Annotated in this window: 40 protein-coding genes and 1 pseudogene (1 of these 41 only partly in view); 23 read left to right on the forward strand and 18 right to left on the reverse strand. The window is 72.4% G+C overall.

The features are described 5' to 3' along the window. Together VMV22_05790 and VMV22_05795 are read right to left on the reverse strand one after the other, a co-directional pair. Window positions 1-1,134, reverse strand: partial view of a hypothetical protein gene (locus VMV22_05790; GenBank protein ID HUY21833.1) — the 5' portion only. Its footprint begins 462 nt before the window's first position; 1,134 of the gene's 1,596 nt are visible here — the first part of the coding sequence; it begins with the start codon at window positions 1,132-1,134; its stop codon lies beyond the left edge, outside the window. A 224-nt stretch (window positions 1,135-1,358) separates the two neighbouring features. After that, window positions 1,359-2,843: a family 1 glycosylhydrolase gene (locus VMV22_05795; GenBank protein ID HUY21834.1), complete on the reverse strand. Its 1,485-nt coding sequence runs from the start codon at window positions 2,841-2,843 to the stop codon at window positions 1,359-1,361. A gap of 33 nt (window positions 2,844-2,876) precedes the next feature. Between VMV22_05795 and VMV22_05800 the strand changes: the two genes are divergently transcribed. The 12 genes from VMV22_05800 to VMV22_05855 all read left to right on the forward strand — a co-directional run bounded on the left by VMV22_05800 (window position 2,877) and on the right by VMV22_05855 (window position 12,600). Further along, window positions 2,877-3,842, forward strand: a complete 966-nt coding sequence (locus VMV22_05800) for a hypothetical protein (protein HUY21835.1) — start codon at window positions 2,877-2,879, stop codon at window positions 3,840-3,842. A gap of 81 nt (window positions 3,843-3,923) precedes the next feature. Further along, a complete protein-coding gene (locus VMV22_05805; GenBank protein ID HUY21836.1) occupies window positions 3,924-4,157 on the forward strand; it encodes a hypothetical protein in 234 nt (77 codons plus the stop codon). After that, window positions 4,112-4,435: a hypothetical protein gene (locus tag VMV22_05810; protein ID HUY21837.1), complete on the forward strand. Its 324-nt coding sequence runs from the start codon at window positions 4,112-4,114 to the stop codon at window positions 4,433-4,435. Before VMV22_05805 ends, VMV22_05810 begins: the two co-directional genes overlap by 46 nt. Window positions 4,436-4,446: 11 nt before the next feature. Beyond that, window positions 4,447-5,928: a hypothetical protein gene (locus VMV22_05815; GenBank protein ID HUY21838.1), complete on the forward strand. Its 1,482-nt coding sequence runs from the start codon at window positions 4,447-4,449 to the stop codon at window positions 5,926-5,928. Window positions 5,929-6,012: 84 nt separating this feature from the next. Further along, a complete protein-coding gene (locus VMV22_05820; protein ID HUY21839.1) occupies window positions 6,013-6,783 on the forward strand; it encodes a crotonase/enoyl-CoA hydratase family protein in 771 nt (256 codons plus the stop codon). A gap of 4 nt (window positions 6,784-6,787) precedes the next feature. Next, window positions 6,788-7,198: a hypothetical protein gene (locus tag VMV22_05825; GenBank protein ID HUY21840.1), complete on the forward strand. Its 411-nt coding sequence runs from the start codon at window positions 6,788-6,790 to the stop codon at window positions 7,196-7,198. 121 nt (window positions 7,199-7,319) lie between these two features. After that, window positions 7,320-7,598, forward strand: coding sequence for a twin-arginine translocase TatA/TatE family subunit (locus VMV22_05830; protein ID HUY21841.1), 279 nt, complete (start codon window positions 7,320-7,322; stop codon window positions 7,596-7,598). Between the two features lie 259 nt (window positions 7,599-7,857). Beyond that, complete coding sequence (locus VMV22_05835) at window positions 7,858-8,139, forward strand: hypothetical protein (protein HUY21842.1); 282 nt, start codon at window positions 7,858-7,860, stop codon at window positions 8,137-8,139. 104 nt (window positions 8,140-8,243) lie between these two features. Continuing rightward, window positions 8,244-9,539, forward strand: a complete 1,296-nt coding sequence (locus tag VMV22_05840) for an alkyl sulfatase dimerization domain-containing protein (GenBank protein HUY21843.1) — start codon at window positions 8,244-8,246, stop codon at window positions 9,537-9,539. 53 nt (window positions 9,540-9,592) lie between these two features. Further along, entirely contained in the window at window positions 9,593-10,465 is an 873-nt protein-coding gene (locus VMV22_05845) for a cytochrome c oxidase subunit II (protein ID HUY21844.1), read from the forward strand. Further along, window positions 10,462-12,198, forward strand: a complete 1,737-nt coding sequence (gene ctaD / locus VMV22_05850; GenBank protein HUY21845.1) for a cytochrome c oxidase subunit I — start codon at window positions 10,462-10,464, stop codon at window positions 12,196-12,198. The genes VMV22_05845 and ctaD overlap by 4 nt, the downstream gene beginning before the upstream one ends. A gap of 9 nt (window positions 12,199-12,207) precedes the next feature. After that, window positions 12,208-12,600 carry a cytochrome c oxidase subunit 4 gene (locus tag VMV22_05855; GenBank protein ID HUY21846.1) on the forward strand — a complete coding sequence of 131 codons (393 nt, stop codon included), beginning with the start codon at window positions 12,208-12,210 and terminating at the stop codon, window positions 12,598-12,600. A 283-nt stretch (window positions 12,601-12,883) separates the two neighbouring features. Here the strand turns inward: VMV22_05855 and VMV22_05860 are convergent, their stop codons facing one another. The 7 genes from VMV22_05860 to VMV22_05890 form a co-directional block, all read right to left on the reverse strand. Further along, window positions 12,884-14,110: a phytanoyl-CoA dioxygenase family protein gene (locus VMV22_05860; GenBank protein ID HUY21847.1), complete on the reverse strand. Its 1,227-nt coding sequence runs from the start codon at window positions 14,108-14,110 to the stop codon at window positions 12,884-12,886. Between the two features lie 362 nt (window positions 14,111-14,472). Beyond that, the gene (locus tag VMV22_05865) at window positions 14,473-14,985 is read right to left on the reverse strand and encodes a GNAT family N-acetyltransferase (protein HUY21848.1); all 513 of its coding nucleotides are present in this window, start codon (window positions 14,983-14,985) and stop codon (window positions 14,473-14,475) included. An 18-nt stretch (window positions 14,986-15,003) separates the two neighbouring features. Continuing rightward, on the reverse strand, window positions 15,004-16,575 hold the full coding sequence (locus tag VMV22_05870; protein ID HUY21849.1) for a ubiquinol-cytochrome c reductase cytochrome b subunit: 1,572 nt from the start codon (window positions 16,573-16,575) through the stop codon (window positions 15,004-15,006). Next, window positions 16,572-17,546: a Rieske 2Fe-2S domain-containing protein gene (locus VMV22_05875; protein HUY21850.1), complete on the reverse strand. Its 975-nt coding sequence runs from the start codon at window positions 17,544-17,546 to the stop codon at window positions 16,572-16,574. The genes VMV22_05870 and VMV22_05875 overlap by 4 nt, the downstream gene beginning before the upstream one ends. Then, entirely contained in the window at window positions 17,543-18,385 is an 843-nt protein-coding gene (locus VMV22_05880; protein ID HUY21851.1) for a c-type cytochrome, read from the reverse strand. The genes VMV22_05875 and VMV22_05880 overlap by 4 nt, the downstream gene beginning before the upstream one ends. Window positions 18,386-18,408: 23 nt before the next feature. After that, window positions 18,409-19,023 carry a heme-copper oxidase subunit III gene (locus tag VMV22_05885; GenBank protein HUY21852.1) on the reverse strand — a complete coding sequence of 205 codons (615 nt, stop codon included), beginning with the start codon at window positions 19,021-19,023 and terminating at the stop codon, window positions 18,409-18,411. 57 nt (window positions 19,024-19,080) lie between these two features. Next, window positions 19,081-21,528, reverse strand: a complete 2,448-nt coding sequence (locus VMV22_05890) for a hypothetical protein (protein ID HUY21853.1) — start codon at window positions 21,526-21,528, stop codon at window positions 19,081-19,083. Window positions 21,529-21,680: 152 nt separating this feature from the next. Between VMV22_05890 and hemE the strand changes: the two genes are divergently transcribed. The 4 genes from hemE (at window position 21,681) to VMV22_05910 (ending at window position 27,215) form a co-directional block, all read left to right on the forward strand. Continuing rightward, window positions 21,681-22,736, forward strand: a complete 1,056-nt coding sequence (gene hemE, locus VMV22_05895; GenBank protein ID HUY21854.1) for a uroporphyrinogen decarboxylase — start codon at window positions 21,681-21,683, stop codon at window positions 22,734-22,736. Next, window positions 22,733-23,680 (forward strand): ferrochelatase, encoded by a 948-nt coding sequence (gene hemH, locus VMV22_05900; protein ID HUY21855.1) that lies wholly within the window; start codon window positions 22,733-22,735, stop codon window positions 23,678-23,680. Before hemE ends, hemH begins: the two co-directional genes overlap by 4 nt. An 11-nt stretch (window positions 23,681-23,691) precedes the next feature. Further along, complete coding sequence (hemG, locus tag VMV22_05905; protein ID HUY21856.1) at window positions 23,692-25,218, forward strand: protoporphyrinogen oxidase; 1,527 nt, start codon at window positions 23,692-23,694, stop codon at window positions 25,216-25,218. 143 nt (window positions 25,219-25,361) lie between these two features. Then, window positions 25,362-27,215, forward strand: a complete 1,854-nt coding sequence (locus VMV22_05910; GenBank protein ID HUY21857.1) for a nitrilase-related carbon-nitrogen hydrolase — start codon at window positions 25,362-25,364, stop codon at window positions 27,213-27,215. A 35-nt stretch (window positions 27,216-27,250) separates the two neighbouring features. On the opposite strand, the gene VMV22_05915 is transcribed toward VMV22_05910, so the two are convergent. Beyond that, the gene (locus VMV22_05915) at window positions 27,251-28,174 is read right to left on the reverse strand and encodes an NAD(P)-dependent oxidoreductase (protein ID HUY21858.1); all 924 of its coding nucleotides are present in this window, start codon (window positions 28,172-28,174) and stop codon (window positions 27,251-27,253) included. A 226-nt stretch (window positions 28,175-28,400) separates the two neighbouring features. On the opposite strand from VMV22_05915, the gene VMV22_05920 reads away from it, so the two are divergent. Both VMV22_05920 and VMV22_05925 read left to right on the forward strand, forming a co-directional pair. Continuing rightward, window positions 28,401-30,035, forward strand: a complete 1,635-nt coding sequence (locus VMV22_05920; GenBank protein ID HUY21859.1) for a hypothetical protein — start codon at window positions 28,401-28,403, stop codon at window positions 30,033-30,035. A 51-nt stretch (window positions 30,036-30,086) separates the two neighbouring features. After that, complete coding sequence (locus tag VMV22_05925; GenBank protein ID HUY21860.1) at window positions 30,087-30,431, forward strand: hypothetical protein; 345 nt, start codon at window positions 30,087-30,089, stop codon at window positions 30,429-30,431. Between the two features lie 281 nt (window positions 30,432-30,712). On the opposite strand, the pseudogene VMV22_05930 reads toward VMV22_05925, so the two are convergent. Then, window positions 30,713-31,504: pseudogene (locus VMV22_05930) on the reverse strand (IS1 family transposase). 137 nt (window positions 31,505-31,641) lie between these two features. On the opposite strand from VMV22_05930, the gene VMV22_05935 reads away from it, so the two are divergent. Beyond that, window positions 31,642-33,255, forward strand: coding sequence for an ATP-binding protein (locus VMV22_05935; protein ID HUY21861.1), 1,614 nt, complete (start codon window positions 31,642-31,644; stop codon window positions 33,253-33,255). On the opposite strand, the gene VMV22_05940 is transcribed toward VMV22_05935, so the two are convergent. After that, window positions 33,252-33,407: a hypothetical protein gene (locus tag VMV22_05940; protein HUY21862.1), complete on the reverse strand. Its 156-nt coding sequence runs from the start codon at window positions 33,405-33,407 to the stop codon at window positions 33,252-33,254. The two genes, VMV22_05935 and VMV22_05940, sit on opposite strands and share 4 nt — an antisense overlap. A 209-nt stretch (window positions 33,408-33,616) precedes the next feature. Between VMV22_05940 and VMV22_05945 the strand changes: the two genes are divergently transcribed. The 3 genes from VMV22_05945 (at window position 33,617) to VMV22_05955 (ending at window position 35,889) form a co-directional block, all read left to right on the forward strand. After that, window positions 33,617-34,342, forward strand: a complete 726-nt coding sequence (locus VMV22_05945) for an MBL fold metallo-hydrolase (GenBank protein HUY21863.1) — start codon at window positions 33,617-33,619, stop codon at window positions 34,340-34,342. A gap of 219 nt (window positions 34,343-34,561) precedes the next feature. Further along, a complete protein-coding gene (locus tag VMV22_05950; protein HUY21864.1) occupies window positions 34,562-35,041 on the forward strand; it encodes a BON domain-containing protein in 480 nt (159 codons plus the stop codon). After that, complete coding sequence (locus VMV22_05955) at window positions 35,038-35,889, forward strand: universal stress protein (protein HUY21865.1); 852 nt, start codon at window positions 35,038-35,040, stop codon at window positions 35,887-35,889. The genes VMV22_05950 and VMV22_05955 overlap by 4 nt, the downstream gene beginning before the upstream one ends. Window positions 35,890-36,065: 176 nt before the next feature. Here the strand turns inward: VMV22_05955 and VMV22_05960 are convergent, their stop codons facing one another. The 6 genes from VMV22_05960 to acs form a co-directional block, all read right to left on the reverse strand. Next, entirely contained in the window at window positions 36,066-36,335 is a 270-nt protein-coding gene (locus VMV22_05960) for a hypothetical protein (GenBank protein HUY21866.1), read from the reverse strand. Between the two features lie 104 nt (window positions 36,336-36,439). Beyond that, a complete protein-coding gene (arsM, locus tag VMV22_05965; GenBank protein ID HUY21867.1) occupies window positions 36,440-37,276 on the reverse strand; it encodes an arsenite methyltransferase in 837 nt (278 codons plus the stop codon). Window positions 37,277-37,616: 340 nt separating this feature from the next. Beyond that, window positions 37,617-38,714, reverse strand: a complete 1,098-nt coding sequence (gene arsB / locus VMV22_05970; protein HUY21868.1) for an ACR3 family arsenite efflux transporter — start codon at window positions 38,712-38,714, stop codon at window positions 37,617-37,619. A gap of 80 nt (window positions 38,715-38,794) precedes the next feature. Further along, complete coding sequence (locus VMV22_05975) at window positions 38,795-39,742, reverse strand: TIGR03621 family F420-dependent LLM class oxidoreductase (protein HUY21869.1); 948 nt, start codon at window positions 39,740-39,742, stop codon at window positions 38,795-38,797. Between the two features lie 6 nt (window positions 39,743-39,748). Next, window positions 39,749-40,273 (reverse strand): hypothetical protein, encoded by a 525-nt coding sequence (locus VMV22_05980; GenBank protein HUY21870.1) that lies wholly within the window; start codon window positions 40,271-40,273, stop codon window positions 39,749-39,751. 18 nt (window positions 40,274-40,291) lie between these two features. After that, window positions 40,292-42,262, reverse strand: coding sequence for an acetate--CoA ligase (gene acs / locus VMV22_05985; GenBank protein HUY21871.1), 1,971 nt, complete (start codon window positions 42,260-42,262; stop codon window positions 40,292-40,294). Window positions 42,263-42,418: 156 nt separating this feature from the next. On the opposite strand from acs, the gene VMV22_05990 reads away from it, so the two are divergent. Beyond that, window positions 42,419-45,479: phosphatidylglycerol lysyltransferase domain-containing protein (locus VMV22_05990; protein HUY21872.1), on the forward strand; the 3,061-nt coding region annotated here is incomplete at its 3' end.

Genomic DNA, 45,479 nt, shown 5'->3' on the forward strand with positions numbered 1-45,479 from the left:
GATGCCGGCGGCCTCGTCGGCCGCGCCCGACTTGGTGACCTCGTTGCGCACGAAGGTGTCCTGGTTGTCGCTGTTGCCGGCGAAATAGGACTGGAACACCCACTCGGGGCGGTACCCGTCGGCATGGGCCGCCTGGAGCAGGAACACGGGTGTCACCGGGTCGCACGAGGAGCAGATGATCGTGGTCACACCGTGGGACCGCAGCTGGGCGACGGCGTCGGCCGAGGACTGCACGAGGGTGGCCGGGTCGAAGGTGAACCCGACGTCGACCGCCGAGGGGTGGTGCGCGGCGGTGAGCGCAGCCTCGACCTCCTGGGCGCACACCGTGGCCGTGGAGTTGTCCGGGTAGACGATCCCGTACACCCGGTCCTTGGCCCGCAGGTCGGCCTCGCCGGCGAACACGGCGGGGCGCTCGGACATGCCCGTGCCGAGCAGGTCGCCCAGCGCCGACGCGCCCTTGGTGCAGTTCGGCCCCGTCGTGTACTGGTACGGGGACGCCTGCCGGTACCACGACGCGTCCTGGAGGTACAGCCCGAACGACGCCACGCCGCGCGCCTGGAGCGCGCCGGTGTAGATCACGCTCGAGTCCACGAGCGACATGTCGGCGAACCCGTGGATGGCGGACGACACGGTGAGGGCGTCGGCCTGGGCCTCGGCCATGCCCGACCCGGTGTCCTCGGTGATGAAGTTCCCCTGGCCGTTGTAGGTGCGCAGCACCACCTTGCGCCCGTAGAGCTCGAAGTAGTGGTTGAACGTGTTCACGTAGGCCTGCATCGTGTGCACCGCTTCGTCGTTGGTGCCCACGGTCGCCGGCGGGATGAGGGCGTACAGCTCCTGGAGCTCGTTGGTCGCCGCCAGCCGGTAGACGAGCGTGATGGTCTTCGACGTCACCCCGTTGGAGGTGGCGCCCCCGTTGTCGCCGTGCCACGCCGGCTCGCACACCGGGGCGTAGGCCGACCACGGCACCTGGCGCACGCCCGGACCGCAGGAGATGCCGCCGACGGTCGTGCCGGGCGTGCCCGGCGCGGCCGGCGCGGTGATGCGCGACGCCACGCCGGTGGACGAGGCGGTGGCCGAGATCTTGGGCGACAAGAGCAGCAACAAGGCCAACCCGGCAATGAGGCCGACGGTCACTGCATGGCGCCGGGCCAACGCGGTCGACCGACGCCCGTGCTGTCGCGGCCTGTGACCGCTCACGTCCCCGCCATGTGTGGCATCGGCCCCGGTGTGTGTCGCATCGCCCCGGTCTCGGCTCGGCCCGGCGCCCGACCCTCGGTCGGCCCGCCCCCACGACCTCCGGGACGCCGGCTGGCGCTCAAGATAGTGCGGAAGGCCCCCGCGACCCGGGATGTCGGGGGCTACCGGGGCCCGGCCAGCACGGTGCGGTCCCCGGCCCGCAGGCCCTGGATGATCCGCCGGTAGGCACCCGCGGCGTCGAACCCCATGGCGTCGGTGGCGAGCACCCGGATGCCCCGCTCGCGGTCGACCCCGTGGATCCCGAAGCGCGGCTCGTAGCTGCCCCACTCGTAGTTGTCCACGAGCGACCAGTGGTAATAGGCGCCCACCGGCATGCCGGCGTCGATCGCCGCCACCAGCGCCTCGAGGTTGCGCTGGAGAAAGCGGACACGGTCCCACCCGTCGAGGCGCGGGAAGCTCCGGCCCCGCCGCACCCGGTTGCACAGGCCGTTCTCCACGATCCACAGGCCGAGGCCCGGCACCAGGTTGGCGCCCGAGTACTCGACCAGGCCGGCAGGGTGGATACGGTCGTCCCACAGATCGTTCCCCGGCTGCCACGAGCGCCCGCCCGCCGTCCGGTGGCCGGGCAGCCGGGCGTGGTGCGCGACCACGGGGTCGTAGTAGTCGATGCCGACCACGTCCAGCGTGCGCTCGTGCGGGCTCGCCCACAGGGCGTCGAGCGCGCTCGAGAGCCCACCGCCTCGCTCCCACACCGCCGCCATCAGCCGCCGCAGGGCGCGCTCGAGGGCCCCGGCCGGCGCCACCGCCGCGTACCAGTCCGACCGGCGCTCGCCGAGCCAGCGGTGCAGGCCGTCCCTCGTCACACCCGTGCTGCGGGCCAGGAGCACGTCGACGAGCATCCGATCGATCTCGTACAGGCTGATCGACACGTTGTTCGTCGTCACGACGGCCTCGGGCTGGATGCGGTGGACGACCTCGTATCCCTTGACGTGGGCCGCCAGCAGGTGGTCGAAGGCCGTGGCCATGTCGACGAACGCCCCGGTGCGCCCCGGGGGGAAGAGCCCGAGCACGTAGGAACCGAGCCCGACGACGTTGATCTCGTTCAGGGTCACCCAGGTCTTGCAGCGTGACGCCAGACGGGAGACGGCGGTCTCCACCCACCGGGCGTACCGGTCCGGCGAGTCGCCCGACAGCCAGAAGTCCTCGCCCAGCCATGCCGGATGGGTGAAATGGTGCAGCGTGACCAACGGCTCCATGCCGCGCTGGCGGCAGGCGTCGAGAATGGCGGCGTAGTGGTCGAGCGCGCCGTCGTCGACCTCCCCGGGACGGGCTTCGACGCGCGCCCACTCGACGCCCAGACGAAATGCGTCGCACCCGAGAGCGAGCGCCCGGTCCAGGTGCTCCTCGTACCGGTTCCAGAAGTCGACGGCGACGCCCGAGGGCTCCACGCGCCCGGCGCGCTCCCAGCGCACCCAGTTGTTGGCGGGCTCGCCCGGGCCGTTGAACCCGCCTTCGATCTGGAAGCCCGACGTGGCCACACCGAACCGGAACCCGTCGGGGAGGACGGCGCCCCCGGCCCGGCCCGGCGCGTCCGTCGGGGCCCCGGCGGACGAATGGGGGTCGTGCGCGTGCACGGCGCTCAGCATGGCACGGCGGTGAGGGCGAACGTAGGGTGACGCATGGGTCGTCGGCCGTCCGACGCGCTGGCCCGCCGGTGGGACGGCCGGCCGGCGCGCCTCGAGGTCTGGTACGCCACGCTGTCGGACCCCGGCTCCGGCCTCGGGTGCTGGATCCACCACGAGCACGTCGCCCCCGTGGCCGGGGCGCCCTTCGCCCACGGGTGGACGGCGGTGTTCCGCCCGGGCACCGACCCCGTGCTGGAACGGTTCGGGCCCGGGCCGGTCCGGACCGGTGGACCCGACGGCGCCCTCTCGGCGGCGGGCGGCGCCGTGCTGGACCCCCCGCGGCTCCACGGCGCCGCGGGCCGGTGCCGTTGGGACCTGCGATGGGAGGAGACCGGGCCCGAGGGCGGCACCCCGCCGACGTTGTTCACGTTCCCGGCATGGGCGTGGGACCGCGACGTCCTCCCTGCCGCACAGGTCGTGCCCGCGCCCAGCACACCGTTCGCCGGGTCGATCCGGGTGGACGACGAGGAGATCGCCCTGTCGCCCGGAGCCCGCGGCGGCGTCTCCCACATCTACGGCCACGGGAACGCTCAGCGGTGGGGTTGGCTGCACGCCGATCTCGGCGCCGGCGACGTGCTCGAGATCGTCAGCGCGGTGAGCCGGAGGCCGGGAATGCGCCGCCTGCCCCCGCTCGCCTTCGTCCAGCTGCGGCTCGGCGGCCGTGACTGGCCGCGGGACCCGCTGGCGGCGGCCCCGTTGTTCCACACCGAGCTCGGGCTGCCCTCGTGGCGGGTGCGGGGCACCGTGGGGAGGTGGCGCCTGCGCGTGGAGGTGACCATCCCGAGCGCCGACGCCGTGCGGGTCGGCTACGTCGACCCCGACGGCGCCGGCGCCACGTGCACCAACAGCGAGCGCGCCGACGCGGACATCGTCCTCGAACGCCGGCGCGCCGTCTGGGAGGTGGCGGCGCGCTGGTCCCTGCGCGCCGGCGCGCACGCGGAGATCGGCACGCGGCCGTGACCACGGTCGGCGCGTGGGGCCGGTCGATCGAGCGCCCGTCGGGCCCAGTCGACTGACGAATCGGTTTGCTAGCCTGCCGCGATGGCGGGCGCTCCTCCGGTGACGACGACGGCAACCCGCCCGCGGCGCGCCCTGCGGCGCGCCATGAGCGATCAGGAGAAGCAGGAGCGCCACGACGACATCCTGGCCGCCGCCAAGAGGATGTTCGCCCGCATGGGCTACCACTCCACGACGATCGCCGATCACCCGACGCGCCGGTGCGCGCCGCGGTGCGGACGACGTTCGAGTTCTTCGGGTCCGACCCGGCCCTCGTGAAGCTCCTCTTCCGCGACGCCTACGCACTGGGCGACCGGTTCGAGAAGCACCTCTTCGGGATCTTCGAGCGCTTCATCACCGACATCGACAAGATCGTGCAGGACGCCCAGCAGCGCGGCCTGGGCGTGGCGGGACCCCCGCGCCTGGTCGCCTTCTCGGTGGCCAGCCTCGTCGGCCAGATCGCCCACCGCCGGCTGGTCACCGACGACGGGATGTCGGCCGCGGCCGCCGCCGACTTCGTGGTGCCGTTCCTGCTCGACGGGCTCCTGCCCCGCTGAGGACGTCAGCCGTGGCGCTCGACGAGACCAGGATCCCGGTCGTGCTCGCGTCGGGACAGTCGATCGAGCGCGCCGCCACGGTGACGGCCCTCGACCTGGCGGTGCGCGCCGCCGACGAGGCGCTCGACGTCGCTCCCCGCCTCCGGGCGAGCGTCCAGCAGGTCTCGATGGTGAACATCCTCTCGCCGGTGGGAGCCGCGCCGGCGGCGGCGCTCGCCGCCCGGACGGGGCTGTCACCGCAGCGGACCGAGGTCACGACGGTCGGGGGCAACTCCCCGCAGTGGCTGGTCAACCGGGCCGCCGCCGCCATCGCCGCGGGCGAGCTCGAGAGCGCTCTCGTCGTGGGGGCCGAGGCGCAGCGTTCGGCCCGGGCCGGCAACGCCGCGCCCGGCGTGCCCGCGGGCCAGCCCACCGGCGCCGGCGATCCCGGTGCCGACCCCGTCGTCGGCGACGACCGCCCCGGGGTGGGCGACGCCGAGCTCGCCGTCGGGCTGGTCGCCCCGGTGCACGTGTACGCCCTGTTCGAGAGCGTCATCGCCCGGCGCGCCGGGCGGACGGCGGCGGAGCACCGGCGGGTGCTCGGGGCGCTGATGGCCCCGTTCTCCGCCGTGGCCGCCACGCACCCGCAGGCGTGGTTCCCCGTGGCGCGCACCGCCGCCGAGCTCGCCGAGGTCCACCCCGACAACCGTCTCGTGACGGAGCCGTACCCGAAGCGGATGTGCGCGGTCCTCGCCGTCGACCAGGGGGCCGCCGTGCTGGTGACGTCGCTGGCGCTGGCGCGCGCCTGTGGTGTGGCGGACCGGGCGGTCTTCTGCTGGTCGGGGGCGCAGGCCACCGACGTGTGGTTCCCGTCGGCGCGGCCCGACCCCGGCACGTCCCCCGGCATCCGGGCCGCCGCCACCGCCGCGCTCGGCGCCGCCGGGCTCGGCGTCGACGACATCGGCGCCTTCGACCTCTACTCGTGCTTTCCGTCCGCGGTCCACATGGCCGTCGAGGCGCTCGCCATCGCCCCCGACGACCCCCGCGGCCTCACCGTCACCGGCGGGCTGCCCTACTTCGGGGGGCCCGGCAACAACTACGCGCTCCACGCCATCGCCACGCTGGCGGACCGCCTGCGCGGGCGGGACGGCACCGCGCTGGTGAGCGCCATGGGCTGGTACGCCACCAAGCACGCCGTCGGCGTGTACGGCGCGGCGCCGCCGGGACAGGGCTGGCGCCGGGGGGACACGACCGACCGGCAGCGGGCCATCGACGCCTCGGCCGTCGAGGTGGCCACCGACGCCGGCGGGCGGGCCGTCGTGGTGGCCTCGACCGTGGCCTACGGCCGCGACGGAGCGGTGACCGCGGCCCCGGTGATCGCCCGCCTCGACGACGGCCGGCACGTGGCCGCCGCGGCCGCAGCCGGGGAGCTCCCCGCGCTGGCCGGGCGCAACCTCGTGGGCGAGCCCGTGGTCGTGGCGGGCACGCCGCCGCGGTACCGCACGGCGGGCTGAGGGCCCGGCGCTCCCGGCCGGGGCCGGGTGGCGGCTCCGGGCGACGCGCGGCCAGACTCGGGCGGACCGAGGGAAGGAGCACCCATGCCCGCAGTCGAACGCGAGCGCCGAGGACACGTCGAGATCCTCACCATCAACAGGCCCGAGGCGCGCAACGCCATCAACGGCGAGGTCAGCACGGCCATGGCCGCCGCGCTCGACGAGCTCGAGGCCGACGACGAGTGCGCGGTCGTGGTCCTGACCGGGTCGGGTGACAAGGCGTTCTCGGCCGGGATGGACCTGAAGGCCTTCGCCTCGGGCGAAGGGGCCTCGATCATGGGCGGCTCAGGGGGCTTCGCCGGGATCACCCAGCGCGACTTCCCGAAGCCCATCATCGCCGCCGTCAACGGCGCCGCCCTGGCGGGCGGGTGCGAGATCATGCTGTCGTGCGACCTCGTGGTGGCCGCCGACCACGCCACCTTCGGCATTCCCGAGGCCAAGCGGGGGCTCGTGGCCGGCGCGGGCGGCCTGATCCGCCTCCCGAAGCGGCTCCCCGTGGCCGTCGCCCTCGAGCTCGCCCTCACCGGCGACTCCATCGACGCCGAGCGGGCGCTGGCCCTCGGCCTGATCAACCGGGTCGTCCCCGCGGCGCGGCTCATGGAGGAGACCCTGGCGCTGGCGGCGGTCATCGCCGAGAACGCCCCCCTCGCCGTGCGCTGGTCCAAGCGCGTCATGGTGCGCGCCGCGGGCGTGTCCGAGGAGGAGGGGTGGAAGCTCAACGCCGAGGCGGTGGCAGCCGTGTTCTCCTCCGCCGACGCCATGGAGGGGCCCGTCGCCTTCGCCGAGAAGCGCAAGCCCAACTGGCAGGGCAGGTAGGCCCGTGCCGGCCACGCTCGCGCCCGCCCTCGACGGGCTGCGCCTGTCGGTCCACGTCCTGGCGGCCTCGGTCTGGGTGGGCGGCCAGATCACGATGGTCGGCCTGCTGCCGGCGGCGCGGGGCCTCGGAGAGGGGGCACCCCGGGCCCTGGCCCGGGCATTCGGCCGCGTGCAGTGGCCCGCCTACGGCCTCCTGGTCGTGACGGGCCTGTGGAACGTCTCGTCCGACCACGCCGGCCAGTCCCACACGTGGCAGGCCGTGCTGGGCGTGAAGATCACCGTCGTGGTCCTCGCCGGTCTGGCGGCCTACCTCCACGCCCGGGCCACCACCCGCCGGGGGCTCGCCGTGTGGGGGGCGATCGCCTCCCTCTCCTCGCTCGGCGCCCTGGTCCTGGGGGTCTTCCTGGCCGGCTGAGGGCACCGCGCCGGGCCGGGCCCGAGGGCGGGCCCGGTGTCGCCGGCGGCCGGGAAGGGTCTAACCTCGGGAGCACGACGATCCCGCTCCCCGAGCGGCCTGTCAGAGAAACGAGATGCCCATGGTGGGAATCATCGAGAGCGAGTGGGGGATCATCATCATCGTGGCGGTGGTGGTGCTCGTCTTCGGCGGGAGCCAGCTCCCCAAGCTGGCCAGGTCGCTGGGGTCGGCCCAGTCCGAGTTCAAGAAGGGCCTGGCCGAGGGCAAGGGCGACAGCCCCAAGCCCACCGACAGCAAGGCCACCGACAGCAAGGCCACCGCCACAGACAGCAAGGTCACCGGCACGGACAGCAAGGCCACCGCCACCGACGGCGACGGGCCCAGCGCCACCTCGGGGTAGCCCTCCCATCGGCCCCGGCTCACCGGGCAGGGGCCCCGACGGGGCCGCGCCGCCTCGTCGCCCCGTCCCTTTCGTCGCCCACCAGCTGCTGGAGTACCTCCTGGCCGGCGTCCTGGCCGGGCTCTCCGTCCACACCCGGCACGGCGCCCTGCTCCTGGCGGGCGCGGGCGCCTTCGCCGTCCTGGCCGTGACGGCCCCGGGACCCCTGGGCCTGGCCCGTGTGTGCAGCCCCCGGCTCCATGCCGGGCTGGATGTGGCCGTGGCACTCGCCCTCGCCCTGGCGCCCGTGGCCCCCGCCCTCAGACCGGACCTGCCCGGCATCGTGGCGGCAGAGCTGACGGCCGTGGTGTGGATCCGGATGGCAATGCTCACGCGCTACCGCCGGCCGCCCGGCGCGCCGGCCGGCGCCGACCCACCGCGGGGCGGGGGCACCGAGACGCAGGACAGGCTCGCCCACGGTGCCCGGCGGGCCGGGCGCCATGCGGCGCGCCACGTGGGCCGCGTGCAACGGGCCTGGCGCCAGCCGCCCGGCACACCCTGACGCCCCGTCGGGAACGGCCCGGCGGCCCGCCCCGGGGCCTTGGGCCCGGGACCCCGCTGCGCCGTAGGCTCGGCCTCCGGCGCAGCGGACCCGGACGGAGGGCGATGGTCGACGACATCCTCGATCTGGCGGACAAGCTCTGGCGCGGCGAAGTCGACGTCGTCGAGCTCCATCCCGTCGGCGGCTACCTGGGCGGCCTGGCCGAGGTCGACGCCGGCGTCGCCTTCGTCCCCTCGTTCGCCAACGTCTCCGCCATCGCCACCGACGACGGGCTCGTCCTGGTGGACACGGGGTCGAGCTTCGTGGCCGGAGCGGTGCACGACGTGGTACGGGCGTGGTCGCCCCTTCGCCTCAACACGGCCATCTACTCCCACGGTCACATCGACCACGTCTTCGGCGTTCCCGTCTGGGAGCAGGAGGCTACGGCCGAGGGTTGGCCGGCGCCCGTGGTCGTCGCCCACGACGCCGTGCCGGCGCGCTTCGACCGCTACATCGTGACCGCCGGCTACAACGAGATCGTCAACCGGCGGCAGTTCGGCGTGCCGGGCCTGCGGTGGCCCACCGAGTACCGCTACCCCGACCGCACCTACGCCCGCCGGCTGGCGCTCGACGTGGGTGGCACCGCCCTGGAGCTGCACCACGCGCGCGGCGAGACCGACGACCACACCTGGACGTGGCTCCCCGGGCGCCGGGTGCTGTGCTGCGGCGACCTGTTCATCTGGGCGTCGCCCAACGCCGGGAACCCCCAGAAGGTGCAGCGCTATCCGCGGGAGTGGGCCGCCGCCCTCCGGGAGATGGTCGGGCTCGAGCCCGAGGTCCTGCTCCCGGGCCACGGGTTCCCCGTGGTCGGGGCGGGGCGCGTGCGCCAGGCGCTCACCGACACCGCGGACCTGCTCGACTCCCTCGTCGACCAGACGATCGAGCTCATGAACGCCGGGGCCCGCCTCGACGAGGTCCTCCACACCGTGGCCCCCCCGGCGCACCTCGTCGACCGGCCCTACCTGCGGCCCGTCTACGACGAGCCGGAGTTCGTGGTGCGCAACGTCTGGCGCCTCTACGGCGGCTGGTGGGACGGGAACCCGGCGTCGCTCAAGCCCGCGCCCGAGGCCGAGCTGGCGTCCGAGCTCGCCGCCCTGGCCGGCGGGGCGGGGGCCCTGGCCGAGCGGGCGCTGGCCCTGCTCGAGGCGGCCGACCCCGGCCTCGGCGGCGACACGGCCCGGCGCCTGGCCGGGCACCTGGCGGAGCTGGCGGCACTGGCCGCGCCGGGGGACCCCGGGGTCCACCGGGCCCGCGCCGAGGTGTTCACCCGGCTGTCCGAGGCGGCCACGTCCACCATGGCCAAAGGCGTGTTCACCTGGACCGCCCGGGACTCGGCGGGGCGCGCGCGACACGACGGCTGAGAGGCGGCGTTCCAACTACTCCTCGCGGATCGCGGTTGGCTAGTGTCATCGCCGTGAGCCCCCGAGCCGCCGAACCGACGAGCACGATCGCGCCCCGTCGGCGCCGCCGACTCCTCGGAGCGGCCGCGGCCGCAGCCCTCCCCCTCGTGCTCGGCGGCTGCAGCCTCCCCACGTTCTACGGCTACAAGGGATCGACCAAGCAGGCGCACGACGAGTTCCTGCTGTACTCGGGGACGACCATCGCGGCGCTCGTCGTGGGCGTCCTGGTGGCCGCGCTGATCGCGTGGTCGGTGATCCGGTACCGCAAGCGGTCCGACACCATTCCCCGCCAGTTCCAGTACCACATCCCCCTGGAGATCACCTACACCGTCGTCCCCGTGGTCATCGTGCTGATCCTGTTCGGGTTCACCGTGGTGACCGAGAACCGCGTCGACGCCGTGAAGGCCGACCCCGCCACCAAGGTGACCGTCACCGCCTTCCAGTGGGGCTGGCGTTTCGACTACCCCGGCAACGTGTCGGTGACCGGCCTCACCACCGAGGACCCCGACCCGGTCGGGCTCGACGGCGGGCAGTGCGCCCCGGCGGTCGACTGCCTGGGCCCGGGCCTCGTCGTGCCCGCCGGCCGGACCACCCGGATCACCCTGGTCACCAAGGACGTCATCCACGGCTTCTACGTGCCCCAGTTCAACTTCAGCCGCTACGCCCAGCCCGGCGTGACCAACGTCTTCGACCTGACCGTCCAGCATTCGGGCGTCTACCGGGCCCAGTGCACCCAGCTGTGCGGGCTGTACCACTCGCTCATGTTCTTCCACGTGGTGGCCCTGCCCCCCGCCCAGTTCCAGTCCTGGCTCAGCTCGCAGCAGGGGGCCGCCACGGCGGCGTCCGGCTCGTCCTCGTCCACCTCGAACACGAAGGCGGCAGCATGACCGTTCTCGCCGAGCGCCCCGTCGCCCACGAGCACGAGCACGATCACGAGCACCACGAAGGGCCCAGCGGGATCCTGAAGTGGCTCACGAGCACCGATCACAAGCTCATCGGCATGAGCTACATGGTCACGTCGCTGGTGATGTTCTTCCTCGCCGGCATCATGGGGCTGCTCATCCGCACCCAGCTGACGAGCCCCCACAACTCGTTCCTGAGCTTCCAGCAGTTCAACGCGCTGTTCACCATGCACGGCAGCCTGATGCTGTACCTGTTCGCCGGCCCGTTCGCCTTCGGCGGCCTGGCCAACTACATCCTGCCCCTGCAGGTCGGCGCCCCCGACATGGCGTTCCCCCGCTTGAACGCGCTGTCGTACTGGCTGTACCTGGGCGGGTCCGTCACCATGCTGCTCGGCTTCTTGGTCGCCGGCGGGGCCGCGGCGTTCGGCTGGGTGGCCTACGCCCCCCTGTCGTCGGTGGAGTTCGCGCCGGGGTCAGCTCCCGACCTGTGGATCCTCGGCATCGCGTTGACCGGGTTCTCGGCCATCTTCACCGCCGTGAACCTGGTGACCACGACCTTCTATCTGCGGGCGCCGGGCATGACGATGTTCCGGCTCCCCATCTTCACGTGGAACATGTTGGTCACCGCCATCCTCATCCTCATCGCCTTCCCCATCCTCACCGCCGCGATGATCCTGTTGTTCGCCGACCGGCACTTCGGGACGCACTTCTACTCGGTGGCGGGCGGCGGGGTCCCGATCCTCTATCAGAACCTCTTCTGGTTCTTCGGGCATCCGGAGGTCTACATCCTGGCCTTGCCATACTTCGGCATCGTCAGCGACGTCATCCCGGTCTTCTCGCGCAAGCCGCTCTTCGGCTACAAGGGGATGGTCTTCGCCACCATGTCGATCGCGGCGCTGTCCACCGGGGTGTGGGCGCACCACATGTTCACCACCGGCGTCGTCCTCCTGCCGTTCTTCTCGCTGCTCTCCCTGCTCATCGCCGTGCCGACGGGCATAAAGTTCTTCAACTGGATCGGCACCATGTGGCGAGGGCAGCTGGTCTTCTCCACGCCGATGCTGTTCTGCATCGGATTTCTCTTCGCCTTCCTCATGGGTGGTCTGACCGGGGTCATGCTGGCGTCACCGCCTATCGACTTCGCCACCCACGACACCTACTTCGTGGTGGCCCACTTCCACCAGGTGCTCTTCGGCACCGCCGTGTACGGCGGGTTCGCCGGTCTCTACTACTGGTACCCGAAGTTCTTCGGCCGGATGTACCGGGAGTCGCTCGGCAAGATCCACTTCTGGCTCCTCACCGTCGGGTTCTGGGTGACGTTCATGCCCCAGTACGTGCTGGGCCTGCACGGCATGCCGCGACGCGTGGCCTCGTACCCGTCGGGACTGGGCTGGCAGTCGCTCAACGTGGCCTCCACGATCGGCGCCTACATCATCGGTCTGTCGTTCGTGTTCCTGCTCGTGAACCTGTGGGTGTCGTGGCGCAAGCCCGTCCCCGCCGGCGACAACCCCTGGGACGCCCACACCCTGGAGTGGTTCGCCACGTCGCCGCCGGTGCACCACAACTTCGAGCGCCTCCCCGCCATCCGCTCGGAGCGGCCCGTGTGGGACTACCACCATCCCGACGCCCGCACCGAGACGCACCACAACGGGCACGGCCATGTCACCGAGGCCGGTGTCGCCGAGGCCGGTGTCGGCGCGGACGCCGGCGACAAGGCGTAGGGGGCCGGCATGCGCGTCGAAGCCCTCTTCCTGCTCGGGGTGGCCGCCTTCTTCGGTGTCGTGGGCGTCATCTACTGGTTCTGGGCCTACGAGCAGGGCGGCACGGCCATGCTGGTCGGCACGACCCTCCTCGGATTCGTGCCCGGCAGCTACTACCTGTGGTGGGCGCGCCGCATGCGGCCGCGCCCCGAGGACCGACCCGACGCGTCCATCGAGGACGGCTCGGGCGTCATCGGCTCCTTCCCGAGCTCGAGCATCTGGCCCTTCGTGCTCGGCATGGGCCTGTTCCTCATGGTGCTGTCGATGGTCTTCGGCCTCTGGCTCATCGCCCCGGGCATCTCGCTCGTGCTGTCGGCCATGATCGGTGTGACCGTCGAGAGCCGACGGGGCGGCACCGTCTGATTCCCCATAGGGGATCGGCTGAGCGGCCCGGCCCGAGCCCGCACCCGACGACCCGAGTCGGCTCGGCACCGGGTCGCAGCACCGGTGCCGAGCCCGCGCTCGCGACCCGGATGTCGTCCGGCATCACTGCCCCCCTGTGGACGACAGGCCCAGCCTGGACCGCGAGGATCAACCGGCCTCCACCCCGGCCCCAATTCCGAGCCAACGAGCCCGCCGCCGGCGCCGGGCCGGACGGGCGTACCGGGCCGGCCGCCGGTCCGGGGTGGAGGGGAACGCCGAGCGGTTACCGCGACGCGGTGCTCGGGGGCTGCGACACGGTGATCGCCGCCGTCTCGCGTACGTCCCGCAGGCGCCGGCGCGCCGCCGCGCCGGCGTCGGGGCGCAGCGGCGGCAGCCGGAACCCCGTGTACATCACGCGGCGCTCGCGCTCGACCGGTGGCTGCGCCATGTGGAGCGTGCAGCTCAGATGCACGGTGACGTCGCCGGTGCGCGTGGGCAGGTCGACCACGGGCAGGGGGTTGTCGCGCCGCAGGAACGCAGGCCACACGAGGACGCGGTTGCTGCCGGCGACGACCCGCAACTGCCCCGAGGTCTCGTCCGCGCCCGTCACCGAGATGCCGACGGTGAGCGAACAGCACTCGTAGCCGTGGCGCCCGAGCGAGCAGTCCTTGTGCCAGGGAACGTCGGAGATCCCCGCCACCACCCCGATGGGCTTCACGAGGGCCTCGAGTGCGTTGGCGTCCATCGCCCCCCACTCGTGGCCGTCGCCGGGGAGCGCCCCGAGGCGGGCGAGGCGCCCGTCGGAGACGATGCCGGCAGCCGCCGGCGACCGCCGGTCGAAGCCCTGCATGCGCACCAGCCGGTCGCTGCCGTCGGCCGTGCGGGCCCACCAGGAATGTCCGTCGTCCTGGGCGTAGGTCGGGGCGGCCCGGTCCATGTCGGCGGACACCGCCGCCATTTCGTCCTCGGTGAAGACACCGGCCAGGTGGAGGAAGCCGGTCTGCCCGAGGAACCGGGCCATCTCCTCGTCGTCGTCGTCCCACCCGAACGTCCGCCCGAGGTCGAGCGGGGCACCGGCGGCGTCCTCGAACGCCAGGTCGCCCGTCACATGGGGCGCCACCCCGTCGAGCGAGCCCCGGAGCACGAGCCACCAGTCGAGGAGCCGCTCGAGCCGGCCGTGGAGGTCGAGCGCCCCGCTCGAGAACCAGCCCATGGGGGTGGCCTGGTCACACACGAGGTCGGACAGCGCGGCCCCGTCCAGGCGCAGCCGCAGGGCGGCGTCGGCGGTGGTGGCGCCCGGTCGGACCTCCACCCGGGGCCCGTGCGCCTCGAGGGTCCAGGCGTCGCCGTCGACCTCGATCACGAGGGGCGGGGGCGCCAGCGTCTCGCAGGCCGACGCCACCAGGGCGCGGGCAGACGTTAGGGCGGCCGGGAGGTCGTGACCGAAGAACCGGAGGGGATCGACGACGGTCTCCTCGCCGTCGAGCCGGGTGCGCACGTCGACGCTCAAGTCCGTCCCCTTTCTGTTTCCGCCAAGCGCCACGGTAGCCCGGAGGGGAGGCCCGACGACGGGCCGTCACCGCCCGGCGGGTCACGGTGGCGACGGCCCGGTCGAGCTGCGCGGCGCGGCGGACGAACACCAAGACGATGTCGGCGCCGACGCCGAGGGAGCGCCGGGTCCGGACCCCTCGGGGAGGTCCGGCACGGCCCACCCCCGGGGGGCGCCGACGAGCGCCACGACGTGGCCGGGGCGGATCCCGAGCTTCGGGGCGAGCGGCGTGCCCGAGGAGCCGGCCGCGCCCGGCGAGGAGCTCACGGGCCCGGCGGCGGGCTCACGGGCCCGGCGGCGGGCTCACCGGCCCGGCGGCGGGCTCACCGGCCCGGCGGCGGGTCCCACGGTCGCCGGCGCATGGCCAGGCCACCGGTGCCGCGCCAGAAGCCCTCGGCGCGGTACAGGCCGACACCTTCGTCCGACGCGTGGAGCTCCACGTTGTCGACCCCCCGGTCCTCGAACCAGTCGAGCAGCCCGAGCAGCACCGCCCGGCCGAGCCCGCGACGGCGGAAGGCGGGGTCGGTGGACATCCACTGGACGTAGCCCACCCGGGCGTCGGCGTGCCACGGATTGGGCAGGCGCTCGGTGATCGTCCCCGCCCCGCACGCCACCAGCCGGCCCGGCGCGCCCGGGTCACCGGCGACGATCACGGTCAGGTCCGCGCCCAGTCGCGTCCGCACCACGCGTTGCGCGCCGCGGCGCCACCGGGCCCAGGCGTCATCGGTGCACCGCGCGCCGAGGGCGCGGTACATGAGCTCCGCCAGCCGGGCGATCTCGGGGGCGTCGTCAGGGCGCGCCGACCGCACCGGCGGGGCGGCGTCGGGTCCGGGCACGCGGGCGGGGCCCGGCGCCTACTGGCGGCGTGGGATGCGGCGGACGCCGGGGATGCCCGCACCCACCGGCTCGGGCTCGTCGAGCTCGATGCGGACCGGCACCGGGGTGGGGTCGAGCTCCGCCGGGCTGTCGCCGGGGCGGGGATCGGTGGGGATGCTCTCGTACTCCCCCTCGGGGCTCCGGGTGATGACCACGGCACGCTTGCGCCTGCCGATCCCGGGCACGCCCGACATCTCCCGGCACAGGTAGTAGGCGAAGAAGCCGGCGACGGCGGGGACCACGAAGACCGCGAACCGGAAGAACCACAGGACCTCGTTGAGCGAGACCTCGAAGTAGTTGGCCAGGACGTCGGTGGAGCTGGCGGCGAACAGGGTGAAGAAGAAGGCCAGCGCGGCCACCCCGACGGCGGTGCGCCGCGGCTTGTCGCGGGGTCGGTCGAGGAGGTTGTGCTCGGCGCGGTCCCCGGAGAGCTTCGCCTCGAGGGAGGGCCAGGCGTAGAAGAGGGTGAAGCACAGGCCCGGGAAGATCACCGCCGGGAAGGTGACGACGAACGGGATGGTGTGGCCGAAGGCGTGGAACGACCACGGGGGCATGATCCGCAGCGCCCCGTCGAGCCAGCCCATGTACCAGTCGGGCTGCACGGCGTAGCTGATCTTGTACGGCTCGTACTGGCCGAACTGCCAGATGGGGTTGATCTGGGCGAGCCCCCCGAGGGCCCACAGCACCCCGGCGGTCACGAACAGGAAGCCCGTCGTCTTGAAGATGAACGTGGGGTACATGGGCGACCCCACCACGTTCTTCTCGGTGCGGCCGTGGCCGGGGAACTGCGTGTGCTTCTGGCGCACGAGCAGGCCCAGGTGCGCGGCGATGAGGCCGCCGATCACCGCCGGCAGGACGAGCACGTGGATGATGAACAGGCGCGGGATGATGGAGCCGTCGCCGGGGAAGTTCCCGCCGAAGAGGAACGTGGCCAGGTAGGTGCCCACGACCGGCACCGACAGCACGATCGAGAACATGATGCGCAGGCCCGTCCCCGACACCAGGTCGTCGGGCAGCGAGTAGCCGAGGAACCCGTTCGCCAGGGCCAGGGTCAACAGCGTCACCCCGATCATCCAGTTGAGCTCGCGGGGCTTTCGGAAGGCGCCGGTGAAGAAGATGCGGCACATGTGCACGGCGATGGCGCCCACGAAGACATCGGCCGCCCAGTGGTGCATCTGGCGGATGACGAGGCCGCTGCGCACCTTGAAGGAGAGGTCCACCGTCGACGCGAAGGCCGCCGACACGCGCGCCCCGCGCAACGGTGCGTACACCCCGTGGTAGATGAGCTCGTTGGCGGACGGCACGAAGTAGAGGCTGAGGAACACGCCCGTGGCGATCAGCACCACGAACGAGTAGAGGGCGATCTCGCCGAGGAGGAACGACCAGTGGTCGGGGAAGATCTTGTCGAGCAGGACGCGCCCGCCCTTGGCCACGCCGAGGCGCTCGTCGATCCACCGGACGCCGGCGACGACGGGGTCGGGCTTCTTGGCGCCGCCCCTGGCGCCGGTGCGGCTCGCGCCGGCCGATGTGGGGGACGTGGATGTGGTCACGACCGCTCCCAGAATCCAGGGCCGACGGGCTCGCTGTAGGGCCCCTGCGCCCGGAGGAACCCTTGGCCGTCGATCATGAGCGGCAGCTGCGGCAACGGGCGCGGGGCGGGCCCGAACACGGGGTTCGCCCCGGTCAGCACCGAGAACAGCGACTGGTGGCACGGGCACAGCAGCTTCTGCAGCGTCTGCTCGTAGAGGCCCACCGGGCACCCGGCGTGCGTGCACAGCTTGGAGTAGGCCAGGTAGCCCCGGGGCCCCCAGGTCTCGCGGCCCGGCTTGGTCACGATGTCCTGGTCCGTGGGCCCCGGCCGGATGAGCATCGTCTGGTTGACCGAGGTGCCGGCGAAGCCCTTGGGGAAGACCGTGAGGGAACCGCCCACCTCGAGGTCGGCCTGGTGGATCGGGCGCTCGTCGAGGTCGACCAGCTGGATGCCCTTGGTCCAGTTGGTGGTGTCGAGGCTCTTCTTCGGCTGCGGGCCCAACGAGCGCAGCAGGGGGAAGGCGAGCACGATGCCCATCACCCCGGCTCCGGCGCCGAGGATGGTCCCCAGGAGCCCGCGCCGGCGGAACACGATCCTGCCGCGCTCCTCGATCGCCGCCGCCATGGCCTGCACCTCGGGCTCGGTCGAAGCGAACGGGTGGCGCTCCTCCTCGAAGGGCCCCTGTGGGAGGAGGTACTTGCCCCAGGCCGACATGCCGAAGCCGAAGGCGAACAGGCCGACGCCGAAGAACACGCCCTCCCACTGCGGCTGGCCCCCGACCCAGTAGAGCCCGCCGTAGGCGCAGAAACCGGCGAGGCCGACGAGGAGGACGAGGCCGATGAGCGCTTCCGCGCGGCGCGGGTTCTTGGCGAAGGGCTGCAGGTGGGGATCGTCGAACGACGTCAGGGGTAGGCCCCCCCGATCCCCGTCGGCGTGGCCGCTCTCGGCGGCCCCGCCGGACGCGCCCGAGGTGAGGTTGTCATCGGTCACTTGCGGTCCCCCAGCCAGAACGCCACCAGCATCAGCCCGCCCACGCCGAAGAGGAGCCCGATGAAGCCCTCGGCCACCGGCCCGATGCCACCGAGGCCCAGGCCGCCCTGGTTGGAGGGGTGCTGGATGGGCCCCGTGACGTAGGCGACGATGTCGGCCACTTGCTTGTCGGTGAGGTTGTGCGGCCCGAAGTGGGGCATCTGCGTCGGCCCGGTGCGGATGGCCTCGACGACCTGGCGCGCCTTCGCCTTGTGCAGCGACGGGGCGAAGAAGCCGTTGGACAGGGCGTCACCGGCCCCGGTGATGGTGTGGCAACCGGCGCAATTCAGGACGAACAGCGAGTTGCCCTCGACGATGTCGCCCGCCGAGACGTCCACGTTCGGGATGCCCGACGGGTAGTCGGGGGCGGTGGGGGCGAGCGAGTTCACGAACGCCACGATCTGCAGCGTCTCGGTCCGGTTGAAGCGGGGGGGCTTGCGCGCCGGCTGGGCGTTGGCGTCCGCCAACGGCATTCGGCCCGTCGACACCCAGAAGTCGACGGTGGCCGGTCCGAGGCCCTGCAGGTTCGGCGCCCGATCGGTGCCCGAGGCGTCGACACCGTGGCAGCTGGCGCAGTTCTGCTCGAACAGGGTCTGGCCGGGCGCCACGTACGAGCTCGGCGGCAGGTCGTACGTGATCGGGCCGGTCATGGCGCTCGAGGCCGAGTGGAGGGCCTTCGCCCCCGCCGGCGGGGTGGCCGCCTGCGAGACGGCCGCGCCCGAGGTGAGCAGCCCCGCGACCGCCACCCCGACCACCACCAGGCCGGGCAGCAGGTACCGCCAACGGTGCGTGCGTTGCATGTCCTCGCCGTCCCCCGCCGCGCTCAGCCGGTCTTCAGGAGGAACAGGCAGCTGAAGATGCCGATCCACATGAAGTCGACGAAGTGCCAGTAGTAGCCGACCGCCTGGAACACGTTTGTCTCGCCGGGGTCGCCGCCCCGGCCTCCCATCCGTCCCAGGAGGAAGATCATGGCGACGAGGCCGAGCGCCACGTGCAGCCCGTGGATGCCGGTCATGACGAAGAACAGCGACCAGTACGCGTTGAGCGACGGGCCGTGGTGCGAGGCCGCGAAGTCCGACCATTCGTAGAGCGTGTTGCCGAGGAACGCCGCGCCGAGGAGGAAGCTCGTCACGATCCACGCCACCGCCCGACGGCGCTCACCGCGCTCCTGTGCCCACACGCCGAACTGGAACGTCGGGCTCGACACCAACAGGATGATGCTGAAGATGCCGGCCTGGACGTAGTCGAGCTTCGCCCCCGCGAGCGGCGGCCATGCCGACGAGTGCGCGCGGATCGTGAAGTACGCGGCGAACAGGCCGCTGAAGAACATCAGCTCCGAGCCCAGCCAGATCATGACCCCGACGGCCAGCAGCGGGGGCCGCTCGGGGACGTGGCGGGGGGCGCGCGCGGGTCGTTCCACCGACAGGGCCTGCGTCACGGCGTCTTTCCTAGCGGACGGCGACCCTTCCGCGCCAACACCGTGGGCGTGCCCGGTTCAGGCGTGCAGGGCGGGGGGCAACGGCCGCGCGTGGACGACCGCCAGCCGGCGGGTCGGCCGGGTGAGCGCGACGTACAGCGCGCGCAGGCCCTGGGGGGACGCCTCGACCACGGCGGCGGGCTCGACCACGACGACGGCGTCGAATTCGAGGCCGTTGGCCAGGTCGACGGGCAGCAGGCTGAGCGGGGCACCGAGGCCGTCGCGCCGGGGGTCGGTCGCCTGCAGCCCGGCGGCGTCGAGGGCGACGGCGAGGTCGGCGACGAGGGAGGCCGGGGCCAACACGGCGGCCGTGCCGGGGGCGACCTCGGCACAGGCCTCGGCGGCCAGCGCCACCACCCGGTCGGCGAGGGAGCCGGCGCCGACGTGCTCGAACCGCGGCGCCACCCCGGTCCGCCGCACGGGAGTCGGGGGGCGCAGGCCCGGCGCGGTCACGGCCAGCAGGCGGCTCGCCACCTCGACCACCTCGGCCGGGGTGCGGTAGCTGACCGTCAGCTCCACCATGCGGGGCGGGCGCTGGCCGGGGAGATGGGCGGTCACCTCCTCCCAGCTCGCCGGGGCCCAGGGCCCGGTGGCCTGGCCGATGTCCCCCACCACGGTGATCGACCCCGACAGCGAGCGGCGGGCCACCGAGCGCAACTGCATGGGGGACAGGTCCTGGGCCTCGTCGACGACGATGTGGCCGTAGGTCCGGGGACCCTCGTCGTGGTCGGTGCCGCCCTGGCGGGCGCGGCGCGGCCCCAGCAGGACCCGGGCCTCGTCGATCAACGCGAGGTCGGCGACCGTCCACGGGATCTCGGCGAGGGCCTCGCTGCGCGGGCGCAGCAGCCGCGCCTGCTCGGCCGGCGACAGCACGCCCTTGCCCGCCAACGCCAGCAGGGGCCGGGAGCCGAACAGGTCGTGGAGGAGCTCCTCGGCGCTGAGCCGGGGCCACATGCGGTCGAGGGCGTCGGCGACGGCGGGCTGGCGGCGCACCTGGCGCGAGAACTCGGCCAGGTCGAACGTGGCCTCCTCACCGTCGTCACCGTCGTCACCGTCGGGCCGTCCCGGGTCGTCGGCGCCGGGCCCGATCCTGGCGTGGCCGTTGGCGTCCGGGGCCCGGAGCTGCCCGTTGCCCAGGGCGCCGCCGTGCCCGTCACCGTCCGGCCGCCCGGCGGGCGCCGACGCGTCGCCGGGCCCGACCCCGTGGACGCTCAGCGTCCGTAGGTACTCGTCGGCCAGCCGGCGCACGACCAGCTGCCCCACGAAGCGTCGCCGGGCGTTGTGGGTCCCCGGGCGCCGCCGGGCGGCGGACACGATGCCGGCCGACACCTCGGCGGTGAGGCGGAGCACGGCGGCCCCGAAGGGGACCTCGGCGTCGCGGCGCAGCGGGCGCTGGCGGGTGCGCACGGCCCGCGCCACGAGGGTGGCCATGCGGGCCTCGCCCTTCAGCCGGGCCACGCCCGGGCCGTCCTCGGCCCGGGCCTGCACGCCGTGCACGAGGCCTCCGACCGTCGACAGGGTGACCCCGCTCTCGCCCAGCGAGGGCAGGACATGCTCGATGTAGCGCAGGAACAGGGGGTTCGGCCCGATCACCAGGACTCCCTGGCGTTCCAGGGGGAAGCGGTGCGTATAGAGGAGGTAGGCGGCCCGGTGCAGGGCCACCGCCGTCTTGCCCGTGCCGGGGCCACCCTGCACCACCATCACCCCGGGGAGGGCGGAGCGGATGATGGCGTCCTGCTCCCGCTGGATGGTGGCGACGATGTCGCGCATCACGCCCGTGCGCGCCCCCTCGAGCGCCGCCAGCAAGGCCCCGGGGCCCCCGAGCTGCAGGTCGTTGGGCTCACCGTCGGCCGAACCGGGTCCGGCGGCCGCCGAGCCGTTGCCGCCGCCCGCAGCGTCCGACGGCGCGCCACTCCCGAACCACTCGTCCTCGATGGCCACGATCCGTCTGCCCTGGGCGGCCAGGTGCCGGCGGAGCACCAGGCCCATCGGCTCGCGGCCGGTGGCGCGGTAAAAGGGCTCGGCTACCGGCGCCCGCCAGTCCACCACCAGGGGCTCGAGGTCGTCGCCGGAGATGCCCAGCCGGCCGATGTGGAAGCTCTCGCTCGGCCCCGGCGGGACCGGGAGGAGACGGCCCTCCCCGCCGTCGGGGCGGTCGTCGCCGTCGGCACGGCGGTGGAGGCGGTCGTTGCCGTCGGCACGGCGGTGGAGGCGATCGTCGCCGTCGGCGCGCCGGTCGATGCGACCGAAGCACAGGGCCTGCTCACCGATGTCGAGCTGGTCGAGGCGGGCCAAGCTGGTGCGGACGATGACGTCGCGCTCCTCGCGGAATTGGTGCGTGCCCCCGCGGCCCTGGTCGAGCACGGAGCGAAGGAGCTCCGCGGTGTCCGAGCGCAACTGGTCGAGGCGCTCGTAGGCCCTGTCCACGTGGGCCTGTTCCGCCTCGAGCTCAGGATGCGTTGCCACGGCCGCTCCCCCTCCACCGCTGCGCGGTGGACCATCGATCATACCCGTCGGCGCGCGCATGGCGGTCGGCCCGGCGGGCGGCGCGCGCCCGCGGGGATCGGGCTCTCCAACAGGGAGATGTCCGGCGCGCAGGGTCAACTAGCGTCCCTGCCGTGCCAGTCGCCGACTCGGCGTTCCTGCGGGCCTGCCGGTGCCAGCCGGTCGACCGGGTACCGGTCTGGTTCATGCGCCAGGCGGGGCGCTCCCTGCCCGAGTACCGGGCGGCGCGCGGCCCCGGGAGCGTGCTCGACGCCATCCGCCGCCCCGAGCTGGCCGCCGAGCTCACGCTGCAGCCCGTCCGCCGCTACGGCGTCGACGCCGCCATCCTCTTCGGCGACATCGTGGTGCCCGTGGCCGCCGTCGGCTTCGGCGTGGAGGTCGAGCAGGGCCGGGGCCCCGTGGTCGAGCGACCCTTCCGCGCCGCTCCCGACCTCGCCCGCCTGCGGCCGCTCGAGCCCGAGGCCGACACCCCGTACGTGCTCGAGACGATCGCGCTCGTCACCCGGGAGCTCGATCCGCTCGGCATCCCCCTGATCGGCTTCGCAGGAGCACCGTTCACGGTGGCCAGCTACCTCATCGAGGGCGGTCCCTCGCGCGTCTACGCCACCACGAAGGCGCTCATGCGGGGCGAGCCCGGTCTGTGGGGCCGGCTCCTGGACGCGCTCGCCGACATGGCGCTGGTGTCGCTGCGCGCCCAGGTGCGGGCGGGCGCCTCGGCGGTGCAGCTGTTCGACAGCTGGGTGGGGGCGCTGTCCCCCGCGGACTACGACCGCTACGTCCTGCCCGCCACCCGCAAGGTCTTCGCCGGGCTGGCCGACCTCGGCGTGCCCCGCATCCACTTCGGGGTGGGCACCGGTGAGCTCCTTCCGCTGATGGCCGAGGCCGGCGTCGAGGTCGTCGGGGTGGACTGGCGGGTCCCGCTGGACGAGGCCCGGCGACGCGTGGGCCCGGGGCTCGCCCTGCAGGGCAACCTGGACCCGGCCACCTGCCTGGCGCCATGGGACGTGGTGGACGCCGAGACCCGGGACGTCCTGGCGCGCGGCGGAGGAACGGGCCACGTGTTCAACCTCGGGCACGGGGTACTCCCCGAGACCGACCCCGACGTCCTCGCACGCGTCGTCGACCTCGTGCACGCGACCGCACCGGGCGGGACCGCGGGGGCGCCATGACGTCGCTCGGTGTGCTGGTCATGGCCCACGGAACGCCCCACACGCTCGACGACCTGGCGGCCTTCTACACCGAGATCCGACGGGGCAGCCCTCCCCCACCCGCCCTGCTCGCCGACCTGGAGCGCCGCTATCGCGCCATCGGCGGGACGTCCCCGCTCAACGAGCGCACCGCCGCGCAGGTCGAGGGCATCCGGCGCGCTCTCGATGCCCGGGACCCGGGACGGTGCACCGTGGCCGCCGGGGCCAAGTTCGCCGCCCCGCGCATCGAGGAGGCCGTGGCCGGGCTCGGACGATCCGGGGTCGGGCGCATCGTCGGCGTGGTGCTCGCCCCGCACTTCTCCGCCGCCAGCGTCGGCGAGTACGCCCGGCGGGCGCGCGCCGCGGCCGCGGGCCTCGGCCCCGACGAGGGCGGCCCCCGCCCCGTCGACATGGTCGAGCACTGGCACCTGGCGCCGGGCCTCACCGAGCTGCTGGCCGGGCGCGTGCAGGCCGCGCTCGACTCCCTGCCGCCGACGGCGCGCCCCGAGGCGGCGGTCGTCTTCAGCGCGCACAGCATCCCGGCGCGCCTCGTGCAGGGCGGGGACCCCTACCCCCTGCAGGTGCAGGAGTCGGGGGCCGCCGTCGCCGCCGCCATCGGCCTCGACCGGTGGTCGGTGGCGTGGCAGAGCGCCGGGCGCACCGCCGAGGCGTGGCTCGGGCCCGACGTGCGCGACGTCATCGCCTCGCTCCCCACGACGGGCGCCTCGGCCGTGGTGGTGTGCCCCGTGGGATTCGTGTCCGACCACCTCGAGGTGCTCTACGACATCGACGTCGAGGCGCACGCGGCGGCGTCGGCAGTCGGGCTCCCCTTCGCGCGCACGGCGTCGCTCAACGACGACCCGGCGTTCTGCGACGTCCTGGCCCGCGTCGTGCTCGACGCGGCCGCGGGCGCGCCGACCCGATGACGGGCGACGCCGTGGCACACCGGCCGACCGCGGTCGTGGTGGGGGGCGGCATCGCCGGGCTCAGCGCGGCGTGGGCGCTCACGTCGGCGGCACCCGGGCTGGGCGTGGTCGTGTTGGAGTCCGACGACCGGCTCGGGGGCAAGCTGCGGACGGGAGAGATCGGCGGGCGCGCCGTGGACCTCGGCCCGGACGCCTTCCTGGCCCGCCGGCCCGAGGCGGTGGCGCTGTGCCACGAGATCGGCCTGGGTGACGAGCTCGTGGCCCCGGGGGACCGGCGCGCCTACGTGTGGTCCCGCCGCCGGCTCCGGGCGCTCCCCGCCGGGCTGGCGCTCGGCGTGCCCACGCGCCTGGGCCCGCTGGCGCGGTCGGGGATCCTGTCGCCGCTCGGGCTGGGACGCGCCGCGCTCGACCTCCTCGGCTGGTCGGTGCCCGGCGGCGGCGCCCGCCGGCACGGCACGGACCGGTCGGTGGCGGACATCACGCGGCGCCGGCTCGGGCGGGAGGTGACCGCACGGCTGGTGGACCCTCTCGTGGGGGGTATCCACGCCGGCGACACCAGCGTCCTGAGCGCGGCGGCCGTCTTCCCCCCGCTGCTCGAGGCGGCGGCGCGCGGCGGCAGCCTCATGCGGGCGCTGCGGGGCGCCGCTACGCCGGCTGCGCCGCCTGGCCCCGGCGGCACCGGGCGCCCGCAGGACGACGAGGGCGACGACCGGCCGCCCGTCTTCCTCACCGTGCGGGGCGGGTTGTCACGGCTCGTCGAGCGGCTGGCGACGGCCCTGGCGGCGCGCGGCGTCGAGATCCGCACCGACGCGCCGGTCGATCGACTGGAGCTCGTGGCGCGCCCGGTCCCACCGGACGGCGGGCCGGCCCCCGCCGGGAACGGAACCGGGGGACGGTGGGCCGTGCACACGCCCCACGGCACCATCGCCGCCGACGCCGTCGTCCTGGCCACCCCGGCATGGGCCACCGCCGGGCTGCTCGCCACCGTCGACCCCGCCACCGCCGCCCTGCTCGATGCGATCGCCTACGCCGACGTGACCCTCGTCACGCTCCGCTTCCCCGCCGCGGCCGTGGCCGAGCCGCTCGACGGCACGGGCTTCCTCGTCCCGGCGGACGGGGGGCGACTGGTGACGGCCTGTACCTGGCTCACCTCGAAATGGCCCGAGCTGCGCCGCACCGGCGACGTCCTGCTCCGGGCGTCGGTGGGCCGCGCCGGTGACGACCGCGCCGCCCGCATGTCCGACGACGACCTGGTGGCGCGCATCATGGACGAGCTCGGCCCCGTCATGGGGATCAGCGAGCGCCCGACCGCCATCGTCGTCACCCGCTGGCCCCGGTCCTTCCCCCAGTACGCCGTGGGTCACCTCGAGCGCGTCGCCGCCATCGAAGCGGGCGTGGCGCGACTGCCCGCCCTGTCGCTGGCGGGCGCCGCCCTCCACGGTGTCGGGATCCCGGCGTGCATCGGCAGCGGGCGCAGGGCGGCGGACGCCGTGCTGCACGCCGACGCGCTCGCCGGTACCGGGACTGCGGCCCCGTGAGCAGTGGCACGCCGTCGGGCCCCTCGACGGAGACACCGTCGGGCCCCTCGACAGAGACACCGTCGGGCCGGTCGACGGACCGGGGACTGCAGCGCCCGGCGGCGCCGCTGCGACGGGAGCGGCGCAGCCCACGGCGCGGACGGGTGGTCGTGCCGAGCCTGGCGGCGGGAGCAGGCCTCGCGCTGTCGCTCCCGCCGTGGGGGTGGTGGGTGCTCGCCTTCCCGGCGGCCGGGCTGTTGTGGTGGCGCCTCGGCGGCCTGCGCCTGCGGGCCCGCCTGCTCGCCGGATGGGCGACCGGCCTGGGGCTGTTCGTCCCCGGCCTGTGGTGGGCCACGACGTTCAACACCTATGGCGGCGCCGTCCTCATGGCGGTGGAATCGCTGTTCCCGTTGCTGGCGTGCGCCGCCGTGCCCCGCCGGGCCCGCGGGCGGACCGTGGTGCTGGCGGGCGCCATGGTGCTGGTGGAGGCCCTGCGGGACACGTGGCCGTTCGGCGGCCTGCCCATGGGCGGTGTCGCCCTGGGCCAGGCGGCGGGGCCCCTGGCCGGGGCAGCCCGCGTGGGCGGGCCCCTCCTGCTGGTGGGCCTGGTCTGGCTCGGTGGCGCCGGGGTGGCGATCCTGGCCGAGGAGGTTCTGCGCTGGGTGGGCCGGGCCCGGGCGAACCGGCGCCTGGCCGCGTCGGAGGCGGACCGTCAACCGGGGACGCCGGCACGCCGCCACGCGCCGGAAGAGTCGCCGTCGACGTACCCGCCGGGGACGGGTTGGTGGGGCACGACGGCCGCGCCCGAGACGCCGCCCGAGCCCGCGGGTGCGACACCGCCCCCCGGGCGGCGCGTGCAGGCGCCGGCGCCGGCGCCGGCGCCGGCGCCGGCGACAGCTTCCCTCCGGGCACGACGCCATGACGTGCGCACGGGGACGACCTTCGGGGCACCGACCGCGGCCCCGCCCCGGGGGCCCGCCGCACGCCCCGTGCTGGCGGCGGTGGTGGCGATGGCGGCGGTGGCCGGCATCGGAGCATGGGGGACGTCCGCCCCCGACGGGGGCCCCGCCCTGCGCACGGTGCGCGTGGCGGCGGTGCAGGGCGGGGGCGTGCGCGGGCTGCGCAAGGCCGACGTCGACCCCGCCGTGGTGTACGCCGCCCAGTTGGCGGCCAGCGCCGAGATCCCCGGACGCGACGGTGGGCGCGCCCCGTCGCTGGTCGTGTGGCCCGAGGACGTGGTGTCGCTCGACACTCCCCTCGACGGGTCGCAGGCCGAGAAGGACCTGTCAGGCCTGGCGGTGCGCCTGCATACCACGCTCGAAGCGGGCGTGACCGAGACGGTGCGCGGCCGCCGGTTCCTCAACGAGGTGGTCGCCTTCGCCCCCTCCGGTGCGCTGGTCGGCCGCTTCGAGAAGGTCCACCGGGTGCCCTTCGGCGAGTACGTCCCCTACCGGTGGTTCTTCAAGCACCTCGCCGACCTGTCGGGGGTCCCGCTCGACGCCGTGCCGGGGCACGGGAACGGCGTCCTGCACACCCCCGCCGGCCCCCTCGGCACGATGGTGTCGTACGAGGTCTTCTACGCCCAGCGGGGCCGGATCACCACGCGTGCCGGCGCGCAGCTCCTCACCGACCCCACGAACACCTCGTCCTACCTGACCAGCCAGGTCCCGACCCAGGAGGTCGCCGCCGCCCGGTTGCAGGCGATCGCCGAGGGCCGCGACCTCGTCCAGGCGGCACCCACCGGGTTCAGCGCCCTGGTCGACCACACGGGCCGCGTCGTGGCGCGCAGCGCCCTGGCCGAACGTGCCGTCATCATCGGCGACGTGTCCTTGCGCAGCGGCCGGACCCTCTACGAACGAGCCGGCGATCTTCCCGTCCTCGTCGTGTCCGGGCTGTTCGTCCTCGGGGGGTGGCTCGCCACGCTCGGCTCCGACCCCGATCCCGACCTGACCCGGGCGGCACGGCGCGAGCGCCGGGCGCGCGACGGACGGCGGGCGCAGCGCGCCGTCGGTCCCTGAGCCCGCGCCGCGCGCCCGCACCCGGGCCTCGGCGCTCAGTGCGACAGGAGCTCGCCGTGGCGGGCGGCCACCATCTGCCGCATGCCGTCCTTCCAGTCGACGACGGTCGGCCCGGCGATCTCGTGCATCCGGGTGAGGTCGAGCTGCACGCTGTCGATGGTGTGCTCGGTCGGCTCGAAGCGGGCCTCCAGGCCGGTGATCTCCCCCAGGTAGGTGCACCACTCCTCGATGCTCACCGCGGCGTCGCCGCCCCAGTTGACGACGGTGGCGGGCACCGTGGCCGCCGCCAACAGGCGCGGCACCATCCGGGCGATGTCCTGCTCGTGCAAGGGGTGGTAGACGCTCGGCGCGTCGACGTGGACGGGGATGGCGGAGCCGTTGATCATCATGTGCAGGTGGACGGCCGGCCAGCCCCCGCGGTCCCCGTACGGCACCGACAGCCGGGCGATCGTGGTCGGCAGTTCGAAGCGCCGGGCCGCCCACCGGGCGCTCGCCTCGGCCGCGATCTTGCAGATGCTGTAGGTGCGCAGGAAGGGCCAGACGGCGTGGTTGTCGCCGAGGGGGCCCGTCTCGGCGAAGACGTGGTGGCCCATGGGCTTGTACACCGCCGTCGTGGAGCAGTGCAGGAAGGCGCGCGCGCCGCGATGGTGCTCCATCAGCGACAGCAGGCCGCCGCTGTTGGCGTCGAGGTCGACGTCCCAGTCGTTGGTCTTGGTCACGGCGAAGTTGAGGACGTAGTCGGCGTCCGCCGGCAGTGCGCCCAGGTCCCCGGCCAGCAGGTCGACGGGGACGCACCGGACACCGGCCGCCTCGAGCCGCCGGCGCGCCTGCACATCTGTGAACCGGGCACCGCCGATCACCTCGTTGTGTCGTGCCAAGGTGCACGCCAACGGCTCGGCCACCTGCCCGGTGACCCCGGTGACGACGATCGTGGCCCCTCGCAGTGCTGTCGCGTCCATCGTGGTCGCTCCCACCCGTCGGTCCGATACGGCCGGTCGTCCCCGCCGGCCACCGGCCGAGCCTACGGTGCCGTCGCCCGCACGGCGCCACTCACGGCGCGACGGGCGGGCGCCGCTCACGGCGGCGCCCGTCGACACTCGCCCCGGTTGCTACGTTCGGGGTACCGCCGCGAGGACGGCGGGGCGGCCCGGCGTACGCCCGGCCGCCGGTGCGGGGGTGACTGGCATGGGTGAGACGTCCCGACCGATGCGGCACCGGCGTGCGGCGACGGTCGCCGTCGGCCTGCTGGCGGCCACCGCCCTGGCGGCGTGCAGCTCGGGTGCGAAGAGCGGCACCGGCGCGGCGGGCTCGGGCCGCGTGCTGCTCGTGGGGACACTGGCCGGGGTGGCGGGCACGTACACGTCGATCCAGGCGGCGGTCGACGCCGCCCGTCCCGGGGACTGGGTCCTGGTAGGGCCCGGCGACTACCACGAGAACGCCGACGAGGCGCACCCCGTCGCCAACACCGACCACGGGCAGTTCGGCGGCGTCCTGATCACGACGCCGGACATCCATCTGCGGGGAATGAACCGCAACACCGTGGTGGTCGACGGCACGCAGGCGACGGGAACCGCGCCCTGCGCCCCGGAGGCGTCGAAACAGAGCTTCGGTGCGACGCTCCCCGACGGCAGATCCACAGGCCGCAACGGCATCGTGGTCTGGAAGGCGAACGGCGTGAGCATCGAGAACCTCACCGTCTGCAACTTCCTGGGTGGGGCCGCGGCCGCCGGCAACGAGATCTGGTGGAACGGCGGGGCCGACTCGGGTCGCATCGGCCTGCGCGGCTACAGCGGCCGCTACCTGACGGCCACGTCCACGTACTACGGCGGCGAGGTGAGCGCCGCGCAGTACGGGATCTTCTCCTCGAACGCACAGGGACCTGCCACGTGGGACCAGCTCTATGCCAGCAACTTCAACGACTCGGGCATGTACGTCGGCGCCTGTCTCCAGCTGTGCGGCATCACCATCGACCACGCGTGGATGGAGTTCAGCGCCCTCGGGTACTCCGGGACCAATTCCGGCGGCGCCATCGTGATCGAGAACTCCCAGTTCGACAACAACAAAGACGGGCTCGACACCAACACCCAGATCGACGGCGACCCCCCTGCCCCCCAGAACGGCGCCTGCCCGCACGGCGGCACGAGCACCATCACCCACACCCACTCGTGCTGGGTGTTCGTCCACAACACCGTCCACGACAACAACAACCCCGACGTGCCCCAGGCGGGAAGCGCCAGTGCCGGCCCGACGGGCACCGGCATGACCGTCTCGGGCGGGACCAACGACACGGTGATGGACAACACGTTCGTGAACAACGGCGCGTGGGGTGTGCTGTTCGTCCCCTACCCCGACGGCAATCCGCCCGTGCTGGGCCAGACCTGCAGCGGCGCCGGCGGCACCGAGCTGTCGGGGTTCGGGTGCGTCCTCGACGCCAAGGGCGACGCCCTGCTCCACAACACCTTCGTCCACAACGGGTTCTTCGGGAACGAATCCAACGCCGACTTCGGGCAGATCACCATCAACGCCGGCCTGCCCCAGAACTGCTTCTCGGGCAACACCGCCCCCGACGGGAGTGCCCCCGCCGACCTGGAGCAGTTGCAGCCGACGTGCGGCACCACCACGCGCGTGGCGAACACCGGTGGCCCCCTCCTCGGGCAGGTGCTGTGCGACACGGGCTTCGGTGCGTGCCCACCCGGGGCGCGTTACCCCCAACTCGGGACGATCGTGATGCACCCGCTGCCCCCCCATCTTCCGTCGATGCCCGATCCCTGTGCCGGTGTCCCCCACAACCCCTGGTGCCCAGCCGGCAGGTCGTCCTGAGCACGCCGTGACGCGCCGGGGGTCCCGTTCGCCGCCGACCGGGGCACCCTCGTGCCGGTCCTGCGCCGCTGGCGGCCCCTGGTGCTCTTCACCGTGGTGGAGATGGGCGTGCCGTGGTTCGTGCTGTTCCGGGCGGAGCGGCACGTGTCGAGCTCGGTGACGGCGGTGATCGCCACCGTCCCGCTCTTCGGCGCCGTCGTGGCCCGGACGACAGGGTCCCACGGCGTCGACGCCCGGAAGGTCGCTGGGCTCCTGCTCGGAGGTGGGAGCGTCTTCGCCACGCGGCCCGCCACCGGTGGCCGGCGGCGTTGGCGGCGCCACCGGTGGCCGGGCGCTGCCGTCGACCTCACCGCCCCAGGGCGGGCGTCGCACCCACCTGCACGGTCCTGGCGATAGTGGGTAGTGGGTCAGTTTGGGGAACTGTCCCGGCCGTGCCTCTCTTTGGTTGATCGGGAGGCAGTGCGCTGCTGGGCGAAGAAGGCTCTCCAACCCCCTCCCTGACGCAAAATCCGCCACACCGCCCAGTACGTGAGAATCGAAAAGCCGAGGCTGAGAATCGCAACGAAGACCCACACGACCGCCGTCATTGGTCGCTCACCGCGGCCTGGGGGGACGGGCGATTCACCCGATCAGTCAAGCAGAGCGGCGATCTGAAAGGTTGACCATGGGTGAGTCTCGACACCGGCCGCCATGGCGGGGGTGGTGGGGCGCCCGGCCTTCTTGGAGAGCGTCTGGTGGGTCCGGCCGAGGTTGTACCAGGCGAAGTGGAGGCTCATGGCAGCCGCGTGGTTCTCGACCTTCTTGGAGAAGGCGTTGGTGAGCCTGGTGAACCGTCGCATCCCCATCCGCATTGTGAGGTTCTGGCGCTCCACGTAGCTGGTCGAGATGTGCTTGGGGTCGGGTCGACCGGTGATCGTCCGCTTGTCGATGCCGGTGCACTTCGCCGGCGAGTAGCGGGTCTCGACCTGGCTGGATTCGTACATCTTGACGAGCTGGGCGAAGTCGACCCGGTCGGCCCCGAACAGGGGCTCCACGCACTGGAGGTAGGACCCGAGGCCGTCCGTGGTGAGCTGGATTCGGCCTGGGGCCAGCCGGGAGCGCAGGTCGGACAGGAAGTAGTAGCAGTCGCGGCCGGTGCGCTCGCCCACCAGCCAGCTCGGGACGAGCTTCGTGTCGGCGTCGATGGCGGTCCAGGTCCACACGTCCCCGTAGTCGTCGGGGTGGTGCTCCATGACGTGGGCTTCCTTGGCCCCCACGAAGGACCAGATCTCGTCGCACCGGACCCGCTTGATGGGGAGCTTCTGGAAGGCCCCGTCCTGGTACTCCGAACACGCCTCGCCCAGGTCCAGGAGGAGCTTGGTGATCGTGTTCTTGGCCGCTCCGGTGACCCGGACCGTGGACCGGATGCTCATGCCCTCCACCAGGCAGGCGACCACCTGTCCCCTGCGCTCCGTGGAAAGCCTGTTCATACTGACCATTATGCTTGAGTCTTGTGCGAACGTCAACCTCGATTCCACAAATATGTCATACTTCTATCTATGCCGATCCGGCCAGGAGAAGTATGACATATCCCCCGTTCCACTGGTCAAGCACCGACCCCACGCCGATGGTCCTCTCCGACGACGAGTTCGCCGAGATGTTCCCCGGCGAAGGGGACTACATCGAGTTCAAGCAAGGACTCGGCATTGACACCCTCCGCGAGACAGTCACGGCATTCTCCAATGCCGACGGTGGCGTCATCGTCATCGGGGTATCCGATGACGGACAGATCCATGGCCACACCCTCACGGGTGATGCGATAGCCAAGATCCATCGTCTCATCTCTGATGTTCACCAGGCCGGCCGCTACGACATTCGTTCAATACCGGTCGGGGAGAAGTCGGTGACGTTCCTCGCGGTTGATCGTCGCCGAGAAGGATTTGCTCAGGATACGGACGGGGCGGTGCTCCTGCGGCGCGGTGCATCGAATATCCGACTCTTCGGCGCAGAGTTGGGTGCGTTTATGGCGGAGCGTCGCCTGAACCGGTTTGAGGTGACCAAGACCGATGTCACCCTCGACGAGGTGGATACGACGCTCCTTGATCGTCTCGCCGCGGCATGGGGATGGGGGTTGGAAGGACGGACTGATCGCTTGGTCGAACACGGCCTCGCGGAACGGAACCGCGAGGTTGGGCTCACAGTCGCCGGCGCCCTATACCTCCTAGACGATCCCTCGTCGGTCCTCGGCAAGTCGTATATCGAGATCTACCGCTTTCCTGAGGGAGCCCGTGATTACGACAAACGCACGGCGATTCGCGGGCCCCTCAACGTGCAGGTCGAGGACGCCACGAACCAGGTTATGAATGAGCTCGGCGCCGAGCTGGTTGTGCTTGGCTTACGCCGATACGAACTCGATCGAATCCCACGTTCCGTTCTTCGTGAGGCAATCGCGAACGCCGTGGCTCATCGAGACTACGAGAGCACCGGTACGGCGGTCCGCATCGAGATCCGGCCCGACAAGGTTGTGATTATCTCCCCCGGCGGCCTTCCTGAGCCCGTCACGGTCAGCAACATCCGCGAGCAACAGGCAGCTCGCAATCTCGCCACAATCGACACTCTTCGGCGATTTCGACTTGCCGAGGACGCAGGGCGAGGTGTCGATCTAATGGAGGATGACATGCTCGCCAACATGCTCCAGAAACCCATCTTTGAGGACAGCGGCACAGCTGTAACCGTGGATCTGCTGATCGGAAGCTCGGTTGCCCCCGTTGAACGAGCCTGGCTATTGGAGCTGGAACAGCGGGGCGAGGTGTCTCCTCAAGAACGGGTACTCCTCGTACATGCTGCTCGAAATGAATCCCTAACCAATTCATTTGTTAGGGACATTCTCAACGTTGATTCCGTGGACGCATGGAGCTTGCTCCAGCGGTTGAGGGACCGCGACTTCCTGACTCAATCTGGAACCAAGGGAGGAGCGGTGTATCGCCTGGCGGGTGACCTTGCGCCCCCAGCGGGCCTTCGCCTTAGCCCGGAACAGCTAGCCGATCTGATTGAGGAACTAGCGCAGAACATGCCAGTCACCAACGCTCTGGTCCGAAAGCACACGGGCCTTGGTCGAACCGAATCGATCCGCCTACTCAATGACCTCGTCCGGCAAGGACGACTGGTGCAAGTCGGTAGCCGCCGTGGGACTCGGTACGTGCTCCCTGGAGAGGACGAGTCCCAACTCTCGCTGCGCTAGTCCTTGATCCCCCACCGAGCGGCGGCGGCCTTCTTGGCGATCTCCGAACGCTGCTCGGGCGTCAGCTTCTCAGCCCTGGCCTTGCCACCCTTCCGCCCACCTCTGCGGCTCAGCTCCACGGCTGCCGGGTTCTTGCCCTCGTAAGGGTCCACAGGCTCCTCAGAGGTCGCCTGGGCCACCACGGCCGCCGCTCGGCGGTTCACGTCGGCAGGCTTACTTGACCGCTTGGGCATACCACCAGCCTACGGGTCAGGCCCCCGGCGTCAACGGGGCCGGCGAGTCAAACTGACCCACTACCCGATAGTGGGCGCCATGACCCAAGCGAGTAGCTTGGCCTCTGCCTCAGCGAAAGGGAATCGCGATGCAGACCAAGGTCGATGAACTCGCTGACGGTATCTTCAGGATCTCGACGTGGGTCGCCGAGATCGCTCCACCCGCCGGCTTCACCTTCAACCAGTTTCTCATTCGGGCCGAACAGCCCCTCCTCTTCCACACCGGTCCCCGGGCGATGTTCCCGCTGGTCTCTGACGCGGTTGCCAGTGTGCTCCCGGTCCACCAACTTCGCTGGATCACCTTCGGGCATGTAGAGGCTGACGAGTGCGGCTCGATGAATCAGTGGCTGGCAGCTGCCCCTGACGCCGAGGTTGCGCACGGCGTCGTCGGCTGCATGGTGTCGCTGAACGACCTGGCCGACCGACCGCCTCGCGCATTGGCTGACGGGGAGATCCTCGATCTCGGGGGCAAGGTGGTTCGACACGTCGACACGCCCCACGTGCCGCACGGATGGGATGCGCGCGTTCTCTTCGAGGAGACAACCGCAACGCTCTTCTGTGGCGACTTGTTCACTGCCCTCGGCAACGGGCCCGCCGTCACCTCCGACGACGTCGTGGCGCCGGCCATGGAGGCCGAGGCTGTCTTTCGGGCCTCGTGCCTGGCACCTGACACAGCGACAGTGATGCGTCGGTTGGGCGAGCTGTCTCCCCGAAACCTCGCGCTCATGCACGGTTCCTCCTATGCCGGGGACGGAAACCGTGCGCTCTGCGATCTTGCGGGCGCGTACGAGGAGCAATACCTGAGTCCGGCGTGACAGCTCTCTGCGCTCGTCCGGACAGTGCCGCTGGAGCCAGGCGAACCGATACCGGTGGCGCCCGGAGTGCTGACCGCCGGCACGACTGACCTCGCACCCGGCACCGGTGTCCCGGGGGGTCATGGCCATCTGCGGATCACAGTGACCTTCGGCACTGGATCCCCGACGGGCCGCGGCTCACGATTGCATGGGGAGACCAGCCGAACGGAGGTCGAGGCCATGACCCGTAATCGTGTCATCGGGCTGGTGGCGGCGGGGGTCCTGGCCGCCGGAGTGATGCTTCTCGAGACGGTGGCCGGCCGCCGTGTCTCTCGGAGACTGGCTCGTGCTGTCACCCGGTGGGCCCGGTACCAGAGCGGCCAGCTCGAGGGCTTCCGCTACCGCCTCGCCGGCCGCCACCCGGACCCCACCGCGGAAGGGCCCCTGCTGGCGGACCGCGTCCGCTCATCACTGGGTCCTCTCGAGCACCGCCTCGACATCCCCCACCTCCACGTGATGGCCGAGGGTCACGACGTGCTCTTGCACGGGGACGTCGCCTCCGAGGACCAGGTGGGCACCCTCGTCGAGGCGACTCGGCGGGTGCCGGGCGTGGCCGAAGTGCGCTCGCACCTGCATGTCGGGCTCCTCCCCGGCGACACGCGCCCATCGGCGGGGCACGATCATCACGATGCGCCTCTCCCCGCCCGACGCACGCCGTGACCGGCGAAGACCGACGGGTCCTGCTCGCCGCCCTCGACGACACCCCCGCCGCCCATGACGTGCTGATGACTGCCCTGGGGACGGCTCACCTCGTCGGGGCGACGGTGGAGGTGCTCCACGTCGCAGGAGGGCACCACAGCGCGAGAATCGCCGCCGGGGCCGCCGGGGCCGCTGGTGTTCCTCTCCGGGTAGCCCGGGGCGCGGTGGCCGAGACCATCCTGGGTGCCATGGACGATCCGACGGTGGTCGGCGCCGTGGTCGGGACCAGGGCCTTCCGGGGCGGCCCGCGCCCCGCCGGCAGCGTGGCGCGTCGAGTGTTGGCCGGGGCGTCCAAGACGGTCGTCTTCGTCCCCCCGGATCTCCGTCGTCCGACCGCCGACGCCCCCCGACGTCTCCTCGTGCCTCTCGACGGGAGTGCCGAGGCCTCAGCCGGGTTCTTCGAGCTCGAGCGGGAGCTGCGACCCGACGTCGAACGTGAGATCACCGTGCTGCTCACTTTCGACGGGGTCAGGCCGGCGATGCTGGATCACCCCGTGCGAGACATCCCCGAATGGGGGCGCGAGTTCCTGGCCCGCTACTGCCCGGGTGAGCGACGGACCTTTCAGGGAAGGTCGGGAAACCCGGGAGATGCCGTGATCGAGGTCGCCGACGCCACCGGGAGCGAGCTCATCGTTCTCACCTCCAGCGGGAACATCGAGGGCGGCCACGGGGCTGTGGTCCGTGAGGTCCTGACCCGCTCCCGAGTGCCGGTGCTGGTTCTGCCCGTTCCATGCCGGAAGGCGCGGTCGGACGGCACTGCCGTGACCTCCGTGTCGACGACAGACTCACCCTTCGTCACGTTCAACTAGCCGGTGCACGTTGGCACATGCGCGGGCCTTCGGCTCTTTTGCTGCTCGCGGACAGGTGCGACGCTCGCACGACGACCGACCACTGAGCGCCTCCCCCCGAGCGCACAGCAGCGGCTTCGGTGAGGGTCGATGTCTCATCCCCTCACCGAGGCCCGGTCGGCCCCACCGGGGACGGACTACTTCTCGATGTAGACCGTGATCGGGGGCAGGACTCCGTGCCTTTCCATGGCGGACCCCAGTTCAGCGGGCGGTGAGGAGAGGGCCGCCATGACACCCTCCACATCGTCCACGTCGGCGGAAATGGCGACGGCGTTGCTTGCGTCATGCGCCACGTGGTCCACCGCGTTGGCGCCTCCCATGCCACGGATGGCGTCGGCCCGCTCAGCCTTGAACTGCAGCCATGCGTCCACGTCGACGACGCTGTGGGTGATGATCATCTTCGGCATACCATCTCCTTCGAGGAGGCGTCGTCTCCGTACGGCGCCGGATCCCTCTTTATAGCCCGGGCGTGGCTCAGCCACCGGCGCCATGTTGTGGATCCCCCGCGGCGTTACCGGGTCGGCTTGCGTGCTCGGACGAAGGCGCTCATCACGGCCCCGCCCAACTCGGCCACGGTCGCCTCCACGTCGAGAGTCTCCGGGACCTCCACGGAGGCGGACAGGTCATCGGCCATGCGGGCAATGTCGGCAATGTCGAAGACGTGGGTAGGTTCGACCTCGACCTGCGCGAAGCCGGCTTCCTCCAGCCTCTCGCGGTAGTCGGTGTCGAGCAGCGCTCCGGCGACGCAGCCGGTCCAGAGGCCCATGACGTGGTGCACGGGTTCGGGCAGGGCTCGGCGCAAGACGATGTCGGAAATGGCCAATCGCCCACCCGGTTTGAGTACTCGGAACGCCTCGCGGAACACGGCGGGTTTGTCGGTGGACAGGTTCACGACGCAGTTGGAGATGATCACATCCACCGACGCGTCGGGCAACGGAACGGCTTCGATGGTGCCCTGAAGGAACTCGGCGTTGGTCACACCGGCCTCCGCCTGGTTGCTCCGGGCGAGGGCCAACATCTCGGGCGTCATGTCCAGGCCATACGCCTTTCCGGTCGGAGCGACCCGTCGAGCCGACAGGAGCACGTCGATCCCCCCACCGGAGCCGAGATCGAGGACCACCTCGCCCGGATGCAGCTCGGCGAGCAGCGTGGGGTTCCCACAGCCGAGAGACGCCGCCAGAGCGGCATCGGGCAACGCGTCGGCGTCGTCCTGCCCATACAACGTGCGGCCGATGAGACCGGCGGTGGTGCCGGTCGGGCCGCAACACGACGTCCCGACCGCTCGCGCCGCCTCGGCATAGTGCTCGCGCACCGCCGTTCGGACCTCGTCGTCACCCTGTTCGGCCATTTCGACCTCCTCGTCCCGACGGAGATGCGTCGAACCATGGTCGGCGCGGCCTGGCTCGCCTGCTGCTCAGCACCGGGCTCACCGAGTCCCTGTCGGGCTTGCCGTTCTCATCCTGTCGCCCCGACATGCGTGGCGGGCACGGCGTCGTGAGCTGTCTGGCACACACTGCAGCGGATCATGCGTGCCGGAGGCTCGACGTTCACCGTGCGGTTGATCACTGCGGTACGAGTGAGCCAGTGAGGTGAGACACGAGCGTGGTCATGGCAGAGCGCCGCACCACAATCGGCGCACACCGCGACCGCCTGGGTGGAGTGGCTCTGCGAGGCACAGTCGAAGCAGTTCATGAGACGACCTCCTCGGCCCGGTAGAAGCGGCGCTTCGCCCACAGCGCGACGTAGACCAGACCCACCAGCGCCGGGACCTCGATGAGCGGCCCGACGACACCCGCAAGGGCCTGCCCGCTGGTCACCCCGAAGACCCCGATCGCCACCGCGATGGCCAGCTCGAAGTTGTTGCTGGCGGCGGTGAAGGCCAAGGTGGCCGTGGCGGGGTAGGAAAGGTGCATCCGATAGCCAAGGGCGAACGACCCGGCCCACATCAGTGTGAAGTACGCCAGTAACGGCAAGGCGATACGGGCCACGTCGCCGGGGTGCCGGCTGATCGCGTCGCCTTGCAGGGCGAAGAGCAGGACGACCGTGAACAGCAAGCCGTACAGGGCGACCGGCGCGACGCGGGGGATGAAGCGCTGCTCGTACCAGTCCCGGCCCCGGAAGTGCTCTCCGAGGCTGCGGCTCGCCCACCCGGCGGCGAGGGGGACACCGAGGAAGATGAGAACGCTCTTGGCGACCGCCCAGACCGAGACGTGAACGGCGGCGGTGGACAGCCCGAGCCAACTCGGGAGCACGTGCAGGTAGAAATAGGCGAGGGCGGCGAAGGCGACGATCTGGAAGAGGGAGTTCAGAGCCACGAGGACCGCGGCAGCTTCTCGGTCACCCCCGGCGAGGTCGTTCCAGATGAACACCATCGCGATGCAACGGGCGAGCCCGACGATGATGAGGCCGGTGCGATAGGCGGGCAGGTCGGGGAGCATGGACCAGGCCAGGGCGAACATGAGGGCAGGCCCGACCAGCCAGTTCAGGACGAGCGACGGCACCATGAGTCGACGGTTGGAGGTGACCCGGCTCAACTCGCGGTAGCGGACCTTGGCGAGCACGGGGTACATCATCACGAGCAGGCCTATGGCGATCGGCAGGCTGGTGCCGGCGAGTTTCGCCGTCCCGAGCCACGTGTCGAGGTGGGGCAGGAGCCGACCGAGTGCGATTCCCCCCGCCATCGCCGCCGCGATCCACACGGGCAGGAACCGGTCGAGCACGGAGAGCCGACCGAGGACCGGGCCCTGTGGCACAGATCTCGTCGACGCCTCGCCCAGGGAGGTCACATTCACGAGTGTCTATCCATTCCTGCCGGCCGACCAGGGCCGAACGACCCATCAGGCCCGCCGTCCCGGCTGCCGTGCGGTCAGGTGCCGGCCAGGCGTGACACCAGCGGCGCCAACGCCTCCCAGCAGTCGGCCTCGATCGAGAAGTACGACATGCCGTATTCCCGGCGCCGCCACCGGAGCTCCTCGGCCATCTGGTCCAGGGTGCCGATCAGCGCCAGGGGCACGTGCAGCGCGTCGCCGGGGTCGATCCCGAACGTCGGCGCCATGGCGTCGACGACCTTCTGGCGGTCGTCGGTGATCAGGGCGAACCCGATCAGACAATTGAGCTCGATGTCGTCGAAGCGCTCCCCGGCGGCCTCCTTCACCCAGGCGACCTTGCGGCGCGTGGCCTCGGGCGCGGCGTTCGGCGCCGACTCCACGCCCCCCGTGCCCGCCCGCAGGTCGACGTTGATGCTCACGATGTCGGCCCACTTCCCCGCGATGGTGAGCACGCGCCGGCCGCCGCCACCCAGGATCAGCGGGGGCCGTGGGCGCTGCGCGGGCCGCGGGAGCAGGGTGTGCTCGGTGATCGTGTAGTGCTCGCCGGTGAACGAGAACGGCCCGTCCGACTCGAGGAGGCCCGCGACGACGGCGACGCCCTCGGCGAAGCGGTCGACGCGGGTGGCGGGCGGGTCGTAGGCGATGCCCGACTCCTCGTAATCCGTCCGCATCCATCCCGCGCCGAGCCCCAGCTCGAGGCGACCGTCGGACAGCAGGTCGAGGGTGGCGGCCTCCTTCGCCAGCACGAGCGGGTGCCGGTAGTCGTTGTCGAAGACGAGCGCGCCCAGCCGCAACGTCGACGTGGCGTCAGCGGCCGCCATCAGCGCCGGCACGGGCGCCAACTGGTCGCCGAAGTGGTCGGGCATGAGCAGCGACGAATACCCGAGGTCCTCGGCCCTGCGGGCCTGCTCGGCCCAGGAGCGCGCCGTGCCGTCGGGCGCCTTGGAGAGCTGGGCGGCGAACCGGAAGGTGCGGGGATGCGCCATCGGACCTCATTCGTAGTAGCCGGAATGGATGTAGATGCAGGGGATGCCCTCGGCGTGGAACATGTCGCGGTTGCGCGGGTCGTCCTCGAACGCGAGCCGGGGATCGAGGCCGTGCGCCCTGATCTCGGCCACCGCGGCGCGCTTGAACCTCGACACCTGGGAGTAGTCGCCGCGGTCGCGCATCACGAGCACGTCCCAGCGCAGTCGGTAGTGGGCCAGCCAGGCGAGGGTCTGCGGCTGGACGCGCAGGGGGCGCCCGGTGAGCAGGACGATGCGCAGGCCGGGATCGAGGAGCTCGAGCAGGCGGGCCACCTCGCCGACCAGCGGGTCGTCGCCGCAGGCGTCGAAGAAGGCGTCCCAGTCCCGGCGCCCCCATTCCAGGAAGTGCTGCCGGCCGGCCGCGTCCGACAGCACCCCGTCGAGGTCGAACACCACCGTAGGACCGGGCTCGGGGCGCGAGACCCGCCAGCACCAGTTCGGTGGCGTCGTCGGTGTCAGCGCCGGTGCACCGCCGGCCGCGTCCGCGTCCACGTGTCGAGCGGCCCGGGCTCAGTCCTCGCCCGGCTGGGCCGTCGACAGGCGACGGATCTCGTCGACGACCCGCTGGTCGGCGAGCGTCGTCGTGTCGCCCAGGTCGCGACCTTCGGCGACATCGCGCAGCAGGCGCCGCATGATCTTGCCGGAGCGCGTCTTCGGCAGCTCGTCGGTGAAGATCACGGTCCTCGGCCGGGCGATGGGGCCGATGTGCCCGGCGACGTGGGCACGCAGCTCCTCGCCGCGCTCGCCCGTCTGCTCCTGGCCGGACTTCAAGGTCACGAAGGCGATGATCGCCTGCCCCGTGGTGTCGTCCTTCGCGCCCACGACGGCGGCCTCGGCCACCGACGGGTGGTTGACGAGGGAGGACTCCACCTCCGCGGTCGAGATGCGGTGCCCGGACACGTTCATGACGTCGTCGACCCGGCCCAGCAGCCACATGTAGCCGTCGTCGTCGATCTTGGCGCCGTCCCCGGCGAAGTACCGGCCCTCGAAGCGGCTCCAGTAGGTCTGCTTGTAGCGCTCGGGGTCCCCGTACAGCCCGCGCAGCATGGCGGGCCAGGGGCGCGTCAAGGTCAGATAGCCCCCGCCGCGCCCGACTGCGACCCCGGCGTCGTCGACGACCTCGGCCCCGATGCCCGGGAGCGCGAAGGTGGCCGAGCCCGGCTTGCACGTCGTCACCGCGGGCAGCGGCGAGATCATGATGGCGCCGGTCTCGGTCTGCCACCAGGTGTCGACCACCGGGCAGCGGCCGCCGCCGATGTGGCGCCAGTACCAGACCCAGGCCTCGGGGTTGATGGGCTCGCCCACGGAACCGAGCACCCGCAGCGTGGACATGTCGTGGCGCTCGGGGAACTCCGTGCCCCACTTCATGAAGGTGCGGATGGCGGTCGGCGCGCAGTACAGGATCGTGACCCCGTAGCGCTCGATGACGTCCCACCACCGGTCTTTGTCGGGGAAGTCGGGGGTCCCCTCGTACATCACGCTCGTGGCCCCGTTGGCCAGGGGGCCGTAGACGATGTAACTGTGGCCAGTGACCCAGCCGATGTCGGCCGCGCACCAGTAGACGTCACGTTCGGGGTGCAGGTCGAAGACGGCGCGATGGGTGAACGCCACCTGGGTCAGATAGCCGCCCGTCGTGTGCATGATCCCCTTGGGCTTGGCCGTGGTGCCCGACGTGTACAGGAGGTAGAGCAGGTCCTCGGCGTCCATGTGTTCCGGCGGGCACGATGCCCCGGCAGCCCCCATGAGCTCGTCCCACCAGTGGTCGCGGCCCTCGGCCATGGGCGTGGGACCGCCGGCGTCGCCGGTGCGCCGGGCCACCACGACGTGCTCGATCGAGGTCGGGTCGGCTACCGCGACGTCGGCGTTCTCCTTCAGCCTGACCACGCTGCCGCGGCGCCATCCGCCGTCCGCCGTCACGAGCACCTTGGCCTCGGCGTCGTTGATGCGGTCCCGGAGCGCGTCGGGCGAGAACCCGCCGAACACGACCGAGTGGGCAGCCCCGATGCGCGTGCAGGCCAGCATGGCCACCGGCAGCTCGGGGATCATGGGCATGTAGACGGCCACCCGGTCGCCCCGGCGGACGCCGAGGCCCTTCAGCACGTTGGCGAACCGCTCGACATCCGCCAGCAACTCCGCATAGGTGATGGTGCGGGTGTCGCCCGGCTCCCCCTCCCAGTGGAACGCCACGCGCCCGCCGTTGCCGGCGGCGACGTGGCGGTCCAGGCAGTTGACCGACACGTTCAGCGTCCCACCCACGAACCACCGGGCGAAGGGAAGGTCCCACTCGAGCACCGTGTGCCACTCGTCGAACCAGTCCAGGCTGCGCGCCTGCTCGGCCCAGAACGCCTCGACGTCCTGCTCGGCGTGCTCGAAGATCGACCGGTCGGGCACGACCGCCTGGGCGGCGAACCCGTCTGGGGGCGGGAACTGCCGTTCCTCGAGGTAGAAGTCGTCGATGGCGGCCCGGCCGGCGTCCGACATGGCTGGCGATCCCCTCCCGGTGTGGGCTCGGCGACGCGTGGCGCGGCGGCCGGCGGGGCGAGCCTACCCAAGCGGTCGGCGAACCGGCCGTCCCCGGCACGTCGACGGCCGGCGGCGACCGTCGATCTCGGCAGGGCCTGTCAAGATGGGAAGGAAATGGCCGACGGCGCCTCCGAGGCCCCCTCCCGCGTGCCCGGACCTCCGCAGCCGGGCACCGACACCATGGCCATCCCGGTGGGCGTCGGCCGCCGTGTCCTGGTGGCCGCCAATCTCGGGCTGGCGCCGGCGTCCACGGCGGCGACGGCATGGGCGGCGACGGGCCTGGCCCGGGCGCTCGACACCTGGGAGGGCCCGGGCCTGGTGGTGATCGCCGGCAACCTGCTGGAACTCGGCACCGCCCCGGACGGCGACGGGCGCGACCCTGCCGCCGAGGCCCGCCAGGCATTCGATGCCCATCCCCGACTGACCCGGGCCCTCGAGACGTTCGCCGCCGGTGACGATCGCCGGGTGGTGTGCCTTCCCGGCGCCGGTGATCCCGCCGTCGGCGCCGAGGCCCGGGGCGTGGTGGAAGACCTCGGGCTCGAGGTGGCCGCCGCCGCCGAGCTCCGGCTCGAGACGGCGGCCGGGACGCGCGTCGTGCGGGTCGACACCGGGCTCACGGGCGGCCCCGCCCCGGCGGGTGCCGACCCGGCGGCGGGTGCCGACCCGGCGGCGGTCCCTGGAACCCCGGCGGTGCGCAGCGGCCCGGCGCCGCGACGCGCCACGCTCACCTTGGTGCCCGACCCCGCGGCCGAATGGCAGGAGGGGCTCGACCGCCTGGCGGACCCCGCCAGCACGCCGCGTTTTCTCACGTCACGCCTGCTGTACCGCCGCTTCGCCCGCTTCGCGTGGTGGCTGCTCGTGCCGTTCGCGGTGGCCATCGCCCTGCGGATCCCCTTCGTGTACACGGCACTCGACCATCTCGTCTTCGGCCATCCGGCGCCGTCGCGCGCCATCCGGCGGGCCCACGAAGCCGGATGGTTCGCCCGCCTGTTCTTCGCCGCCCTGGTGTGCGTGGCCGAGCTCGTGATCCTGGCCGTGGCGCTGGGCTGGGTCGCCCGCAAGGCGTGGCGGACGCTGGGGGGAGGCGAGCTCCACCGGCTCTTCGACGACTCCCTGTCGGCCGCCGGCGCGACCGCCAACGACGAGGGGCGCGACGCGGCGCGGTCGTTGTGCGGCCACGGGTACGCGGGGCTGGTCACCGGGGCGACGCTGCAGGCCGAGCTCACGCACCTCGGACCGGGGTTCTTCGCCAGTGCCGGTGCCTCCGGGGAGGTCGTCGAAGAGCACCACGGGCGCCTCGGCATGCTCCCGGTGTTCCTCGCCTGCCGGCAGCTGTCCTGGGTGGAGCTCGAGACCGGTGCCGAGCTGCACGCCCGGCTCCTGCTCACCCGCTCGGAGCTGCCCGGCGCCACGCTCCTCGAGCGCGTGGCGGCTCGAGACCGCCAGGTCCACGACACCGTGCCCTCCGTGGTCGCCGCCTACCCCCACGGGGCCTCGTGGCCGCCGGCTCCGGACCTGGGGGCCGTGCGCAGCCGGTCCCGGCGCGTCCGGCGCTGGGCAGCCGCGTCGATCGCCGTCGCCGGGGTGGCCGATCTCCTGACCGCCGTCACCCCCCCGCTGCGGGGCCGGCTCCATCTCGTGCTGCAACTGCTCCCCTTCGGTGCCAGCCAGGCCGCCGGCGCGCTGGTGGCGCTCGTGGGCATCGGCCTCCTGGCGCTGGCGCGCGGCGTGCGCCGAGGCCAACGGCGCGCCTTCGTGATCGCCGTGTGGGCCCTCGCCATCAGCCTGGTCCTGCACCTCGCCCGCGGCGGCGACGTCGAGGAGTCGCTCTTCGCCCTGGCGGTCCTCGGGTTCCTGGTCGTCAACCGGCGCCAGTTCCCCGCGGCCTCCGACCGCCCGGCCTTGCGCTCGGCGCTGATCGCCCTCGTCGGTGGGGTCGTCGGCATCACCGCCGTCACGACGGTGCTCGTGGAGATCACGCTGCATTTCGACCACGACCGGCCCCGCATCCCGCTGTGGCGCGCCGGCCAGGCGGTGCTGGAACGCCTCGTCGGGATCCGGGGCGTGCGCCTCCCCGACCGGCTCGACGACTTCCTGTCGCCCAGCCTGCTCGCCATCGGCGTCAGCCTGGCCCTGGTGGCCGTCCTGCTGGCCACCCGTCCACTGGTCGACCGGCGCCGGTCGGCGGGCAAGGCGGCCGAGGCCCGCGCCCGCGACATCGTGCGCCGCCACGGGGCGGGCACGCTGGACTACTTCGCGCTGCGTAGCGACAAGCAGTGGTTCTTCCACCGGGACTCGCTCGTCGCCTACGCCATCTACAGCGGCATCTGCCTGGTGTCACCCGATCCCATCGGGCCCACGGCCGAGCAGGAACAGGTGTGGGGGGCGTTCCGGCGCTTCGCCGACGACAGGGGCTGGGTCGTCACCGTGATGGGAGCGAGCGAGCACTGGCTTCCCATCTACCGGGCCACCGGGATGCACGACATCTACATCGGCGACGAAGCGGTGGTCGACGTGCAGGAATTCTCGTTGGCGGGCGGGCACATGAAAGGGCTGCGCCAGGCCTACAACCGCATCGCCAAGTACGGGTACACCGTGTCGTTCCACGACCCCGGCCACCTCGACCGCCAGACGGCGGGGCAGCTCGAAGGGCTCATGTCCCAAGGCCGGCGGGGCGAGTTCGAGCGGGGCTTCTCGATGGTCCTCGGCCGCATCTTCGATCCCCGCGACGAGAACCTCATCCTGTGCATGGTGACGGGGCCCGACGGCTGTCCCGCCGCCATGTGCCAGTTCGTCCCGGCCCGGGGTATCGGCGGCTACTCGCTCGACCTGATGCGGCGCGACCGGGGCGAGCACCCCAACGGACTGATCGACTTCGCGCTCGTGTCCACCATCGAGCACCTTCGCAATCTCGGCTGCCAGGGCGTCAGCCTCAACTTCGCGGCGTTGCGGTCGGTGCTCGAGGGCGTGGGCGGAGACGGACCCACCCAGCGGGTGGAGCGATGGGCGCTCAAGAAGATGTCGAGCTTCCTGCAGATCGAGACGCTGTGGCGATTCAACGCGAAGTACGGGCCCGAGTGGCTCCCTCGCTACGTCGTGTACGACGCCGCCGAGCACCTCGTCCCCGTGGTGCTGGCCATCTTGCGGGCCGAGTCGCTGTCCGAGGTCCCCGTGA

Source organism: Acidimicrobiales bacterium, from assembly GCA_035531755.1.
Lineage (GTDB): Bacteria > Actinomycetota > Acidimicrobiia > Acidimicrobiales > UBA8190 > DATKSK01.

What these genes read in the sequence shown, in the direction of transcription:
- VMV22_05795 (HUY21834.1), bottom strand. Translation starts at nt 2,843, where the DNA reads ATGCTGAGCGCCGTGCACGCGCACGACCCCCATTCGTCCGCCGGGGCC.
- VMV22_05800 (HUY21835.1), top strand. Translation starts at nt 2,877, where the DNA reads ATGGGTCGTCGGCCGTCCGACGCGCTGGCCCGCCGGTGGGACGGCCGG.
- VMV22_05805 (HUY21836.1), top strand. Translation starts at nt 3,924, where the DNA reads ATGGCGGGCGCTCCTCCGGTGACGACGACGGCAACCCGCCCGCGGCGC.
- VMV22_05820 (HUY21839.1), top strand. Translation starts at nt 6,013, where the DNA reads ATGCCCGCAGTCGAACGCGAGCGCCGAGGACACGTCGAGATCCTCACC.
- VMV22_05830 (HUY21841.1), top strand. Translation starts at nt 7,320, where the DNA reads ATGGTGGGAATCATCGAGAGCGAGTGGGGGATCATCATCATCGTGGCG.
- VMV22_05840 (HUY21843.1), top strand. Translation starts at nt 8,244, where the DNA reads ATGGTCGACGACATCCTCGATCTGGCGGACAAGCTCTGGCGCGGCGAA.
- ctaD (HUY21845.1), top strand. Translation starts at nt 10,462, where the DNA reads ATGACCGTTCTCGCCGAGCGCCCCGTCGCCCACGAGCACGAGCACGAT.
- VMV22_05855 (HUY21846.1), top strand. Translation starts at nt 12,208, where the DNA reads ATGCGCGTCGAAGCCCTCTTCCTGCTCGGGGTGGCCGCCTTCTTCGGT.
- VMV22_05880 (HUY21851.1), bottom strand. Translation starts at nt 18,385, where the DNA reads ATGCAACGCACGCACCGTTGGCGGTACCTGCTGCCCGGCCTGGTGGTG.
- hemH (HUY21855.1), top strand. Translation starts at nt 22,733, where the DNA reads ATGACGTCGCTCGGTGTGCTGGTCATGGCCCACGGAACGCCCCACACG.
- VMV22_05915 (HUY21858.1), bottom strand. Translation starts at nt 28,174, where the DNA reads ATGGACGCGACAGCACTGCGAGGGGCCACGATCGTCGTCACCGGGGTC.
- VMV22_05920 (HUY21859.1), top strand. Translation starts at nt 28,401, where the DNA reads ATGGGTGAGACGTCCCGACCGATGCGGCACCGGCGTGCGGCGACGGTC.
- VMV22_05935 (HUY21861.1), top strand. Translation starts at nt 31,642, where the DNA reads ATGGTCCTCTCCGACGACGAGTTCGCCGAGATGTTCCCCGGCGAAGGG.
- VMV22_05945 (HUY21863.1), top strand. Translation starts at nt 33,617, where the DNA reads ATGCAGACCAAGGTCGATGAACTCGCTGACGGTATCTTCAGGATCTCG.
- VMV22_05950 (HUY21864.1), top strand. Translation starts at nt 34,562, where the DNA reads ATGACCCGTAATCGTGTCATCGGGCTGGTGGCGGCGGGGGTCCTGGCC.
- VMV22_05960 (HUY21866.1), bottom strand. Translation starts at nt 36,335, where the DNA reads ATGCCGAAGATGATCATCACCCACAGCGTCGTCGACGTGGACGCATGG.
- arsM (HUY21867.1), bottom strand. Translation starts at nt 37,276, where the DNA reads ATGGCCGAACAGGGTGACGACGAGGTCCGAACGGCGGTGCGCGAGCAC.
- VMV22_05975 (HUY21869.1), bottom strand. Translation starts at nt 39,742, where the DNA reads ATGGCGCATCCCCGCACCTTCCGGTTCGCCGCCCAGCTCTCCAAGGCG.
- acs (HUY21871.1), bottom strand. Translation starts at nt 42,262, where the DNA reads ATGTCGGACGCCGGCCGGGCCGCCATCGACGACTTCTACCTCGAGGAA.